Here is a 55,917-nt window from a genome sequence, read left to right as displayed (position 1 = left end):
GACATCGCGGTTGCCGGACCGCGCAGCACCTTCGCGTTGACCGAGGCACGGATCGGCGTCGCGCCGGCGATCATCTCGCTGACGCTGCTGCCGAAACTGACCGCCCGCGCGGCCGCGCGCTACTACCTGACCGGCGAAACCTTCGACGCCGCCGTCGCCGAGACGATCGGGCTGATCACGGTGGCCGCTGACGACGTCGATGCCGCGGTCGGGTCGCTGGTCGCCGACATCGGCCGCGGTTCACCGCAGGGGCTGGCGGCCTCCAAGGCGTTGACCACCGCCGCTGTACTGCACGGATTCGACCGCGACGCCGAACGGCTCGCCGCCGAGTCGGCCCGGCTGTTCGTCTCCGACGAGGCCCGCGAGGGCATGACGGCGTTCCTGGAGAAACGACCGCCGAGCTGGGCCACCTGACACCCGCCCAGGTTCCTCCGCTATGCAAGACGGGTGGACGACCCGAAACCGGATGACTGGCGAAATGTCCTGCGCAGCCTGTTCACCGGCTGGCAACGGCCGACCGAGCACCCCGTCGACGAAGAAGGGGAGGGCGCCGAAAGCCTGATCGGGTTTATGGTGGCCGCCGCCCTGGTCGGGGTGCTCACCGGCGTCAGCGCCGCCAGCTTCAAGCTGCTGCTTGAGCGAGGCGCCCGGTTACGCGACACCCTGGCCCACTGGGCGCACGGCAGCTGGGCCGGATTGGGCGTGGTCGTCCTCGTCTGCATGGCCGCCGCCGCGGTCGCGGCCGCACTGGTGCACCGGATCGAACCCCACGCCGAGGGCAGCGGCATCCCGCGAGTCGAGGCGGTCGCCGACGGCCGCGTGCGACCCGACCGCTTCCGCATTCTGCCGATCAAATACGTCGGCGGGCTGCTTGCGATCGGCAGCGGCATGGCGCTCGGCCGGGAGGGACCCTCGGTCCAGATGGGCGGAAGCGCGGCGGTCATCGTCGCCACGCTGACCCGACGCAACCTGGCCGACCTGCGCGTGCTGGTCGCCGGCGGCGCCGCGGCCGGGCTGGCCACCGCGTTCAACGCACCGATCGCCGGCGGCGTGTTCGTGCTCGAAGAACTGGTCAAACGATTCGATCCGCGTACCACGATCGCCACCCTCGTCGCGTCCGCGTCAGGATTCGCCGCCGCCCATCTGGTGGTGCGATCCGGCACCGAGTTCCGCATGACGCCGTTGTCCGATCCGCGGCTCGTGGAGTCCGGCTGGGTCGTCGCCATTGGCATCGTGACCGGGCTACTCGGGGTGCTCTACAACGAGGCGGTGATGTTCGCCCTGCACCGTGCCGACGCCAGCCGACTGCCCAAGGAGGTTCGCGCCGCCGTGACCGGCGCGCTGGTCGGGTTGCTCGTCTGGGTGGCACCGGACCTGGTCGGCAGCGGCGACAACCTTACCCAGAACGCGCTGCTCGGCCGCGGCGCGCTGCTGGCGGTCAGCGGAGTCTTCGTGCTGCGGTTCGCACTCGGCGTCGTCTCATACGCCGCCGCCACGCCCGGTGGACTGTTCGCCCCGATGTTGGTTCTCGGATCGCAGTCCGGGTTGGTCGTCGGCCTCGTCGCGGTGCACTTCACGCCACACGCCGTGCCGAACCTGGCCGCCTGTGCCCTCATCGGGATGGCTGCGTTCTTCACCGCGTCGGTGCATGCCCCGGTGACCGGGCTCATCCTCGCCACCGAGATGACGGGAAACACCAACCAGTTGCCACCGATGCTCGGTGCGTGTGCCATCGCGATGCTCGTCGCCGTCGCGCTGCGATCCGAGCCCATCTACGATCGGCTCGCCCACCGGGCCGCACAACAGCCACGTGGCAGCGACCCTGACCACACCTGAGCGGAGTCTGAGGTTGGCACAACACTTTGGCGAAGATCCCTTGCCGGGAAAATTGTTCGTCGTAGGCTCGTCACTGATGAGCAAGTCAGCGCAACAAGGGGCGCGCGACCGGCCGGACGCACAGACGCGTGCCGCCGAGACCGACCGTATCCAGGTGGCGCAGTTGCTCACCGATGCCGCCGCCCAGGGCAAACTGCAGATGAGCGACTACGAGGACAGGCTCACCAGGGCCTACGCCGCGCAGACCTACGACGAACTCGACCAGTTGCGGTCGGATCTGCTCGGGTCGTCGGTCAGCCCGCAGCGCGGCGGCGCCACCAAACCCGCGCCGTCGATGCTGTTGTTGGCGATCATGAGCGCGTTCGAGCGCCGTGGCCGGTGGAACGTGCCCAAGAAGCTGACGACGTTCGCATTGTGGGGCGGTGGCGTGATCGATCTCCGCTACGCGGACTTCACCTCGACCGATGTCGAGATCAACGCCACCTCGATCATGGGCGGGCAGACCATCCTGTTGCCACCCGAAGTCAACGTCGAGATCAAGGGTCACGGCGTGATGGGCGGCTTCGACCACAATGTCGAAGGCCAGGGCACGCCGGGTGCGCCGACGGTGCGGATCCGCGGTTTCTCGCTGTGGGGCGGCGTCGGCATCCGGCGCAAGAACCGTAAGGCCCAGAGCTAGCGCTGCCGCGGATTAACCCGTCTTAACCTGTCCGCCGCAACAGGATGCCGGGACAGCTGAGGGCGAATGCACCGGATTCAAAGTCAACATCGACGGTGCCGTCATCGACGCTGTAGCTAAGCTCCAAAACCATCTTGAAGACGGCGGTGGCGTGCGGGGGAACAACGAACGTTTGGAAGCTGCAGCCGCGGCTGCCGAAGACGGGGATCGAAGCGGTGGCGTGACCCTGGTACCAGTGCGCTGACGCGAAGGCACTGGCCATCGGATTGAACTGGCTCGGTTGAAAGGGTTGTGGCTCGGTTGGCGGTTGTTGCCACCAACGTAACGGCTCTAAGTTGACGGTAAAAGTCACGAAGGAGGTACTGCCGTCCAAATGGCCGCCGGTAGCCCACACTGAAGCGCTCCCGTTGAATGTCAGCTCGCCGAACACATCGAGAATCGCGGGCGTGTCGCCATCGTTGGTCCACTGGAACCAGAACGACACCTCCTCGTTTCCGGAGCTGGATTCGTGGAATTTGAATTTGGCGGTGCTGTTGTTGGGCAACGCCTGTGGCTCGATTCGGTAATCGGGTTCACCCCAAATAAAGAACGGCGTGTCGAGGAAGGTGATCTCGCCCACCGGCAGCGCTGCAATGTCGGCTTGGCGCGCTTCGGCCGCCACATCCAGCGCGGCTTGGCGTTTGGCTGACATACGAACCATCTCTTCGTGCTTGCGCCGCACTTCGGCCTCGAGTTCCGCGGCATGCACCTGCCGGTCCTTTTCGATGCTCGCAATGGCCGACGAGCCCAGAGCGGTGGCGATCGCTTTCTCCAGCCCCGGCCAAGCACGGCCATGCGCCGACACCTCGCGCGGCTGCTTGTCCTGGCGGAATACGCCGGCTTTGATCGCAGCAATCATGCTGTGCGTTTGACTTTCCGTATCGGCAGCCACGGGCCTCAACTTTCGATCGAATAATTCCTGCCAGGGAATAGTCCCATATCGTGCGGCAAATAGAAGCAGATCGACATCGACCAGAATTCGACCCTGCCTATCGAGAGTTGGCGACTCTGTCCGGAGGTGCGCAAATCGCCTCGAATAGCCACAGCCACAGCGTATTTGACGATCAGGCCCGTCGCCGCTCTACCGGCGACGGCGCGATCGCAGGTAGTCGCCGACCACCGCGGCACCCAAGCCGTCGAGATCGGGATCGACCACCCGGCCCTCGACCCGGCGCGCGACCTGATCGATGAACCGGGCCAGCCCGGGATCGTTGCCCAGCCGGAAGATGGTGACCTGCGCCCCAAGTCGGGCCATCTCGTCGAAACCGCGCACGGTGTTGGCGATGGTCCGCGGATGCGGCGGGTAATCAAAAAACACCGACGTGCCGTCACCGTGGTCTTCGAGGTGCGCCGTCGGCTCACCGTCGGTGACCACGAGCAGCACGGGCTGCGCATTCGGGTGCCGGCGCAGATGCCGGCCGGCCAGCGCCAGCGCGTGATGCAGGTTGGTGCCCTGCTCGTAAACGCCTTCCAGGCCCATCAACTCGGCGCTCGTCATCGTTCGCGCGTAGCGGCCGAACGCGATGATCTGCAACGCATCCGACCGAAACCTAGTGCGTACCAAGTGATCCAGCGCCAACGCGGTCTGCTTCATCGGCAGCCAGCGGTTCTCCATCACCATCGAGAACGAGGTGTCCACCAACAGCGCGACCGCTGCCTGCGTGCGGGTCTCGGTCTCGGACACCTCGACGTCGTCGACCATGATCTTCAGCGGGTCGTCCAGCGTTCGGGTGCCGGCCTGCCGCAGCACCGCGTTGGTCAGTGTCCGGGTGACGTTCCACGGCTCGGTGTCGCCGAACTGCCAGGGCCGGGTGGCACCGGTGAGCTCACCCGCAGCGCCCGCGCGCCGCAACTCACGCTCGCCGTGACGGCTCGAAAGCTGTTGCGCCACATCGCGTAACGCCGTCTCGCCGAGCCGTCGCATGGCCTTCGGCGACAACCGCCACTGACCGTCCGAGCTGCGGTCCAGGAAGCCCTGATTGACCAGCGCGCGTTCGAGCTCGGACAGCGTCTTGGCGTCGATGGCGGCCTGGTCGCCGAGCTGGCGGGCCAGCGCGTCGAGGTCGACGTCGTCCATGGTCGCGCCCGGGTAGCTCTGCGACAGCTGCTCGGCGAGTTGCTCCAACTCGGCGATGTCCGAAAGCGCCTGCGCGCCTTCGCCCATGCCGAGCGGGTTGTCGCCGGTGAAGTCCGACGAGCCGTCCCAGTCCTCACCGGGCCGGGCCGCCTGCAGATGTGCATCCAGGCGGTCGAGCGCCTGCATCAACGCCGGTGACCCGAATGCCTGCTGCGCCAATGCATCCAGCTCGGCGCGCTGGTCCGGGCTCAGGCTGTTGCGGAACCGCTGCGCGGCCGCCGCCCGCTTGGCCAGCGAGTCCAGCAACTCCTCGACGTTCTGCGGGTTCTCCGGGAAGAACTCGCCGTGCTTGTCCATGAAGTCTTGGAAATCTTGCTGGGAGTCTTCGCCTTTGGCGTGCTTGTCCAGCAGATCGTTGAGGTCGTTCAGCATGTCGTTGACCCGCTGCCGATCCTCGTCGGTGGCCCCTTCCAGCGCCTCTTTCATGCCGGCGAAGCGCTGGTCGAGCATTTCGCGGCCGAGCAAATCCTTGATCTGGTCGTACTTTTGGCGGGCCTCGTCGCTGCGCCAGTCGTACTCGGAGAGTTCCTGCACGGCCTTGGCCGGGGATGGCGACAGCGAATCCAGCTGCAGCTCGCCGAACCGGGCATCGTCGTCGAGGGCACGGGCCAGCTCCTTGCGTTCGGCCAGCACCGCCTCGTCGAGCAGCTTCTTGATCTCCTGCAGCGTGCCGTCCAAGTTGTTCTCGCGCAACAACTCTCGACGTCGCCGGTTGGCCTCGGCGGCCAACCGGTCGGCCCCGGTCACACTCTTCGTGCCGCGGCGCAGCAACTCCGACAGCGCCCGGCGCGGCGAGGTGCCCGCCATCACGTCCTGCCCGATCTGTTCGAGCGCCTCGCGCAGATCCACCGGCGGGGCAAGCGGATCCGGCCCGCCGGTGTAGGCAGAGTAACGTGACGAGTGGCCTTTAGCCATAGACGGTTTCGCCTTCTCCGGAGGCCTTGTCGATGCGCTTGGCCAAATACAGTGCCTCCAAGGCTAATTCGAGCGCAGCGGCACGCTCGCCCTCGGATTCGGCGCCCAGGCGTTTGGCGATCGCGTCGATCACCGGCAGCTCGGGCAGCGCCGCCAGCACGTCCTTGGCCGACACCCGCTCACCGGTCGTCACCGCCGAGCCGCCCTCGACCGCGGCCACCAGCGGGCCCACGTCGATTCCGCCGAGCGCCCGCGATGCGGTATCGGCGGTGGCGCGACGCAACAGATGTTCTAAAACAGCCTGCTCGCGACCTTCTTCGCCGGACTCGAATTCGAGTTTGCCGCGCAGCACGTCGATCACCGTGCCCAGGTCGACCACGCGGGCCACCGGATCGGTCTCCCCCAGCACCGCGCCGCGGTGCCGGGCGGCGGCGGCGACGGTTTCGGCAGCGGCGATGGCGAACCGCGCCGACACCCCCGATCGCTGATCGACCGAGTTGGACTCCCGCAGGTAGCGGGCGAACCGGGCGATCACCTGGCTCAGGTACTCCGGCACTTGCGCGGACAGGTGGGCCTCCTGGGTGATGACCGCGACCTCCGCATCCAGTTCGAGGGGGTAGTGAGTACGGATCTCGGCACCGAAGCGGTCCTTGAGCGGGGTGATGATGCGGCCGCGGTTGGTGTAGTCCTCGGGGTTGGCGCTGGCGACGACCAGCACGTCCAGCGGCAGCCGCAGCGTGTAGCCGCGGACCTGGATGTCGCGCTCCTCCATGACGTTCAGCATCGACACCTGGATCCGCTCGGCCAGGTCGGGCAGCTCGTTGACGGCGACGATGCCGCGGTGCGCCCGCGGGATCAGGCCGTAGGCGATGGTCTCCGGGTCGCCCAGGCTGCGACCCTCGGCGACCTTGATCGGGTCGATGTCACCGACCAGGTCGGCGACGCTGGTGTCGGGCGTGGCCAGCTTCTCGGTGTAGCGCTCGCTGCGATGCCGCCACTCGATCGGAAGGTCGTCACCGAGGGTGGCGGCCTTGCGGATCGACTCCGGGGTGATCGGGGTGTAGGGGTGCTCGCCGAGTTCGGCGCCGGCGATCACCGGTGTCCACTCGTCGAGCAGCCCGATCAAGGCGCGCAGCAGACGGGTCTTGCCCTGGCCGCGTTCACCCAGCAGCACGAAGTCGTGACCGGCGATCAGCGCCCGCTCGAGTTGCGGCAACACGGTGTCGTCGAAGCCCAGAATGCCGGGCCAAATGGCCCCGCCGTCGGCCCCCTCCGCCAATCGAGCCAGCAGGTTTTCCCGAATTTCTTGCTTCACACCGCGTTCGCGGTGCCCGGAGGCACGGAGTTCACCAACGGTACGGGGCAGGTTGTTCGCAGCGGTCACCACTCCACGCTACTGACAAACGGAAAGGCCGGGCAATCGCAAGGATTACCCGGCCCTCCGAAGCGAAAGTGCGAGCGGGGACTAGCTGGTCGTCACCGTCGCGTGCTCGTCGCCTTCCTTCCAGGTGATGGTGCCGTGCTCGAACGTCGACTTGTAGGTGCCGTCCGGCTCCTTCGTCTCGTCGGCGGTCGGGTAGCCCAGCTTGCCCTGCGAGGCCTGGTTGTCGTTCCACGCGTCGCGGATCTTGCCCCACACGAGGTAGACGGGCCCGCCGTTCTTCATGATCAGCACGCCGCCGTCGAACTGCTGGTAGACACCGGTGTTGTCGGCGGTGTTCTTCTGGTTGTCGTACGGCGCGCCCAGGTCCTTCTTCTGCTCGTCGGTGAGGGTGTCGAACTTTGCGAGGATCGGTCCCTCGATTGTGTACATGGTGCCGTTCTTGCCGGCGATCTGCGTCGGGCTGGGCGTGGCCGCCGCGCTCGTCGACGGCTCCATGGCCATCGAGGTCGTCATCGCGGACGAGGAGGACGAGGACGCCGCCGAACTCGACGAGGAATTACTCGAGTTGTTGGACTGGTGGCATCCCGCACCGAGCAGAGCGAATGCTGCAAGGGCGACTGAGAACGACGCTGTTCTTTTTGTTATCGCGCGCATTATTTCCTCTCGAATACCTCTTGATCGCACCGGGCACGCCCCGGTTGACGTGCCCGAATTTCGACTGTAGGCCGATCCGATCTTGTTCGGAAGGGGGTTTGCGAGGCGCCCTCTCGGCAAATTGCGACGATTTGCACAACGGCCGGCATGCATTCAAAAACTCGCAATCGAGTGGCGCAGACAACTGTGTATCCGGACCGGTCCGAACCTCACATTCGTTAATGCACAGCTACCCGATACCCTGGGTACCGTGAATTCTCTCGAATGGTCTGAACGGCCCGAGACCGCACACTTCGGCCCCGCCTCGTGGCAGTCCAGCGTGCTCGCGCTGTTGACCGCGATCTTCGTCCGGCCGGTGCTGGCCGCGTTGACCGTGCTCGGCATGGTGGTCAATCGCGTCAGCCCCGCCACGCTGCAGCGGGTGCGCCTCGACGGCATCGACGGTGCGTTGAAGGTCATCAAACCGCTGCCCGGCACCGATGTCACGCGTGTCGACCTGGCGCACTGCCCGGCCGAATGGGTGGTCGCCCCTGAGGCGCGCGACTCGACGTCGCTGATCGTGTACTTCCACGGCTCGGCGCTGGTCACCCTCGGACTCAACTCGCATCGCCGCTTCGTCAGCCGACTCTCGCAGGCGACCGGCGCCAAGGTGCTCAACGTCGGCTACCGGCTGGCACCACAGGCCAGCATCGAGGAGGCTGTTGCCGACGGTTTGGACGGCTATCGCTTCGCGCTGGCGCAGGGGTTCGCACCCGACCGAATCGTGCTGGCCGGCGACTCGGCCGGCGGACTGATGGCCGCCGACGTCGCGCTGGCGGCCCGGGACGCCGGGTTGCCGGTGCCGGCCGGACAGGCGCTGATGTCGCCGCTGACGTCGTCCGACATGGAGCTGAAGTACCGGGCGCTGAAGGACCACCGCGACGTGATGTTCCCGTTCATGACGGTGAAGTTCATCTACGACGTGTTCGCCACCGTGAACGGCACCCGGCCGCCGCCGCTGATGCCACCCGAGGCCGACCTGCGCGGCCTGGGCCCGTTCCTGCTGCAGGCCGGCACCCACGAGATGCTTCTCAACGACACCATCGTGTTCGCCGAACGGCTACGCGCCCAGAATGTCGAAGTCTGGGTTCAGCAGTGGCACAAGGCAATGCACATGTTCCAGCTCAGCTTCGACGTGAACCCCGATGCCCGCCGAGCGGTCGACGAGGTTGCCGCGTTCATTCGCTACGCGACGACCGTGCAGGACGAAATCAGCGCGTAGTTTCTAGTGCGCGAAGTGGCGCGCCCCGGTCAGATACAGCGCGATGCCAAAGTTGGCCGCGGCGGCGGTGACTTCGTCGTCGCGGACCGAACCGCCCGGGTGCACGATCGCCTTCACGCCCGCAGCCGCCAGGGTCTCGAGGCCGTCCGGGAACGGGAAGAAGGCGTCGGACGCGGCGACCGCCCCGCGGACCCGATCTCCCCCGCGCTCGACCGCCAGCCGCGCGGCGTCGACGCGGTTCACCTGGCCCATACCGATACCGATGGTGGCGCCACCGCCGGCGATCACGATCGCGTTGGATTTCACCGCGCGACAGGTTCGCCAGGCGAAGGCCAGGTCGGCCAGCGTGGCCGGGTCGGCCGGCTCGCCGGTCGCCAACGCCCAGTTGTTCGGGTCGTCGCCCGGTGCGTTGATCTGGTCACGCTGCTGCACCAGCAGCCCGCCGCTGATCTGGCGCCGCTCGGTGTCGTCTCCGATCGGCTCGGCCGCGACCAGCACCCGGACGTTCTTCTTTTGCGCCAGCACGTCGACGGCACCCGGCGCATAGGCGGGTGCGACGATCACCTCGGTGAAGATCGTGCTGACGTACTCGGCCATCTCGACGCTGACCTCGGTGTTGGCCGCGATCACGCCGCCGAAGGCGCTGAGTGGGTCGCATTCGTGCGCCTTGCGGTGGGCGTCGGCCACCGATTCCGACGACACGGCGATGCCACATGGGTTGGCGTGCTTGATGATTGCGACGCAGATATCCTCGTGGTCGAACGCCGCCCGCCAGGCCGCGTCGGCGTCGGTGAAGTTGTTGTACGACATCTCTTTTCCGTGTAGCTGCTCGGCCTGCGCCAGGCCGGGCCACCCGCTGTCGTCGACGTAGAGCGCGGCCTGCTGATGCGGATTCTCGCCATAGCGCAGCTGGGTCGAGCGTCGCCAGGTCCCGGCGATCCACGCAGGGAAGGCCGCGGTCGGCTCCTCAGGCGCCAGCGTCGACTCCATCCAGCCGGCCACCGCGACGTCGTACTCGGCAGTATGCCGGAATGCCAACGACGCCAACTTCTTTCGTTCGGCGAGCGTAAAGCCGCCGCTACGCACCGCGGCCAGCACGCCGTCGTAGCCGAGCGGGTCGGTCACCACGGCCACGCTCGGGTGGTTCTTGGCCGACGCCCGCACCATCGACGGCCCGCCGATGTCGATCTGCTCGACGCATTCGTCCACGCCCGCACCGGATTCGACGGTCTCACTGAACGGATAAAGGTTGACCACCACCAACTCGAACGCGGCGATGCCGAGCTGTTCGAGGGCGTCCGCGTGCTCGGGCTTACGCAGGTCGGCCAGCAGGCCGGCGTGCACGCGCGGATGCAGGGTCTTGACCCGGCCGTCGAGCACCTCCGGGAAACCCGTCAGCTCCTCCACCGGTGTGACGGGAATGCCTTTGTCGGCAATGGTTTTCGCGGTCGATCCGGTCGACACGATCTCGACGCCGGCATCGGCCAGCCCCTTGGCGAGGTCGACCAGACCGGTCTTGTCGTAGACGCTGATCAACGCACGCCGAATCGGCCGCTTGCCTTCGTTGCTAGTCATCCGCGGCGCTCCTCCCCATCGCTGCGCTCTGCATCGTCGCTGCCGGTCATCCGATAGTCGCCTTTCGTCCGTTCCAGGTCACGCCGCCGGTCGCCACCGCGGCTATCACGTCCACCAACAGTCGCCGCTCGGTGACCTTGATGCGTTCGTGCAGGGTTGCTTCGTTGTCGTCGTCGAGCACCGGAATCGCCTGCTGGGCCAGTATCGGGCCGGTGTCGGTGCCGGCGTCGACCAGATGCACCGTGCAGCCGGTGACTTTGACACCGTGGGCCAGCGCATCGGCCACCCCGTGCGCGCCGGGAAATGCCGGCAGCAGCGCGGGATGAGTGTTGAGCGTCCGCCCTTCGAATTTCGAAAGAAAGTGTGGTCCAAGGATTTTCATGAAGCCTGCCGACACCACCAGGTCCGGTGCATACTCGGCGGTGGCTTCGGTGAGCGCGGCGTCCCACGCGTCGCGGCCGGGATAGTCGCCCAGCCGTACCCGAAACGACGGCAGCGACGCCGCGGCGGCGATGTCGACGGCCGCGCAGTCGCGGTCGACACCGACGGCCACCACCCGGGCCGGGTAGTCTCCGACGGCGGCGTCCAGCAGTGACGCCAGCAGCGATCCGGTGCCCGATGCCAGCACCACCACTCGTGCCGGTGCGCTGGGAGGCACGCGGAACGATTGCTGCACAGGTCAGAGCCTAGTCGGACCATCGGACTCGTCGTCAGGCAGATCGATGCCCGACGTGTCGTCGTCCTCGACGTCCGGCATCGGCGGCTCGGCCGGCGGCGCGGCGGGGACCGACGTGGGCCGCGGGCGGCGTCGGATTCCACCGGCCATCACCACGGTCAGCGCGCCGATCGCGGTGAACCACAGGAAGATCGCGAAACCGAAAGTGCCCTGGTCGATTCCGACTCCGCCGAAGTTGCCCAGCTGGCCGCTGCCCGCGTAACCGAGCAGCGCCAGGATCAGGGCCGCCAGCAGCGCCGCGATCCCGACCTTCGCCATCGCGTCGGACAGCGGCAGCGGCCGTCGCGCACACTGCTGCCCGAGCGCAACCGCCGACGATGCCCCGACGATGAGCAGCGCCACCCAGATCGGTCCCAGGGGCGGGTGCGGCGCCGCGGCCAGCACGGGCAGCGCCGGGATGTCCCCGCCGAACACCGTGAACGAACTGAACGTGGCAAAACCCAGGTGAGCGCTCGATCCCACCGCCATCGCAGCGGTCGCGACGATCACGTTGGGCACATAGAGCACCGACAGCACGGTCAGGCTGAACTGGCCGAAGATCGAATTGGTGATGCCGTAGAGGTCTTGCATCGTCGCCCAGTGCACGACCAGTGAGCAGGCCGTCACCATCCCCGAGAGCCCCAGCAGCGCCAGCACGCCGGCCACAGCCGCGCGCAGCGAATCGGCCAGCCAGTCAGGCAGCGGCGATGCCGCGAGCGCCCGGCGGCCGACGCGCGATCCGACCCCGATGGTCGCGCCGACGGCGTGCACCATCAGCACGCTCGTAAACGCGCGCAGCGCATTCGGCGTCTGCAATTCGGTGATCACCGACGCCGCGTCGTGGATGACGGCCAGCGCGACCGCGGTGAACAGCAGCGGGCCACCCAGCGCCGACGCGACGATCCACCGGGTGACGAACCACGAGGCCGTGGGCGCAGTGGCGTGCGCGGTGGTGCGCGCGGTCCCCCACACGATCAGCAGCACCGGGAGCAGCGGCAGCACGCCCAGCTCGCGGCCACCGATCGAGATCGGCACCTGGTGTACACCGAGCCAGATGCTGGCGATCGCACCCAGCGCGCCGGTCATGTCGCTGTTGGCAATCACCAACTGCAGCAACGTCACCGCGGCGATGACCACCAGCGCCACCACCGCCGGACCGAACGCGACCCGCAGCAGGTCGCGCGCCTGGTGGGCGCCCGGGGCTCGACTGTCCGGCGTCACGGTCTGAGGACGTTACCTACCCGCTGCGGCGTTAAGCGACCCGCCGCGCCAGACACCGCAGAGTCAGGACTGTGACGGACCCGACGGCGCCTGCGGCTGCTGGCCCGAGCCGAACTCGTGCTGGCCGGGGGCCGACCCGCCATGGTCGCCGGGGTTGCCCTGCCCAGCAGGGTTGGAGCCGGACGACGGCGGCGGGCTGAAGCTCGGGAAACCCGTTGGCGGGGTGGGCGATCCGTGGGACTGGGCCGAACTCGGCTGCGGTCCGGGCTGCGCGGCGAAGCCGCCTGTCGTCGGACCCGACGGGTATCCGCCGTACTGCGTTCCGTAGCCGGACTGCTGGTAAGGATTCTGCTGCTGGCCGTAGTAACCGCCGTACTGCCCGTAGTACTGGTCGTACTTGGGGCGGGGCGCCGGCGCGGTGATCACGCCCGCATCCAGCAGAAGAGCGCTGATGGCCAGCGCCGCCTGCACGACACCGGCGGTGACGGCGATCCACAGCCCCGCGCCGCGATCGGTCGCGTCGATGGTGTCCTGGATCAGCAGCAGCGTGCCCAGCACGGAAACCACGGTGACGGCGGCGAGGTAGTTCTTGGCCTTCGGCAACAGGTTCACCGCGGCCAGCACGCCGGCCAGCAGCACCAGGTCGACCGGCAGCGTGCTGCCCTTCTCGACGAGTTCGTCGCCGTTGGGCAGCAGGCGGGAGACCATCGGGAAGTAGCTCGCCAGATAAGTCAGCACACCCAGCACTGCGACCGCGATGGTCAGGTAGTGCTTGAGGTTGTTCTCGGCGTCCTCGGATTTCGCGAACGATGTCGATCCCGGAGCCCCATACGAGGCGGGCGACTGCGCGGGCGGATATCCGGCGTTGCCGGGCGGGTAAGTCATGGCTTCTCCTGTGCCTTCCGATGCGGTTGCGGCGCCATTGTCGTGCGGCGCTGGTTACTCCCGCGCGCCGCTCCTCGCGAGGCTACCTCCAAAGGCTGGATCGACGCGGTGGCGACGGCCTGCGCGGGCTTTGCGACGCGAGCCGATCAACCACGCTAGCGCACCTTCGGCGCCGCGTCGGTCGCCACTACCGACCCCCGTGGTTGCCCGCGAGATTGGAACACGTTCTAATTCATCCATGGACTACGGGCTTGTGCTGTTCACCAGTGATCGCGGAATCTCCCCGGCCTCGGCCGCGACTCTTGCCGATAATCACGGATTTCAGACGTTCTATGTACCCGAGCACACCCACATTCCGGTCAAGCGCCAGGCGGCGCATCCGACCACCGGCGACGAGTCGCTGCCCGACGACCGCTACATGCGCACGCTGGATCCGTGGGTCAGCCTCGGCGCGGCGTGTGCAGTCACGTCGCGGGTGCGGCTGTCCACCGCGGTGGCGCTTCCGGTCGAACACGACCCGATCACGCTGGCGAAATCGATCGCGACGCTCGACCACCTCTCGGGTGGGCGGGTCAGCCTCGGCGTCGGGTTCGGCTGGAACACCGACGAACTCACCGATCACGGGGTGCCGCCCGGTCGTCGCCGCACGATGCTGCGTGAGTACATCGAGGCGATGCGCGCCCTGTGGACCGAAGAAGAAGCCTCCTACGAAGGCGAATTCGTCAACTTCGGCCCCAGCTGGGCGTGGCCCAAGCCGGTGCAGTCGCACATCCCGGTGCTGGTCGGCGCCGCGGGCAACGAGAAGAACTTCAAGTGGATCGCCCGCAGCGCCGACGGCTGGATCACCACCCCGCGCGACTTCGACATCGACCAGCCGGTAAAGCTGCTGCAGGACACCTGGGCCGCCGCGGGCCGCGACGGCGCTCCGCAGATCGTCGCGCTGGACTTCAAGCCGGTGCCGGAGAAGTTGGCGCACTGGGCCGACATCGGGGTCACCGAAGTGTTGTTCGGACTGCCCGACAAGTCCGAAGATGAGGTGGCCGCCTACGTCGAGCGGTTGGCGGGCAAGCTTGCCGCGGCGGTCTAGCCGCTGACACCCGGGAGGCGCATCGTGACAGAGCAGGGTCGGCACTTCCCATACCGCTACGACGCCCGGCTGGCGCCGATGTGGCTGGCCTTTCGGGTATGGCCGAGCACGCAGGGCGTTACCGTCACCGACGACGGCCGGCTGATCGTCCGCTACGGGCCGTTCCGGGTCGAGGTGCCGCGGTCTCAGATCCAGGATGCGCATATCACCGGCCCGTACCGGTGGTGGACGGCGGTGGGTGCGCGGCTGTCGCTGGCCGACGACGGTTTGACGTTCGGCACCAACGCCGACCGGGGCGTGTGCATCCACTTCGAGCCGCGGATTCACCGGGTGATCGGGCTGCGGGATCACTCCGCACTCAACGTCTCCGTCGACGACTGCGAAGGCTTGGTCGCCGCGCTGAAGGGCTAGCCGAGCGACGCTTGGTTGATGCCCTCGTCGGTGGACCTCACCGTGATCGCGGCGCCCAGCGGGTCGCCCTCGGTCATCAGCGCCACCAGGTCGCGGTCCTCGGTGAGCGCCATGAACCGCGAGCCGTCAGCGTCGAGCCGGCCGATGATGACGCCGGTCGTCGTCGGCCAGTCATAGCGCACCGAGTAGGTCTCAATTGCGGCCGCGCCGTTGGGGTTTCGCGTGACTGGTACCCTCGGCAGCGCGGCGATGTCCTGCTGCAGCGCCTTGCTGCGATCGGCTGCCCACTCGCCGGGCTCGGTGGAGTAGATGCCCACCGAATACTTGCTCATCACACCGCCGTTGGCGCCGACGAGACCGAACGAGCCCGGCCTGTCACGCATGGCGGCCACGGTCTCGGCGATGCCGTGCAACGAATAGCTGTTGCCGGGCCCACCGAAATAGGGCAGGCCACCGGTGAGTGTCAAGCCCCGCGGATCGTCGGCGGTGAGCCCGAATTCATCGCAGACCGCGAACACCGGGAACGGGAAGCAGCTGTAAAGATCGAACGTCGCCACCTCGTCGATGCCGATGCCGGCACCCCGAAGCGCTTCTGCCACAGCCTGTTTGGCGGAGTAGCTGACGCTGACGTCGACCCGGTCCAACAGGTCCTGCTCGGTCTGATCGGCATGCCCGCGCAGATACACCCACGTGTCTTCGGACACCCCGAGCCGCCGGGCCGCCGCCACCGACATCACCAGCGCGGCCGCCCCTTGGTTGACGGTGTCGCGCGCTACCAGCAGCCGCGGATACGGGTCGCAGATCATCCGGTTCTCGTCGGTGACGGTCTCGATCTCCACCACCGACCGCTCCACCGGCGAGGACGAAAACGGGTTCTTGGCGGCCACTTTGGAGAATGGGGCGAAGAGCTCGGCCATCGAGTGCCGGTAGTCGGCCACGCTGAGCCTGAGGCGCGCCCGACGGGCGTTGTCGAGCAGCCCGTACTGCACCGGCGCCCCGGTCAGCCCGTGCTTGGCGGTGTACTCGCTCATGTACTGCTCGAAGCCGTAGCCACGGTCCTCGAGCTGGCCGCCGACGTGCTCGGTGAAGTCCGGCTTGTCGTCGCGATCGGCGAAGTACTTCGCGGTGGACCCGGGCTCGGACCCGAGGATCAACGCGACCTCGATCTCGCCCGCCGCGATCGCCCCGGCGAACTCTGTCATCAGCTTTTGCGGGCCGTTGCCGCCGATCGGCTCGAGCACCGCCCGCACCGGATCGGCGCCGACCCGGTGCGCCACCGATCGCACGTAGTTGTCCGAGCAGCCGAACGGCGGGGAGTTGAACGGGGTGCAGATCTCGAACTGGCGCAGGCCCGCGAACACCTCGATGGCCCGTGCCACCGCCGTCACGTCGGCGCCGGTGTCAGCCAGCGCGGCCCGCACTGCCTCGGTCGCCAGATCGACCGAGGACATGCCGCGGTAACCGGGGTCGCCGATGCGCTCGGTGAACTGGCCCACCCCGACCACGACGGGAGTACGCGGATCAACCGCCATTACAGGCCTCCTGACAAGTGTTAATTCGTCAGGCTAACCGAAACCTGTAACACGTTCCAATTTGGCCGCGGGGTCCGCTCGGCTTACAGGCTTTGCAAGATCTGACGTGCGAGCGCGGCGGTCTCCGACGGCGTCTTGCCGACCTTGACCCCGGCCGCCTCGAGCGCTTCCTTCTTGGCGGCGGCGGTGCCCGAGGAGCCGGACACGATGGCGCCGGCGTGGCCCATCGTCTTGCCTTCCGGCGCAGTGAATCCCGCGACGTAGCCGACGACCGGCTTGGACACGTTCGCCTTGATGTAGTCGGCCGCACGCTCTTCGGCGTCGCCACCGATCTCGCCGATCATCACGATCAGCTTGGTGTCGGGGTCCTTCTCGAAGGCTTCGATCGCGTCGATGTGCGTGGTGCCGATCACCGGGTCGCCGCCGATGCCGATCGACGTCGAGAAGCCGAAATCGCGCAGCTCGTACATCATCTGGTAGGTCAGCGTCCCGGACTTGGACACCAGCCCGACTGGACCCGGCCCGGAGATGTTGGCCGGGGTGATGCCGACCAGGGCCTGTCCCGGGGTGATGATGCCGGGGCAGTTCGGGCCGATGATCCGGGTCTTGTAGCCCTTGGATGCGTTGTAGGCCCACGCATATGCGCTGTCCTGCACCGGGATTCCCTCGGTGATGACCACCAGCAGCGGAATCTCGGCGTCGATCGCCTCGATGATCGCGTCCTTGGCGTAGACCGGCGGCACGAAGATGATCGAGACGTCGGCCCCGGTCTTTTCGATGGCCTCTTTGACGCTGCCGAACACCGGCAGTTCCACCGGCTCGTCGTTGACGTTCTTGTGCGCGACGGTGGTGCCGGCCTTGCGGGCGTTGACGCCACCGACGATGTGCGTGCCGGCCTTGAGCATTCGGGCGGTGTGCTTGGTGGCCTCGGCTCCGGTGATGCCCTGGACGACGACCTTGTTGTCTTTAGTCAGGAAAATTGCCATGAGGTCATGTCTCCTTATCAGGCGCTCGCCAGTTCGGCGGCCTTGTCGGCGGCCTCGTCCATCGTGGGCACCAGCGTCACCAGCGGGTGGTTGGCCTCGGTCAGAATCCGCCGGCCTTCGTCGACGTTGTTGCCGTCGAGCCGCACGACCAGCGGCTTGTTGGCCTCGTCACCCAAAATCTCCAGGGCCTTGACGATCCCGGCGGCGACCGCATCACACGAGGTGATGCCGCCGAAGACGTTGACGAACACGCTTTTGACTTGGTGGTCGTTCAGGATGACGTCCAGCCCCGCGGCCATCACCTCGGCCGAGGCGCCACCGCCGATGTCGAGGAAGTTGGCCGGCTTGACCCCGCCGTGCTTCTCACCGGCGTAGGCAACGACGTCCAGCGTCGACATGACCAGGCCCGCGCCGTTGCCGATGATGCCGACCTGGCCGTCGAGCTTGACGTAGTTGAGGTCGTGCTCCTTGGCCTTGAGCTCCAGCGGATCGGTGGCGTCGCGGTCCTCGAACTCGACGTGGCCGGGCTGACGGAAGTCGGCGTTGCCGTCGAGGGTGACCTTGCCGTCCAGCGCGAGGATCTGGTCGTCGGGCGTGCGGACCAGCGGGTTCACCTCGACCAGCGTGGCGTCCTCGCCGACGAAGACCTCCCACAGCTTGGCGATGGTCACCGCCGCGGCGTCGAGCACCTCGGCCGGCAGGTGGCCCTGCTCGGCGATCGAGCGGGCGAAAGCCTCGTCGACGCCCTTGACGGCGTCGACCGGGATCTTGGCCAGTCGCTCGGGCTTGGTGGCGGCGACCTCTTCGATCTCCATGCCGCCCTCGACCGAGCACATGGCCAGGTAGGTGCGGTTGGCGCGGTCGAGCAGGAAGGAGATGTAGTACTCCTCGGCGATGTCGCTGGCCTCGGCGACGAGCAGCTTCTTCACGACGTGGCCCTTGATGTCCAGGCCGAGGATGTTCTTCGCGTGGTTGTAAGCGTCGTCGGCGGTCGCGGCATACTTCACGCCACCGGCTTTGCCTCGTCCGCCGACCTTGACCTGCGCCTTGACCATGACCGGGTGCCCGATCTCTTCGGCGATGGCCTTGGCCCCTTCGGCGGTGTCTGTCACCCGGCCGGGTGTGGTTGGGACGTTGTGCTTGGCGAACAGCTCTTTTGCCTGGTACTCGAAAAGATCCATGGGCTCACTTCTGTGTGTCGGCCTTTTTGTGAGCGGACTAAGTTTTCGGTTGTCCGCTTGCGGGAACTGTAGCGAGACGGCCAGAGTGTTCCGCCATGGGCATCGACGGATGTGGCAGATCTCACCGGAGCGCGGCGAGTGATACGAGTCACAATGCCCGGCGGATTTCTGGCTTAACTTGCGACGCGTTGCGCCCGGCGGTTAACGTCTCAGAGTCCAGATAACGTTATGGTTACGGCTCGAAGGACAATCAGGTTGGCCCAGCAAATCCCGGCGTCGTCTCCTGTGCAAGGAGAACTTTCAGCGTCGCGCGAGCGCAGGCCGACCCTTCACCGCAACGAAGTCACGGACATCATCCCGTTTAACGAGTTCGGACAACTCGCCGATTCGGAGTTCAGCGACAACTCGGCTTTCGACAAGGAAGCGCAGGTCCTCGGCGCCCCGGAGCTCGACGACCTCGACGACACGGACAACCTTCGCGTCCTGGACCTGATCGGTCCCAGCGTCACCGAGCGTCGTCTCAGCCCGCTCGAGCGGGGCATGAACCGGGCCCGCAGCGCCTCCGAGCCGCTGTCCGGCCGAGCGCAGCACCGCAAACAACTCACCGGCCCCGCACGAGGCCGGGTTTTGATCGGCGCGATGGCCGCCGGAGCCGCCGCAGCGGCCGCGCATTCGGCCACCGAAGCCCCGCGACACTCCAAGACCGAGACCGTACTGGCCGCCCAATCCGCGGGAACCGGTCCGATCAGTACCTCCGGCGGCGGCATGCAGATGGTGACCGTCCAGCCGGCCGCCAACGTCGCCGTGCACAACGCCGAACTGGCCCACGGCGTGGCGTTCGCCCAGGAGCGGGCCCAGCGTGAGGCGCGGCTCCAGCAGCCACTTTTCGTGATGCCGACCAAGGGCATCTTCACCTCGGGCTTCGGCTACCGGTGGGGAGTCCTGCACGCCGGCATCGACCTGGCGAACTCGATCGGCACACCGATCCGTGCGGTTTCCGACGGCGTCGTCATCGACGCCGGCCCGACGGCCGGCTACGGCATGTGGGTCAAGCTGCGGCACGCCGACGGAACCGTCACGCTGTATGGCCACGTCAACACCACGATGGTCAGCGTCGGTCAGCGGGTGATGGCCGGCGACCAGATCGCCACCATGGGCAACCGCGGCAACTCCACCGGCCCGCACCTGCACTTCGAGGTGCTCCTGGGCGGCAGCCAGCGGATCGACCCGGTGCCGTGGCTGGCGAAGCGCGGCCTCTCCGTCGGTACTTTCGCCGGTTGAGCCGGTGACCGACCCGAGCAACCCCAACCCGGTCAACCCCGAAACGCGCATCATTCGGCGCGCGCCCACCGGTCCGCTGCCGCACTTGGACGACGCCCGGACCACCCACATTCCCCCGCCACCACCACAGCATCAGCAGTTTTCGCCCGCCCCCGCGGCCGCCCCTTTCGGTGAGCCCAGCAAGACGACCGCGGTCGCCGCCGCGGCCGTCAGCATCGTCAGCGGCTGGGCCACCTCCGTGGTGGCGACGGACCTGATCGCCGGCTGGTGGCACTCGGATCGGCTGTTCTGCGTCGCGGTGGCGTTCCTCGCGCTGGTCTTCGCCTCGGCCACGATCTCCGGGGTGATCCTGCTGTTGCTGCGCCAACCGCTGAGCCGCTACCTGATCGTGGCCGGCGCGGTCGTCGCGATCTTGACCTATCTCGGTGTGTTCATCGCCGGTGCACGAGTGGCCTGGGTGGTGCACACCCTGCCGGTTCTTCCGATCGCGAGCGCCGTGTTGACGCTGCTGCCGCGCACCCGCGATTGGCTGCTCGACGACTAGAACGTCACCACCGCCCTGGCGATGTGGATTCGGCTGACTCGCCCGCCCTCGACACCGATCTCCAGGGTCGCGAAAAGGCGGCCGCCCGGAGCGAGGACGTAGAGCGGCTTCCCGTCGACAACCATCGGCACACTGGCCCGGATTCGGTCGGCGAAGAGCGTCGTTTCCTCGGCGATCGCCCGGGCACCGGTCACCACCGCCGGGGTGCCGGGCGGCGCCAGCGCGGGGTCCACGACGCGCACGCAGTCGGCGGTCATCAGCGCGAGCATCCGATCGAAGTCAGCCCCGGCCGCGGCGGCCAGAAACGCGTCGGCGACCGACCGCGCGACGTCGTCCGCCGCATCCGGGGGTTGCGCGTTCTCGATGCGACGCCGCGCCCTGCTTGCATGCTTCTTGGCACTGTCGACACTGGTGTGCAGCGTCAGCGCGACCTCGTCAAAAGGAACGTCGAAGATGTCGTGAAGAACGTATGCGACGCGCTGCGGTGGAGTCAGGCAGTCGAGGACGACCATCAGGGCGCGCGAGATGTGTTCCCGCTGAAGATAATTCTCGTCCGCGAGCACGGCGTCGGCGGGAAGCATGTCTGCGTCCAGAGGCCGCTCACCGCGTCGGCCCCGCGCTCGCAACTGGTCCAGGCAGATCCGCGTGGTCGCGGTCGTCAGCCACGCGCCGACGTTACGAATCTCGCCGGCGTCGACGGCGGACAGCTTGAGCCAGGCCGTCTGGACCGCGTCCTCGGCGTCCTGGATCGAGCCGAGCAACCGGAACGCCACGGCGATCAACTGCGGCCGATTGTCCACAAAGTCCGCTTCACGTGTCACCAGATGTCACCTTTGCCGGGCGTGAGACGTCGGGGGGATGAGACCACCAATCTCGCCCTGAGTCCGCCGATATGAGGAGACGTCCACATGAGCCTAGTTCCCGCATTCGCCGTCACGGTCACCTGCATCGTTGCCACCGCGTTCGTCGCTGTCGCCGACTATCTCAAGGCAGGCTTTGTCCTGAAGAATTCCGCCGAAGTGCACGTCCCCGTCGGCGCGATCCCCTACCTCGCCACGTTGAAGCTGGCGGGCGCCGTGGGTCTGGTCGTCGGCCTGGTTGCGATGCCCTGGCTCGGCGTTGCGGCCGGCGTGGGACTGACGCTGTTCTTCGTCGGCGCGATCGCCGTCCACATCAAGGCCGGAGTCCTGTACAACATCGCGTTTCCCGCGGTATTTCTGCTTCTCGCAATGACTTCCGCGGGCTACCTGCTGCACCTCGCGCGGCGCTAGAGCTTGGCCACCGGCGCGTGGTTGTGCATCAGCTTGACGCGGCCCGAGCTGCCGAAGTCGATCAGTGACATCGCCGATTCGCCGATGCCCGACACTTCTTCCACGCGGCCCAGACCGTACTTGTCGTGGGTGACGCGGTCGCCGGGTTCCAGCACCAGCAGCGGGCGCTTGCTCGCCCCGCTGCGGGTGGGCGACGGCCGCGGCGTGCCGAACCGACCGGCTCCGCTCACCGGCGCGCTGAACGACGGGGTCGGGTCGGTGCGCCGCCAGTCGATCAGCTCCTGCGGAATCTCGCGCAGGAAGCGCGATTCCGGGTTGAGCATCGGCTGCCCCCACGACGACCGGACCTTCGCCCGGCTGACGAAGAGTCGCTGACGGGCTCGGGTGATCCCCACATACGCCAGCCGGCGCTCCTCGGATAGCTCGGTCGGATCGCCCAAGGCCCGCATGTGCGGGAACATGCCGTCTTCCCAGCCGGTGACGAACACCACCGGGAACTCCAGCCCCTTGGCGGTGTGCAGCGTCATCAGGGTCACCAAACCGGCTGTCTGCTCAGGGATTTCGTCGGTGTCGGCGACAAGCGACACCCGCTCCAGGAATTGCGCGAGCACGCCGGTGTCCGGCACGTCCTCGTCGTCGAGGTCGGCTCCCAAAGCTTCGGCGTTGGCCAGATCGGTCGCGAATTCGTGTGCGACGCTGACGAGTTCGTTGAGGTTGTCCAGTCGCGCCAGGTCCTGCGGATCGGACGACGACTCCAACTCGGCGCGGTATCCGGTGCGCTCCAGCACCGCCTCGACCAGCTCGCCGAGATCACCCTCGCACGACGCGAGCCGGGTGCGCAGTTCGTCCATCATCTCGACGAAGCCCGCAATTGCCTTGGCGGACCGGGTGTTCAACAACGGCACCTTGCCTTCGGCCGCGGCCTCCAGCGCGTCGGCGAAGCTCGACCCGGTGTTCTCGGCGTACACCGCGACGCACGCCTCGGCCCGGTCGCCGATGCCGCGTCGCGGCGTGTTCAAGATGCGTCGCAGGCTGACCGCGTCGCCGGGGTTGTCCAGCACCCTCAGATAGGCGACGATGTCGCGGATCTCCCTGCGCTCGTAAAACCGCACTCCCCCAACGACTTTGTACGGGATACCGGCGCGGATGAACACCTCTTCCAGCGACCGCGACGAGTTGTTGGTGCGGTAGAAGACTGCCACGTCGTTGTAGGTGATGCCGCCATTGGCGACCAGGGCGTCGATTTCCTCGGCGATGAAGCGTGCCTCGTCGTGCTCGTTGTCGGCGACGTAGCCGACGATCAGCTCACCCTCGCCCTCGTCGGTCCACAGCCGCTTGTCCCGACGGGCGGGGTTGCGCGAAATCACCGAGTTGGCCGCCGACAGGATGTTCTGCGTGGAGCGGTAGTTCTGCTCGAGCAGGATCGTCGTGGCGTTCGGGTAGTCGCGCTCGAAGTCCTCGATGTTGCGGATGGTGGCGCCACGGAACGCGTAGATCGACTGGTCAGCGTCGCCGACCACGCACAGCTCGCCGGGCGGCACGCCTTCTTCGCCGTCGTCCAGCTCGCGGCCGACCAACTCGCGCACCAGCACGTATTGCGCGTGGTTGGTGTCCTGATACTCGTCGACCAGGATGTGCCGGAAGCGCCGACGGTAGTGGTCGGCGATCTGCGGGAAGGCCTGCAGCACCGCGACGGTCTCGCCGATCAAGTCGTCGAAGTCGAGCGCGTTGGCCACCCGCAACCGCTGTTGGTATTCGGAGTAGACGGCGGCGACGGTGCGGGCCAGATCGTCGGCGAGGTCGTCGTCGGCCAGGTTGGCCAGCGCCTGCGGCGGATCGATCAGCTCGTTCTTCAAGTTGGAGATCGCGTTGGCCAGCAGTCGCGGTGAGTACCGCTTGATGTCAAGGCCCATGTCCTTGCCGATCATCTGCAGCAGCCGCCGCGAGTCGTCGGCGTCGTAGATCGAGAAGTTGGAGTTCAGGCCCGAGATCAGCGACGCCTGATTGCGCAGGATCCGCACGCAGGTCGAGTGGAACGTCGACACCCACATCGACCGCGCCCGCGGGCCGACCAGGGTGGCCACCCGCTCACGCATCTCCGCGGCGGCCTTGTTGGTGAAGGTGATCGCCAGCACCTGGCCCGGCGAAACGTCGCGCGCCGCCAGCAGGTAGGCGATCCGACGGGTCAGCACGGCCGTCTTGCCCGAGCCGGCACCGGCCACGATCAGCAACGGCGAACCCTCGTGCAGGACCGCCTGACGCTGTTGGGGGTTGAGTCCGTCGAGAAGGTGATCGGTCTCGGATTCGGTTACGTGCGCACTGGTGATGTCGCCGCTCCTCCTACCTCATTTCGATCGCACAGCTCGTCTATCGTCGCCGGCGGGGTCATGACGGACCCAATTTACCGCCGTTGGCCGACACCTTTGCGCCGGAACGCTTGCAAGTGGCACACTCATTTTGTGCTCAACGCGCAGTGGCGATTTTTCTCCGGGTACCGGCCAGCGGTGCCCGTGGTTTAGCTGCTTCCCAGAGCCCCGCGGTCCGCTTCCGGATCCGGGGCTCGTCTCTTGTGTGAGGCCCGAAATCGGATGACACCGCAACCACCTCCACACAACGAGAATTCGGAGTCCGAAATGACCATCGAAACAGAACACCCCGTTGACATCGACGAGCTGCGGCTCGAAATCGATCGACTCGACGCCGAGATCCTGGCCGCGGTCAAGCGCCGCGCCGAGGTATCCCGGGCGATCGGCAAGGCCCGGATGGCCTCCGGCGGTACCCGCCTGGTGCACAGCCGCGAGATGAAGGTCATCGAGCGCTACAGCGAACTCGGTCCGGAGGGCAAAGACCTGGCCATGCTGCTACTCAGGCTGGGCCGCGGCCGGCTCGGTCACTGACCCCGTCGCGTCCTCGTCGACACCGCTAGGGTCGAGGGATGACTGCGGTTGAACAGATTCCCGACATCTCAGCGACCCCGGCATGGAAGGCGTTGCAGCAGCATCACCGGCAGATCGGCGAGACGCATCTGCGGGAGTTTTTCGACGAAGACCCCGACCGCGGCCGCGAGTTCAACCTCACCGTCGGTGATCTGTACATCGACTACAGCAAGCACCGCATCAACCGCGACACGCTGAAGCTGCTGATCGACCTCGCCCACGCGGCTCACCTCGAGCGACACCGCGACGCGATGTTCGACGGGACGCACATCAACGTCTCCGAAGACCGCGCCGTGCTGCACACCGCGCTACGGCTACCGCGCGATGCGTCGTTGACCGTCGACGGACAGAACGTCGTCGCCGATGTGCACGAAGTACTGGACCGGATGGGCGATTTCACCGATCGGCTGCGCAGCGGCGAGTGGACCGGCGCCACCGGTAAGCGGATCAGCACCGTCGTCAACATCGGGATCGGCGGCTCGGACCTCGGACCGGTGATGGTGTACCAGGCGCTGCGGCACTACGCCGACGCCGGCATCTCGGCGCGCTTCGTCTCCAACGTCGACCCGGCCGACCTGATCGCCAAGCTGGCCGACTTAGACCCGGCCACAACGCTTTTCGTCATCGCGTCGAAGACCTTTACCACGCTGGAGACACTCACCAACGCGACCGCGGCGCGGCGCTGGCTGACCGACGCGCTCGGCGACGATGCGGTAGCCAAGCATTTCGTGGCGGTCTCCACCAACAAGAAGCTGGTCGACGAGTTCGGCATCGACACGGCCAACATGTTCGGGTTCTGGGACTGGGTCGGTGGACGATATTCGGTCGACTCGGCGATCGGCCTCTCGGTGATGGCCGTGATCGGCCGAGAAGCGTTCGCGGACTTCCTGTCCGGATTCCACATCGTCGACGAGCACTTCCGCACCGCGCCGCTGGGATCCAATGCGCCCGCGCTGCTCGGGCTGATCGGGCTGTGGTACTCCGACTTCTTCGACGCGCAGGCGCGCGCGGTGCTGCCGTACTCCAACGACCTGGCCCGCTTCGCCGCCTATCTGCAGCAGTTGACGATGGAGTCCAACGGCAAGTCGGTCCGCGCCGACGGCAGCCCGGTGACCACCGACACCGGCGAAATCTTCTGGGGCGAGCCGGGAACCAACGGCCAGCACGCGTTCTACCAACTTCTGCACCAGGGCACCCGGCTGGTACCGGCCGACTTCATCGGCTTCAGCCAGCCCACCGACGACCTGCCCACGATGGACGGCACCGGCAGCATGCATGACCTGCTGATGAGCAATTTCTTCGCCCAGACGCAGGTACTGGCCTTCGGCAAGACCGCCGACGAGATCGCCGCCGAGGGCACCGCGGCAGATGTGGTGCCGCACAAGGTGATGCCGGGCAACCGCCCGACGACCTCTATCCTGGCCACCCGGCTCACCCCATCGGTGGTCGGCCAGTTGATCGCGCTCTACGAGCATCAGGTCTTCACCGAGGGCGTGATCTGGGGCATCGACTCGTTCGACCAGTGGGGCGTCGAGTTGGGCAAGACGCAGGCCAAGGCGCTGCTGCCGGTGATCACCGAAGATGGCGCTCCGGCAGCACAATCCGACAGTTCGACCGACACTCTGATCCGGCGCTACCGCGCCGAGCGCGGCCGGGCCGGCTAGGTCGCCGGCTGCGAGAGTTCCGAACCGAATTTCCGGACAAAGGTGCGCAGACGTTCCGCGGTCGCGGACGTCGGCTCGCTGAGGTGTAGCTGCAGCAATTCGCGTCCGGCCGCGTGCAGCACCCGCGCGGTGTATTCCGGCTCATGCAGCTCAGGGTTGTGGCGCAGCAATTCACGGACGAAGAACTGCAGCACCACGTTCTGCGCCTGGGCGAGCCGCTCGTACAACTCCGGCGGAGCGCCTTGCGGCGGGAACAAGAACAGCCGCCACGTCGCCGGATGGGCGTCGACAGCGGCCAGCACACCGTCGAACGCGAGCACCAGTGACTGATCCTCGGCGCCCGCATCCAATCCGGAGATCGCCTCGGCGAACTGCGCGCCGGCCCGTGCGGCCTCACGGTCGATCAGTTCGACGAACAGACCGGCCAAGTCACCGAACTTCTGATAGATCAACGATCGGTCGATGCCGGCCGCTTCCGCGATGCGGTTGGGTGTCGCCGCGTGGAACCCTTCGGCGTCGACGATCGCATGCGTGACGTCGAGCATCTGTTCGCGGCGCCGCTCGGCGGTCATGCGCCGCTTCGTGATGTCCAGGGTGGTCACCCTTGACAGCATAACTAACAACTTGTGAGTATTACTCACTAACTGTTAGTTAGCCGGAGGTTGTGATGGTCTCGTATTACCCCGAACTTGCTCAGCGCGTCCGCAGCCAACGCGATCTGCAGCCCGACCTCTACGGCGACTTCGACTTCGAACGGCAGCCGAATCGGCTGGCCACGGAGCCCGACGTCGACTCGGCCCTGCCGACCTGGGTTGCTGACCGCGCCCCGATCCTCGAAGACGACCGCGTCCTCGAATTGATCAGCACGGCCACCATGCTCGGTGACGTTGTCGCCGATCCCTATGCGGCGCTGATGAATACACACAGCGTCGCGCAGCTGATCGACATGCTCAAGACCGCCTGCCGCGAGGGCATCGATGCCGTGCCCCACGCGCCTTCCGAGCTCGCGGCATTCATCGCCGCCATGGAGGCCACCCCGGAGTGGATCGACTTCGACCTGGTTCGCGAAGGCGCTCGGCAGGAGCGAATTCCCGCGGCGCTGCTGGCCCCCTTTATCACCCGGGGAGCCTTCATCGCGACATTCACCAACACCTACGCCGCGTTGCCGATGGCCCTGACCGGTGCGCTCTCGGGCAAGCGGGCCGCCCGTCGGGTCAACGAGACGGCCAGTTTCTTCGCCGTCACCACCCTGCCCGGCGCGCTCGACCGTTACGGCCCCGGCTTCGAAGCCGCCGCCATGGTCCGGTTGATGCACTCGATGGTCCGCTACAACGCCCTGAAGAAATCCGACAAGTGGGACACAGCTGTCTACGGGATGCCGGTGCCGCAGGTCGACCAGATGCCCGCCGGAATGATCGGCCAGTACCTGTTGGCCCGCAAGGCCCGCCAGCAGGGCCGGACGACGTTCACCAAAGAAGAGCGGGCCGTCGTCGAATTCGCTAGGTACCGCTGCTTTCTGCTCGGCCTGCCGCCGGAACTGCTGCCCTCGGAACCCACCGACATCATGCACGTCATGCACGCGCGCTCGGCACTGCTGCGCGACGGATTCGACGACATCTGCCGCGAACTCGTCAGCGGCACGATGGCGGCGTATCTGCGCCCCAACACCACTATGTTCGACCGGTGCGCCGAAGCCGTCGAAAGGAGTTTCAGCAAGCTCACGTTCGTCCGCACATTCTGCGGTGGTGACCGCGACGTCGCCGAGGCGATGGGCGTTTCACTCGGATCGACGGATCTCCTGTGGGTGGCCCTCACTGCACCCTTCATCATCGGGCGTTTCACCGCCGTTCAGCAGGCCAGTCGCATGCCGGTGCTGCGGGACATCACCGACGCCTACGTCATAGGGCTGCTCAAGCTTCGGCTAGCTACCTACGGAAAACCCGAATTCACCACTGACGCAGCACATTACACGTCAGCGGCGCATTGACGGCTAAGAGAACCGCTTGGCCAGCGACAGGGGCATCACCCGCAGCAGCCGGACCAGCGGGGCCCACGGCCACCACGGCACCGCCGCGCGACCGGGCTCACGTTCAATGGCCGCAACGAGGGACTTGACACCAGTTTCGTTGTCCACCATCAACATTGTGCTCTGCGATTTGGCCGTCATCTCCGACTCGATGTAGCCCGGCTCCATCACCGACACGGCGATCGGGCCCTTGGCGTATTCGGCACGCAGCGATTCGCCGAGCGAGCTCACGCCCGCCTTGCTTGCCGCGTAGGCCGCCTTCACGCCGGGCACACCCCGCGCCCCGAGCACCGACGAGATCAGCACCAGGTGCCCCGACCCCTGCGCCTTGAACATCTCCAGCGCGGTTTCGATCTGCACCAGCGCCGCAACCAAATTGGTTTCGATGGTCGCCTTATTGGCCCATAACTTGCCGGATCCCAGCTTCGCGCCCTTGCCGATGCCGGCGTTGACGATCACCCGGTCGATGCCGCCCAGAGCGTCGGACAGCTCCGCGAACACCTTGGGCACCTGGTCGTGGTCGTTGACATCCAGGGCCGCAATCGCCACCTTGGACCCCGGATACCGTTGCACGAGTTCGTCTTTGAGCTCCTCGAGCCGTTCGGTGCGACGGGCGCACAGCGCCAGGTCGCGACCCTTGGCGGCGAAGGCGCGGGCCATCCCGGCGCCCAGGCCCGAACTGGCCCCGGTGATGAGGATCTTCTGCCGAGTCATCCGCTTATTTCAGCAGACGCGACATCCGCCGGTCGGCCAGCACCTTGCCACCGGTCTGACACGTCGGGCAGTACTGAAACGACTTGTCGGCAAACGACACTTCGCGAACCGTGTCACCGCAGACCGGGCACGGTAGGCCGGTGCGGGCGTGTACCCGCATGCCGGAGCGCTTCTCGCCCTTCAACGTCGCGGCCTGCTGGCCCACCGATCGCGACACCGCGTCCGAGAGCACCGACACCATGGCGTCGTAGAGCGCCGCGAGTTGGGCCTCGGTGAGTTTCCCGGCGGTGGCGAACGGCGACAGCTTGGCGACGTGCAGGATCTCGTCGCTGTAGGCGTTGCCGATGCCGGCGATGACCTTCTGGTCGGTGATCACGCCCTTGATCCGGCCGGTGTTGCCGGCCAACAGCGCGGCGAGGTCTTCGACGGACAGCTGCAACGCGTCGGGTCCCAGGCCGGCGATGCCGGGGACCTTCTGCGGGTCGTCGACGAGCCACACCGCCAGCCGCTTCTGGGTGCCCGCCTCGGTGAGGTCGAAGCCCGGGGCTTCGCCGGGAGGGCCCAGGTGGACGCGCAGCGCGATCGGGCCCTTTCCGGGTTTGAGCGGTGCCGGCGCCAGCTTGTCCGACCAGCGCAGCCAGCCGGCTCGGGACAGATGGGTGATCAGGATCAGCTCGCCGGCCCGCATGCCGAGGTATTTGCCCCACCGGTCTGCGCCGGTGACGGTCAGGCCGTGCAGGGCGTTGATCGGCGGGTCGAAGGTCTTGAGCACCGACAGCGCGGAGACGTCGACGCGGCCGACGGTCTTGCCTACGGCGTGCTGGCGGAGGTAGTCGGCCAGCGCCTCGACTTCGGGAAGCTCAGGCATGTGTCCAGTGTGCCGGTCAGCGCCGCGCGCCGCGTACCACCAGCGACAGCACCCAGCTGACGATCGACAGGACGATCGCCGCCTTGATCGCCGTCCACCAGAACTGGTCGATGACCAGGCCCCAATGCGTGGTGTTCTCGGTGATCCACGCCGTGATCCACAACATCAGCGCATTGACGACGATGTGGAACAGACCGAGCGTGAGGATGTAGAGGGGGATCGACAGGATCTGCACGACGGGCTTGATGAAGGCGTTGACCAGCCCGAAAACCACCGCGACGACGAAGATGATGCCGACCCGCTGCAGGCGGGTGTCGCCGCCGACGAAGTACAGCCCGTGGACGACCTTGGTGACCACCCACAGCGCGAATCCGGTGAGCCCTGCCCGGATGACGAATGCTCCCATGCGGGTGAACCTACTCGGCCCCGGCGTCCCGAACGGGTGTACCACAGGTATCCGGTACCGCCGGTATTGACTTCTTTTCACGCACTCTTTACCGTCTGAGTAACGCCGACGAAGGGATGTCAACGGTGACAACTGCGGTGCAGCCGGCAGGTCGCGATCGCGAGGACTTCGCCGATCGACTGCTCAAGGGATCGGTGAAGAAGTCCTACGCGCCGGTCGTCGACATCGACTGGGACGCCCCCCTGGACCCGGACAAGTTCTTCCTGCCGCCTCAGATCGTGTCCCTATACGGAACACCCATGTGGGACAACATGACTCGCGCTCAACAGATCGAGTTGTCCCGCCAAGAGCTAGTGAACACGCTGTCGGCCGGAATCTGGTTCGAGAACATCCTCAACCAAGCGCTGCTGCGCAAGATCATGCACAAGGACCCCACCAGCCGGTCCACCCATTACGCGCTGACCGAACTCGGCGACGAAACCCGCCACATGGTGATGTTCGGCAAGGCCATCGAGCGGGTCGGCGCCAAGCCGGTGCGCCCGCGGCTGTATCACCGGATGATCATCAACACACTGCCGTTCTTCTTTCAGGGCTCGGTGCTCTGGGTCGCCGCGCTGATCGGCGAGGAGATCTTCGACTCGTTGCAGCGGCAGATGATGGACGACCCCGAGTTGCAGCCGATTGTGCAGCGGCTCATGCGAATTCACGTCACCGAAGAGGCCCGCCACATCCAGTTCGCCCGCGACGGATTGCGCAAGAGGGCACCGCAGATGCGGCGGCTGGAGCGATGGTTCGTCGGCAACGTCAACGGGTTCGGCGGCTGGTTCTTCCGCTACCTGTTCACCAACAAGGTCCAGTACGCGCGGGCGGGCATGAACGCCCGCGAAGCCCGCGGGATCGCCCGCAACAGTCCGCACCGCCGTGACGTTCAGGTGGCCGGCTTCGCTCCACTGGCGGCATTTCTGTCCGAGGTCGGGTTGATGGGCCCGCTGGCGCGCCGCGGCTGGACGCGTACCCGATTCCTGTGACCGACCACGTCCACGACGTCGTCCTGATCGGCGACGGCGACACCGCCACCGAGTTGGTGGCGGCCGGCGTCCACGACTTCGTCATCTTCGACCGCGAGGTGGTCAGCTCGGTGTTCGACGACGACACCGACACCTGGACACTCGCCACCGAAGACGGTGAGGTCTGGCGCGCCCGCGTCGTGGTCGCCTGCGAGTCGCCATTCGTGCCGATGCTTCCCGACCTGCTGGGCCGCAGGGACTTTCGTGGCACCGCCATGCACGCCGCGATGCCCGCCAATTTTTTCGACCCGGCGGGAAAGCGGGTCGCGGTCATCGGCGCCGACTCCAGCGCCGGCGGGCTGATCGATCAGATGTCCGGTGCGGGAGCGCGCATCGAGGTTTTCCCGCTCGCACCGAGACGCGCGGTCCAACGCCTGCGGCGTATCCCGCCGCTGGCCCGGCGGCGTCGCGTCGAGGTGATCACGTCGCCGATCGAGGAGGTCACCGCGGTCGGCGTGCGCACCGTCGACGGCATCCACCACGACGCCGACGCGATCGTCTACGGCACCGGGTTCGCCGTCCGTGCCGGACTGCCGCACGACACACTGCTCGGCGCCCACGGCATCGGCATCCAGCAGGCGTGGGTCGACGGCTCCGAGCCCTACCTCGGGGTGGCGGTGCACGGCTTCCCGAACTACTTCACGGTCGGCGGGCCGCAGTTCGCCGCGGCGATGCGCTACGTCGTCGAATGCCTGCGCCTCCTCGGCAAGAACACCCGCATCGAGGTTCGCCGCAGCGCACAAGGCGTCTTCAACGAGCGGGTTCACCTCCATCGACCGACGTTGCGCGTCGAAGTCTCTGCATTCGATCTTTCGACGTCCGGCGGGCGCGGGGACGGCTACGAGGGTCCGGCAACCCTGACCGTCGACGACAGCTCCGTGCACTTGCGCGTTCAGCTGGCCGGCCACATCGAACCGATCGACGGTCAATATCATTGGCAGGGGACCGTTTTCGGCGAGATGCCGAACGAGTTCAGACACGCCCGGTCGGTGACTGTGAAGGTCGGCGAGCGCAGCGCCACGGCCCGCATCACCGAGCGGACGCCACAGGGGGCACATTCGATCGCCGGAGCCGGCGATCCGCCGTTCCCCCTGCCGACCCTGCAGCTCACCTAGCCAAACGCAAGTAGCCTATTGCTGTGCCGCGATAACGGGATTGCCATCCCAGCCCGTTGGGTATGCACCGCACGGGGACGAGCGCCATGGCAATCGACAACAGCGAACTCAACGTCGTAGCGGTAGGCGCCTCAGCGGGTGGCGTGGAGGCGCTCAAAGAATTCGCTGCGGGCCTTCCATCTGGGCTGCCCTACGCGATCCTGGTGGTCCTGCACGTCCCCGCGCAGGCACCAAGCGTGCTGGCCCGCATCCTGGCCCGCGAATCCGTTCTACCGACCGCGGAGGCGACGGACGGCGAGCCTCTGCTGCCTGGCACAATTCGCGTCGCGATGCCGAATCGGCATCTTCTGGTCGACGACCATCGAATTGTGTTGTCCGAGGGCCCAACCGAGAACGGTCACCGACCGGCGATCAATGCGCTGTTTCGTTCGGTGGCACTGACGTTTCGCCAGCGTGCGGTCAGCGTTCTGTTGTCCGGGGTGCTCGACGACGGCACGCTGGGCTCGGCGGCAATTCGGTCCCAAGGCGGCACCACCATCGCCCAGTCGCCCGAGGACGCGATGTTTCCGGCGATGCCCGTCAACGCGATTGAAGCCGGCGTCATAGACCATCAGGCCAGTGCCGCTGAGGTAGGTCACCTGCTCAAGCAACTGGCCGACCGAGACTTCGAGGAACACGAGATGGAACCAGATCCACGCATGGAACTGGAGAACCGCATGGCGATGGCACGACGGTTCTCGACCGATATCGACGCCGACGGTCTCGGGCCGCCGTCGGGATACATCTGCCCTGACTGCAATGGGTCGCTGATGGCGGTGAGCGACGGTAACTTCCGCTGCCGGGTCGGGCACGCGTGGACCGCCGACGCCTTGCTTCGAGCGCGCGACAACGAGATCGAGAACGCGCTGTGGATCGCGATCCGCAGTCTGCAGGAAAAAGCGAAACTCGCCCGGCGACTCTCCGAGCAGGTCGGTCCCGGCATGATGAGCGACCGGTACGACATGTTGGCCGACGAAGCGGAACACGCGAGGGAGGTGCTGGGCGCCCGATTGTCCGAGGCCTACTCCGCGCGCGAGGTCACCGGTGAGTAAGGCGACCAGCCCCTTGACGATCGTCACCGACAGTGCCGGAGACGCCTGCCTGCTCACCGCCGACGGTGTCCTGGACAGCAGCACCTACCTGCAGTTGCGGGATTGCATCGTCAAGGCCGCGCTCGACGAACCGCAGGCCGTGCTGATCGACGTCAACAAGCTCGACGTTCCGGCGCCGTCGGCGTGGGCGGTGTTCACCAGCGCGCGCTGGCTGGTCGACACCTGGCCGTGCATCCCGATCCGCCTGGTGTGCGGACATTCCGCCATCCGCCGCACGATCGCATTGAACGGCGTCACCCGCTACGTGCGAGTGCACGCGACAGTGGGCGAGGCCTTGTCCGCGCTCACCGACACCCAACGCCCCAGGATTCGGGCAAGGACCGAACTGCCGGCGTCGCTTGCCAGCCTTCGAACCGCCCGCGAGTTCGTCGCACAGCGGCTCGCGGAGTGGTCGTTCGACGACCTGGTCGCCTCTGCGACCGTCGTCGTCAACGTCTTCGTGGAGAACGTCCTACAGCACACGCTCGGGGGGCCGGTGCTGGTGCTGGAGACCGACGGCAAAACAGTCACCATCTCGGTGCAGGACGGCAGCTCGACACCCGCCGCCCGCCACGAGGACCCCGTGCACGGCGGCGAGCAGGTCTCGGGGCTGGCGATCGTCGCGTCGATGTGCCGCGCCTGGGGCAGCGCGCCGACCCCGTCGGGAAAGACGGTGTGGGCCGTCATCGGGCCGGAGAACCGGCTGTAGCCGCGAGTAGTGTTCAGTTCGCGACCTGTCGCCGGCGAACAGGATGAGATGGACACTGAGACAGACGAATCGTTCGAGGCATTGCTGCGGTACATGCGTGACTCGCGCGGCTTCGACTTCACCGGTTACAAACGCACCAGCCTGATGCGACGGGTTCGCCATCGCATGGCGCTCGCCCGCTACGAAACCTTCGAGGAATACCTCGACGTCCTGCAGGCCAGCTCCGATGAGTTCGCCGCCCTGTTCAACACGATCCTGATCAACGTCACCGCGTTTTTCCGAGATCCCGACGCGTGGGATTACATCGCGTCCGACATCGTTCCGCGGATGCTGGCCGAGCGCGGCCCAGACTCCCCGATCCGAATCTGGAGTGCCGGTTGCGCTTCCGGCCAGGAGGCGTACACGCTGGCTATGTTGCTGGCCGAGGCACTGGGCCCCGACGCGTTCCGGCAGCGCGTCAAGATCTATGCGACAGACGTCGACGAGGACGCGCTCACCGAAGCGCGGGCGGCTAGCTACGACGCCAAGGCCGTCGAGTCGGTGCTGCCCGACTTGCTGACCAAATATTTCGAACAGCAGAACGGGCGCTACATCTTTCACAAAGACTTGCGCCGCGCGGTCATTTTCGGACGCAACGACTTGGTGAAAGACGCGCCGATCTCGCGGGTCGACCTGCTGGTATGCCGCAACACGCTGATGTACATGAATGCCGAAACGCAACGAAATACGCTGGGCCGCTTACATTTTGCATTGGCTCCACAGGGCACTCTGTTTCTCGGGCACGCCGAGATGCTGCTCAGCCACGGCGACCGGTTCGCGCCGCTGAACCTCAAACACCGCATCTTCCGCAAAGCCGCTGGCTCGCACGGCGGATCGGAGCGCTACGACCCCGCCGCGACGATGTACGACCGCCACGGCGACCTGCCTGGCTTGACTAACGTGCGGGACTTGGCGTTTCGCGCCAACCCGGTGGCCCAGATTGTGGTGACCGGTGACGACACGGTGGCGATGATCAACCAACAGGCCGAGAACATGTTCGGCCTGTCTGCCCGCGACATCGGCCGACTGTTACGCGACCTGGAGGTGTCCTACCGACCCGTCGAGCTGCGCGCCTATCTCGAGCAGGCCAAGGTCGATCGCCGGTCAGCTCGCATCCCGGACGTCAAATGGCAACGGGCGGGCGCGGAGACCGTCTGGTTCGAGATTCACGTCAACCCGTTGATCGACAGTGAGAACGGCCTGCTCGGCGTCTCGATCGTCTTCTTCGACGTCACCGCGACTCGCGCGTTGCTGGACAAGGTCGTCGCCACCAATCACCAACTCGAGGCCGCCTACGAAGAACTGCAGTCCACCAACGAAGAGCTCGAGACCACCAACGAGGAACTGCAGTCGACGGTCGAGGAACTCGAGACCACCAACGAAGAGCTGCAGTCCACCAACGAAGAGCTCGAGACGATGAACGAGGAGCTGCAGTCCACCAACGACGAGCTGCACACCATCAACCACACCTTGCGTGAGCGCAGCGTCGAACTCGACGAAGCCCGGACTTTCCTCGATTCGCTGGTGAACTCGGTGCGCTTCGGCTTGGTCGTCGTCGATCGCGAGATGCGCGTGGTGGTGTGGAACCGGGGTTGTGAAGAGCTGTGGGGCTTGCGCGCCGACGAGACCGCCGGCGAGACCTTGACGAGTTTGGACATCGGCCTACCGATGGACACCGTCCGGCCGCTGATCGGAAATGCCTTCGTGGATCCGGACAATCCCGGTGAGACCGTGGTCGAGGCAGTCAACCGCCGCGGTCGCGCTACTCAGGTCCGGGTGATCTGCACGAGCTTTCAGCCTCCCGACGGCGGCGTCTCGGGCGCCTTGCTGTTGATGGACGCCCAAGCCTGAGCGGCGTGTTCGTCCTCTAACACGGCGGCGGCGTCGTGAACCGCGGCCTCGGCCCGGTGCACGGCCGCCGCATCCTGATGCGTGGCGCTGGCGCTGTCGCGCGCCCGCAGGGCGGCCTGCTCGTGGGAGGCCGCCGCGCGACGATGCGCGGCGCCGGCATCCAGGTGCCGTGCCGCGGCGTCGCGGTGCGCTTTTCTCACTCGCTCCAGCGACTCGCGCGCGTGTTCTCTCGCGCGCTGCACGGTCTCTGCATTTGACGGCATTCCCGCCGCCAGCTCGGCCCGACGCTGTTGCAGCTCACTGATCCGGCGCCGCGCGACTTCACCACGCGACGTGGCGGCTCGCTGTCCGGCTGCCCCCGATTCGGCCGTCGTCATGTGCCGTGCTGTTCGGACTCGACGAGTTGGCGCGCGACGGCGGCCAGCGGCGTGTTCGCACTCTGCGATAGGCGCTTGAGCAGCTCGAACGCCTGCACCGCGTCGATTTTGAACCGCTCCATGATCATCCCTTTGGCCTGCCCGATGATGTCCCGGGACGCCAGCGCGCTGCGGAACTGTTCATCGCGACGCAGCATGTTCCAGACGATCGCGGTGTGGCCGGCCAGGATACCGCCCATCTCGGTCGCCTCTACGTCGAACACGCCGGGCTGCTCGGCGTAGAAGTTCAGCGCGCCCATGTGATTGTGATCAGCGAACAGCTGGAACGAGATCACCGAGCGGATCGGCGTTTCGAGCAGGGCATCCGCGCAGTAATAGGGCCAACGCTTTTCGGACCTCATATCGTCGATCCGAGTCACGTGCTGTTCCCACGCCGCCGACAGACAGGGTCCTTGCCCGTGGCGTTGCTGGATCTCGTCGAGCAACGCCGGGTACCGGTGCGTCGCCGACGGAGTCTGCACTTTGCCGTCACGCGAGGCCAGGGTGATCCCGGCATATTCCGCGCCCGGCATGGCGCCGACCGAGCTGGCAGTCAGTTCGCCCAGGACCGCCTCGAGTTGGACGTGCTGGTGTCCCTGCAGCGTGCTAACCAGGTCCGCGACTTCGCGAATCAGCCCATGGGATGTTTCGGTAATCACGATGATTCTCCGATCGTCTCCTTCGATCGCTTCAGCCATTCTCCGACTATCTGAGTTACCCGGCAACGTTGAATTCACCGCCATCGGCGGGCAGGTCTCCCTATCATTCGTTAGTCGAAGCAACCGAGGTGAGGAGACGGCGTGCGGTTCAGCTATGCGGAGGCGATGACGGACCCGACGTTCTACATCCCGCTGGCAAAGGCCGCCGAGGCCGCCGGCTACTCCAGCATGACCATTCCGGACAGCGTGGCCTACCCGTTCGAGTCGGACTCCAAATATCCCTATACACCGGACGGCAACCGCGAATTCCTGGACGGCAAAGCCTTCATCGAAACCTTCGTGCTGACCGCAGCTTTGGGTGCGGTGACGTCGACACTGCGGTTCAACTTCTTCGTCCTCAAGCTTCCGATCCGTCCGCCCGCACTGGTGGCCAAGCAGGCCGGCTCGCTGGCCGCGCTGATCGGCAACCGGGTCGGCCTCGGCGTCGGAACCAGCCCGTGGCCGGAGGATTACGAGCTGATGGGTGTCCCATTCGCCAAGCGAGGCAAGCGCATTGACGAATGCATCGAGATCATCCGCGGTCTGACCACCGGCGATTACTTCGAATTCCACGGCGAGTTCTACGACATCCCCAAGACCAAGATGACGCCCGCTCCGACGCAACCGATTCCGATTCTGATCGGTGGCCACGCCGACGCCGCCTTGCGACGCGCAGCACGTGCCGACGGCTGGATGCACGGCGGCGGCGACCCCGACGAACTCGACCGACTTATCAAGCGGGTCAAGCAACTTCGCGAAGAGGAAGGCAAGGCCGGTCCGTTCGAGATCCACGTGATCTCAGTCGACGGCTTTACTCTTGACGGTGTCAAGCGGCTGGAAGACAAAGGCGTCACCGACGTGATCGTCGGTTTCCGGGTCCCCTACATCATGGGGCCGGACACCGAACCGCTGGACACCAAGATTCGCAACCTGGAGCGGTTCGCGGAGCACGTAATCGCGAAAGCCTAACGGCTACAGTGGATCCCACACCGGCGGGCGCTTCTCCATATGGGCCCGGGCCGCTTCGACCGGGTTGTTGGTGAACCCGGTCAAAATCTGCGTGCGGTTCTCGATCTCGATCGCGTGCCGCAGGCTGGGCGCATCCAGCGCCGTGTTGAGCCCGATCTTCGTCTGCCACACCCCAAAAGCGTTGTTCTCGACGATCGAGCGGGCCACCTTCAACGCGGCCGCCATCAGCTCGTCGGGCGGCACCACCTCGTGCACCAGCTTGATCCGGTAGGCCTCGTCGGCGTCGATTATCCGACCGGTCAGCATCAGCTCCCGGGCAACGCCGGCCCCGACGATCTTCGGCAACAGGTAGCTGGTACCCATGTCCATCGACGAGAACCCCGCCTTGATGAACACCGATCCGAATCGGGCGTTCTCCGACGCGATCCGGATGTCGGAGTGCAGCGCGAACGCCAGCCCGCCGCCGACCGCGACGCCGTTGACCGCGGCGACGACAGGGATCGACAGCTCGTAGAGCCGGGTGTACAGGTTTGCCAGCCGAACCTGCGCGTCGTAGTTGACCTTGAACGCCGGGGTGTTCGGCGCGTTCTTCGTCCACGCCTCACCGGTACCGCTCAGGTCGGCGCCCGCGCAGAAACCGCGACCCGCGCCGGTCAGGATCGCGGCCCGGAACTCGCCGCTGCCGAGCGCATCCAGTGCCTTGTCGAACTCGTTGATCAGCGAGCCGTCGATGGCGTTCAGCCGATCCGGCCGGTTCAGCGTCACGCCGGCGATGTTGTCTTCGAGTGTTTCCAACTCCACGGAATTCATTGGGCAACCGTAGGCGTTTCAGCGCTCACATCGTGGGAATCCTGTCGCTATTACCACGTCGGTCGAATGGAGGTGCACTATGCCGAACTCGTCGATCAAGAACGAGAAGATGTACGAGGACCTGCGAAAAGAAGGCAATTCCAAGGAGAAGGCGGCCCGGATCTCCAATGCCGCGGCGTCGCGCGGCAAGAAGTCGGTAGGCCGTAAAGGCGGGAAGTCGGGCTCGTACGACGACTGGTCAGTCGCCGACCTGAAAAAGCGTGCCAAAGAGCTTGGCGTGACGGGCTACTCGGGCCTCACCAAGGACAAGTTGATCAGCAAAATTCGCCATCACTGATCGCTAGCCGTGCTTGGCCAGCCAGTCGGCCTGCATCGCCAGCAGGCCCATCGCGGGTAATTGCGGTGTGCCGGGATCCAATTCGCGATAGTGCGTGTAGACGTTGATAACCACACGTTCCGCGTCCAGCCAATTCGCATACTCGCCGAGATCGATGGTGTCGGCCGCCTCCACGAACGACAGGCCCTCGCGATAGGCGGCCTCGGCCTGCTCAGCGACATTCGCGAGATAACCGCGCACCGCACGGATTCCGTCCGGGTCGGTCACCGGCCCGTGGCCCGGGACCACCGTCGGAGCATCCAGCGCGATCATCGCGTCGCACGCTTTGATCCAGTTGGCGATCGGACCGGCCCACACGATCGGCGTGCAGCCGATGAACAGCAGGTCCCCCGCGAACAACACACCGGCGTCCGGCACGTGCACCACCGAGTCGGCGGCGGTATGCGCCGGGCCGAGGTTCAGCAGTTCCACGATCCTGCCGCCGACCTCGATCGTCAGCCGGTCGTCGAAAGTCTGGTCGGCGTTACGCAGCGTGATGCCGCCGAAATCGAAGGGCCCGAATCGTTCTCGTAAATATGGTGTCGCGACCGGGCCGAGGTCGGTGTTCTTGGCCATCACCAGCATTTCGGGCGCCATGCCGTGCGCGATCTCCTCGGCGGTACCCGTCGCGGCAATTATCCGCACGCCCATGTCGAGCAGTTGGTTGCCGTGGGTGTGATCGCCGTTGGAGTGGGTGATCAACGCGTCGGTGATCGGGGCACGATCGGTGATGGGCGCCATCGCGGCCAGCATCTCGCGGGTCAGCGGTAAGTCGAACAACGTGTCCACCAGTAGCGACGCCCCGTCACCGGCGACCAGGCCTGCGTTGCTCCAGCCGAATCCACCGTCCGGCAACATCCAGGCCCACACCCGCTGGGCGACCTCGTGCAGCCCGCGGGTGTACGGAATTTTCGCCGGCGCCGGGTTGACCCGCGGTTTGGCGGGCTTCGCGTCCGGATTGGGCCGAGGCGGCAGTGGTTGCGGCGCAGGGGTTTTCCGTACAGTTTGACGCGTCTCGCCGAGGCCCTCCACTCGCAGGGTGACGACGTCGCCGTCGTGCAACCAGCCGCGGAAGGTCTCGGGCGCTGACGGGTCGAGGTGCTCGACCAGCGTGCAAGTGGGCACCGTGCCGGACCCGAATACGTCGCCGGGGGTGAGCATCACGCCGCGCGAGGCGTAGGAGATGACTTCGGCGAAGCTCCAGTCCATCTGTCCGGTCGACCCGGACCCGACCACCTCGTCGTTGACCAACGCGGTGACGTCCAGGTGCAGCTTGCCGTCCCGGCGGTACGGCTCGAGTTCGTCGGGCGTCACGAGATACGGCCCCAGCGTGACACCGCTGTCCTTGCCCTTGGCCTGACCGATCGCCAGCTGACCTTCCAGTTGCTGCAGGTCGCGAGCCGACCAGTCGTTGAAGATCGTGTAGCCGACGATCGCCTGGTCGGCTTCGGCGACGGACAGGTCTTGACCCGCGGTGCCGATCACCGCGGCGATCTCCAACTCGAAGTCCTGCCAGACACTTCCGGGCGCCATCGGAGCATCGTCGTAGGGGCCGAGAACCGTTGTCGGGCAGGCGAAGTAGAACGCCGGAATGCGGTACCAGGTGTCTTTGAGCACCCGGCCGCCACCCATGGCCGCTTGGCAGTTTCGCATGTGGTCGAGAAAGCAGAGGCTGTCCCGGATCGACGGCGGGCGCGGTATCGGCGCCATCAGCGTCACCTCGTCCAGCGGCACCGTCGCCGCCGAACGCAAGGCCTCCTCGCCCGCTTCGGCCAACGTCCCGTTCGCGATCAGCTCAAGCAGGCTCACGCCCGGCCGCAGCGGATGGATGACGTCGTCGGCCAGCACGCCCGTCCGCTGACCGCTGTCGTCTCGAAAAGTCAGCCACCGCATCGACTTACCGTACTACCCGCTCGGCATGTCGGTCCGTACAACGCTGGTCTCGGCACCTATTCTCGGCGGGGTGAGCGAGTCCGCCGACGACGTGGTGATCATCCATACCGACGGCGGATGCCGACCGAACCCAGGGCCCGGCGGTTGGGGGGCGGTGTTGCGCCAACGTCACCACGTCCGCGAGATGTGCGGGGGCGACGCCGGCGCGACCAGTAACAATCGGATGGAGTTGACGGCGCCGATCATGGCGCTGGAGGCACTTACCCGATCCGTCACCGTGCACCTCTACACCGACAGCACCTATGTCCGGAACGGCATCACCAAGTGGGTGCTCGGCTGGGAGCGCAACGGATGGCAGACGGCGGCGAAGCAGCCGGTGAAGAACGTCGATCTGTGGAAGCGGCTGCAACTGGCCTGCGCGCGACACCGGGTCGAGTGGTTCTGGGTGAAGGGGCACTCGGGCATCGCCGACAACGAGTTGGCCGACGAGCTGGCGACGCGGGGGTTGCAGGAAGCCATCGGCTCCTACTCCCGGACCACGTCCCCCGGCTCCTTGTCGGGCCGCAGTCCCCTCCAGCTGGGTTGACGCAGCCGGCCGTCCGACGTCCATTCGCTGTAGCGGACCTCGCCCACAAGTGTCGGCTTCACGAACGTCACGCCCTTGGCGTCCTGCGTGGGAAGTCTTGCCTCGAACGGTGATTCGTCGGTGTGCAACGGCTGCAACGTCTTCTTGAGGCTGGCCAGGTCGCGCTCGGTGAAGCCGGTGCCGACCCGCCCGGCGAAATGCAGGCCACCCGTACCCGGGATTCCCATCAGCAGTGAGCCGATGCCACTGCTGCGTCCACCTTCGCCGGCGCGCCAGCCGCCGATCACGACTTCCTGGGTGTTCCAGTACTTGTCCTTCACCCAGGACGCCGAACGCCGGCCCGGCTGATACGTCGAGTCACGTTTCTTGGCGATCACACCCTCCCACCGACGCTTACGGGAGTACTCCAGCGCCTCGGCGCCGTCGCCGGTAAGTAGGTCGGGGACGTTCAGGCCGCCCGCGGAAGCCAACGTTTCCAACAGCTTTCGCCGGTCGCGGTACTTGGCCCGCAGCAGCGAGCGGCCATCCAGAAACAGCAGGTCGAACGCCCAGAACTCGATGCGGGTGGCGCGCGCCCGGTTCTGCATCTCGGAGAAGCTGGGCACACCGGACGAATCGAGCGCGACCACTTCCCCGTCGAGCACCGCGTGGTGGTCGCCGAGATCGGTTGCCAGTGAGCGTAGTTGGGGGAATTCCTTGGTGATGTCGCGCCCGCTGCGCGACCGCAGTCGCACCGCGCCGTGGTCGGCATCGACCAGTAGCCGGTAGCCGTCCCACTTGGCCTCGAACGCCCACTGCGCCGCGGTGAGCTTTTCCACAGAGCCGTGGGTGGCCAGCATCGGCTTCAGCCAGTCGAAGTCGAAGACCTGCTGGTCTTTCATCCGATGCGCGAGCCATTGGTTGCCGTTGGTCTGAATCAGCGCGTAACGGCCTGAGATTCGCTGCCCGTGCAGCGTGACGATGACTTCACCCTTCTCCCCGTCGTCGCCGCCGTCGCGGAACTTCTCGGTGTCGTAGGTGCCGGAATCCCAGATGACGACCTTCCCGCCGCCGTACTCCCCCTTCGGGATCGTCCCCTCAAAGCTGCCGTACTCCAGCGGGTGGTCTTCGGTGTGCACGGCCAAATGATTGACCGCGGTGGTCTCCGGCAGGTTCTTCGGCACCGCCCACGACACCAGCACGCCGTCACGCTCGAGCCGGAAGTCGTAGTGCAGCCGGCGGGCGTGGTGCTCCTGGATGACGAACGTATTACCCCGCCCAGCAGCTGGTTTCGTGTTGGGCACCGGCTCGGGCGTCTTTGCGGCATCGCGCATGCTGCGGTACTTGGTCAGCCGGTCGGCGACTCGGACACCGGTGTCCAGCGGCGCGAGCAGATCGCCGTCGCGTTCGACCCGCTCGAGCACCTCGTCGTAGCGCAGTTGGCGAAGCTTGTTGTCGTCGAGTTCGTCCCAACTGCGTGGCGCCGCCACGGTCGGGTATTCGCGTCCCCGCAACGAATACGGCGCGATGGTGGTTTTCGAGCCGTTGTTCTGACTCCAGTCCACGAATACCTTGCCCGCCCGCACGCTCTTGGTCATCGTGGCCGTGACGAGCTTCGGCATCGACGTTTCGAGTTGTTGCGCAACACGTTTCGCCAGCACGGAAGCACCGCGGCTGCTCACCGGCTTGTCCAGCGGGCAGTAGAGGTGCATGCCTTTGCTTCCACTTGTCAGGGGGAAAGTGGTCAGCCCGATGTCGGTCAGCAGATCGCGCACCGCGTGGGCTACCTCGGCGAGCTTGGCCATCGTCACGCCCTCACCAGGATCGAGGTCGAACACCACGCGGGTGGCCGGACCAGGCTTGAGCTCTTCGCCTTTACGCGTCCATTCGGCCTCGAAACGCCATTGCGGGACATGGACTTCGAGCGCGGCCTGCTGGGCGATCCAGGCCAAACCGTCGACGCTGTCGATGATCGGATAGGTGGTCGTGCCGGATCGATGCGTGATGCTGCCGCGCGGCAACCACTCTGGCGCCGAGGCGGCCAACTGCTTTTCGAAAAACGACGACTGCTCAACGCCATTGGGCCAGCGTTTGCGCGTCGCCGGCCGGCCCGCGACATGCGGCAGCATCGCGTCGGAAACACGGACGTAATAGTCGAAGATGTCGCCCTTGGTGGTACCCGTGGCCGGGTACAACACCTTGTCGGCGTTCGTCAACTTGACCCGTGGCGCCATGCTTGTCAACCTACGCCGCCGATTACCCCGCTCACCACGAGCGATGCTGATTCGCCGCAACATTCGTGTCGCAGGCCACCGTGACAAGACCCACTAATACGTTTAAGTCAGAGCCAACCTTGGCCACAGTGGCAAGATGCGAAAAGTAATTCCATGGCGGCCAAGCGCCGGAGTTCCGCTCAGTAACGACACTCTCGACACCATTCCCATGCGCGCTCAGGGAATCGATATACCGACTTACGACCGGTCTACCCTGCAGCGCGGCGTCGTACACATCGGCGCCGGCAACTTCCACCGCGCCCACCAAGCCGTCTATTTCGACGACCTGGCCTGTTCGGGCGTCTCCCATCAGTGGGGAGTCACCGGCGTCAGCCTTCGCTCCCGCGACGTCAAAGACGTGCTGTCCGCCCAGGACGGGCTGTACACCGTCGTCGAACGCGGCCATGAGGGCGAGACGGCCCGCGTGGTCGGTTCGATCGGATCGGTCCACTACGCACCCAACGACGGGGCGGCGGTGCGCGCCGCGCTGGCCGATCCGCGCACCCGCGTGGTCAGCCTGACGATCACCGGCAACGGCTATTTCCTCGATCCGGTGACCCGAGAATTCGACGCCACCAACCCCGACGTGCAGGCCGACCTGGTCCACTCGGGCAGCTATGTCACGGCCTGGGGCTACTTGACCGAGGCACTCGAGTTGCGTCGCCGCGCCGGCACCGCCCCCTTCACGGTGCTGTGCTGCGACAACATTCCCGACAACACCCAGGCGGCCCGCACCGCGCTGGTCTCGTTCGCCGCGCTGAAGGATCCCGACCTTGCGCGCTGGATCGACACCCATGTCGCGTTTCCGTCGACCATGGTCGACCGGATCACTCCCCAAACCTCCGAAGACGAGGTCGAGTTCGTCCGGGACACCTTCGGGATCGCCGACAAGTGGCCGGTGGTCACCGAGCCGTACTGCCAATGGGTCATCGAGGACGACTTCTGCGCCGGCCGCCCGCCGTTGGACGAGGTAGGCGCGCAGTTCGTCTCGAACGTCAAAGACCACAAGCTGGTCAAGACCCGCATGCTCAACGGGACGCACATCGCGATGTCGTGCCTGGCCAGGCTGGCCGGCTACCAGCGCACCGACGAGGCCATGCGCAACCAGGCCATCTACGCCTTCGTCGAGCAGCTGATGCGCGACGAGGTCCAGCCGCTGCTGCCACCGGTGCCCGGCATGAACACCGCCGAGTATCGGAATTCGTTGCTCTCGCGCCTCAGCAATCCGCAGATGAGCGATCAGCTGTCGCGGCTGGCGCGGCGAGGGTCGGAGAAGATCGCGTCGTTCCTGCTGCCGTCGCTGCACGAGGCAATCGAGCAGAACCGCCCCCACACCCTGCTGATGGTGGCCCTGGCCGGGTGGATTCGCTATCTGCGCGGTTACGACCTCAAGGGATGCAAGATCCGCGTCGACGACCCGGAGAAGGAGTTGTTGACCAAGCTGGCGACAATGGGTGGCAACAACCCCGAGCCGGTGCTGCGACACGAGATATTCGCCGAACTTCGGACGATCCCTGGTTTTACCGACCGTCTGCGCGCGATGATCATCGACATCGACGAGCATGGCGTTGTTCCCACGCTGCGCCGGGCGCTGCGCGACGAGGCGCGGGAGTTGGTGTCGTAAATGAGCCGGCCCCTGGAATTCGTGCGCGCATTCGACCCGGCGGCGATCACCACGTTGCTGTTGGACGCCGATGACAACCTCTTCGGGTCGGAGTCACCGGCTTTCGACGCCTCGGCCCAGGTGACCACCCGGTTCCTGGCCAGGTTCGGCGTCGACTCACCGCTCAGCGGCGACCAGCTGCGTAAGAAGGCGGTGGGCAAGAACTTTCGCAGCACCGCCACCGATCTGGCTGTGCTGAGCGGAGTTCCGTTCGAGAAGGCACTGGCCGATGGCCGTCCTGACGCGCAGGTGGCTTCGGACGCCGACCTCGCCGGGGGCCGCGCGCTGACCGCCGACGAGCTCGAAGAGTGGGTGCGCGAGGAGCGCGAGCAGGTTACCGCGCACCTGGCCGTCACGTTGAAGCCCGACACGGAAGTGCTTGGGCCACTTCATGACCTGGCACAGCGCTTCGCCTTGGCCGCCGTCAGCTCCAGCGCTCTCGTGCGACTGAAGGCATCTTTTACCGCCAGCGGCCTCGACGATCTCATTCCCGAGGCGGTGCGCTTCAGCGCCGAAGACTCGCTGCCGGTCCCGACGAGCAAGCCGGACCCAGCCGTGTATCTGGAGGCCGGCCGGGTGCTGGGAGTTGATGGTCCGCACGGGCTGGCCGTCGAGGATTCGGTGCCCGGTGTCACGTCGGCTGTCGCGGCCGGCTACTACGCCGTCGGTAACGTGATGTTTGTACCCGCCGCCGAACGTCAAAGCAGGACCAGGGAATTGATCGATGCCGGCGCGGTCGCGGTCACCGACTCGTGGCGTGCGCTCGCCGACGCCCTGATCGTGTCAGCCGTGACGAGTGGAGGTCCCGTTACATAGTGTCTAACGCAGTGGCCCTGAGCAATTCGGCGCTCAAGGACTTACCGATCGACGCGCCGAAGTATGACCGCGGTGACGTCCGCGTCGGTATCGCGCACATCGGTGCCGGCCACTTCCACCGCGCCCATCAGGCTGCGTACATCAATCTGCTACTGCAGCAGGGCCTGGCCAAGGAGTGGGGCATTTGCGGAGTAGGCGTGATGCCCGCCGACTGGACCATGCGCGACGTGCTGACCGACCAGGACGGGCTCTACACGCTGATCCTGGAGCATCCCGACGGCACCCGCGGAGCTCAGGTGATCGGCTCGATCGTCGACTACCGCTATGCGCCCGACGATCCGGAAGCGGCGCTGGCGGTGCTTGCCGCCCCGTCCACCCGGATCATCTCCTTGACGATCACCGAGGGCGGCTACCGCGATCCCGACGGACCGGCGTTCGCGTTGATCACCGAGGCACTGGCGAGACGCCGCAGGCAGGGGATCCCCGCGCCGACCATCGTCTCCTGCGACAACATCGAAAACAACGGTGAGGTCGCCAAGCGAACAGTGCTGACCAGCGCCGAACGCGTAGATCCCGAATTGGCCGAGTGGGTGGGCGAACACGCGCGCTTTCCCAACTCGATGGTCGACCGCATCACTCCGGCAACGACCTTGGAGATGGCCGCGGAAGTGCGGCGCGACTTCGGCGTCGACGACCGGTGGCCGGTGGTCGCCGAGCCGTTCAGCGCCTGGGTGATCGAAGACGACTTCGCGGATGGCCGGCCCCCACTGGAACGGGCGGGTGTACTGGTGGTCGACGACGTCCGTCCCTACGAGCTGATGAAGCTGCGAATGCTGAACGCGGGACATCAGTGCCTGTGCTACTTCGCCCACTTGTGCGGCTTCGAGTTCGTCCACGACGCGGCGCAAGATCCCTTGTTCGCCAAGTACTTACAGACCTACTTCGACACCGAGGCGATCCCGACCCTGCCGCCGGTGCCGGGCATCGATCTGCACGAGTTCGGTAACACGCTGATCGAGCGGTTCGCCAACCCCGCGGTTCGCGATACCGTCGCACGGATCTGCGCGTATTCCTCGGACCGCATCCCGAAGTGGCTCTTTCCGGTCATCTGCGACAACCTGGCCAACGACGGGCCGGTTGCCATGGCGTCGGCCGCGGTGGCCAGTTGGGCCCGCTACGCCGAGGGCATCGACGAATGGGGCGAGCCCTACGAGGTGCTCGACCAATTGGCGGATTCGCTCGTACCGATCGCCCGCTCGCAGCACCAAAACCCCAACGCCTTCATCGAGATCACCGCGGTGTTCGCGGATCTCGCTCACCAGCACCGGTTCGTCGAGTCGTATCGCTGGGCGCTGGATTCCTTGCACAGCAAGGGGGCTCGCGCAACATTGGAGGCATTGCTGCGATGAGCCGTGGGCTGGTGATCGGCGAAGCGCTGATCGACATCGTCCAGGACGGCCATCGAGTGGTGGCCGAGCACGTCGGTGGGAGCCCACTCAACGTCGCCGTCGGGCTGGCCCGGCTGGGCCGCGACGTCGACTTCCTCACGCACATCGGCCGCGACGCCTATGGACGGCGGATCGCCGAGTACGTCACAACATCTGGGGCACAACTTGTTTCGGGTAGCGACAATGCGGCCCGGACGACCACGGCACGAGCAACCGTGGCCGCTGATGGCTCAGCAAGCTACGAATTCGACCTCGACTGGCAGCTGTCCGGCCCGCCGCCGGTGGAGCCGCCGCTGTTCGTGCACACCGGATCGATTGCCGCGGTGCATGATCCGGGATGTCTGGCCGTCGCTGCACTCGTCGACGCCTACCGCGTGTCGGCCACCGTCAGCTTCGATCCCAATGTCCGCCCGTCGCTGATCGGCGATCGCGACCTGGCCCGCTACCGCATCGAGCACCTCGTCGAGCGCAGCGACATCGTCAAGGTCAGCGAGGAGGACCTGCGCTGGCTGGACCCAGCCCGCGCACCGGAAGACATCGCGCAGACCTGGCAGTCGCTCGGGCCCGCTATCGTCGCGGTGACGATGGCGGACCAAGGAGCCGAGGCCGTCTGCGCGGCTGGCATGGTGCGCGTGCCGGCGCGATCGGCACAGGTGGTCGACACCGTGGGCGCCGGCGATTCCTTCATGGTCGGCCTGCTCGATGCGCTGTGGGCGCAGGGCCTGCTCGGGGCCGACCGGCGCGCGGAGCTGGGCGGTCTCGATCTCGAGACGCTGACCGAGGCGCTGGAGGCCGGCAGCGCCGCGGCTGCGGTCACCGTCAGCCGAGCGGGCGCTGACCTGCCAGATCGGGATGCGCTGGTCGCCGCGGCGCAACAGCGATAGACGCGTATCCGCCCAGCAGTATGGGCATACTGACAGCATGCGTTCGATCTGGAAGGGCTCGATCTCTTTCGGGCTGGTGAACGTCCCGGTCAAGGTGTACAGCGCGACCGAGGACCACGACATCAAGTTCCACCAGGTGCATGCCAAGGACAACGGCCGCATCCGGTACAAGCGGGTGTGCGAGATCGACGGCGAAGTCGTCGAGTACCGCGACATCGCGCGGGCCTACGAGTCCGATGACGGGCAGATGGTGATCATCACCGACGACGACATCGCGACGCTGCCCGAAGAACGCAGCCGCGAAATCGAGGTGCTCGAGTTCGTCCCGGCCAGCGAGCTCGACCCGATGATGTACGACCGCAGCTACTTCCTCGAGCCAGACGGCAAGTCGACGAAATCCTATGTGCTGCTGGCCAAGACGCTGGCCGAGACCGACCGGGTGGCGATCGTACATTTCGCGTTGCGTAACAAGACCCGGCTTGCGGCGTTGCGGGTCAAGGACTTCAGCAAGCGCGAGGTGATGGTGATCCACACGCTGCTGTGGCCTGACGAGATCCGCGATCCCGACTTTCCGGTGCTGGACAAGAAGGTCGAGGTCAAACCCGCGGAACTCAAGATGGCCGGGCAGGTGGTCGAGTCGATGGCCGACGACTTCAACCCCGACCGCTATCACGACGACTACCAGGAGCAACTGCAGGAGTTGGTGACGGCGAAACTCGAAGGTGGCGAGGCCTTTACCACCGAAGAGCAGCCCAAGGAGCTCGACGAGACCGAAGATGTCTCGGATCTGCTCGCCAAGCTGGAAGCCAGCGTGAAGGCGCGTTCCGGTAAGGCTCCGGCAAAGAAAGCGCCCGCGAAAAAGACCGCGACCAAGAAGACACCCGCCAAGAAGACACCCGCTAAGAAGACTGCCGCGAAGAAAACACCCGCCAAGAAGGCTGCATCTAAGAGCTAGAACGCTTTACGGGCACATGAACGCGATCGGCGGGCACGTAGTTGGTGCCGCAGAAGGTGCGGCAGATGTTCCAGTCCCACACCACGTCTCCCGGCCCGGTGGGCGGAGTGGTGTCCGCTTGTGCAGCCGGCGTAGATCCCGCAGTCGTTAGGCCGCCGAACATCAACCCTGCGGCCGCGATTGCGAGGATGCGATGTTTGCTCATGCGGATAGTTTTGTCCGCCGAACGGCGGTCACACATGGGGATATCTCCCCACTTTTACAGCGTGCGCCCACCGGCCGGGGGTATCTTCCGGTCATGCGTCGTATTCAGACAGCCGCAGCAGGGCTCGCGATCGCGGCGGCCGCCGCGGCGTACGGCTTGAGTGGCGCGGTGGCACCGGCCGCCCACGCCGATCCACCGATCTGCGGTGCCCCCGAGAAGCCGTGCGCCGGGCCGAGCCCGCTCACCCCGGAGCAGCAGTGCGCGTTCACCGCGTGGCGCACGATGATGCCCTGCAACTGGCTGGGCCAGCAGGTGCCGCAAGGCACGCCTGGAAGCTGGGGCTGACCGGCGCCGCTCCGGCCTCCGCCGATGCCACCGGCTCGACAAGGGACACACTGAGCCGTCATCGGTGCATGACGAAAGTAATCGCGACGAAATATCCGATCGAGAACACCCAGCCGAGGGCGAGGATCGACAACAGCACCCGCTGGAAAATCCTTATGCCCTTTGGCAATTGCGGAGACGTGAACCACCCTTCCGGCGGGGGCTCGGATGATCGCCCGAAGATCGGTGACTTCTCGTTAGGCATGAGGGCAGAACATCCCGAGTATTTGTTGGCAGTTGTCGCGATTGATCAGCCCCGGCGGCCCAGGAGGCGGCGGCGGTGGCGGGGCGTCGCCTTCGAAGACATTCTGGGCGACATTGCCCTGACCGAACCACACCATCCAGTAGTTGTGGCAGACGCTTTCGTCCCAGCGGACCGGGTTGGTGACATGGTTGCCGGTCGCCACCGGGGGATCGCCCGGGCACCAGCGACACGGCGGGTCCGGCTGCGGGCCGCCGTTTGAACAGCGGCCCGGATCCGAGAGGGCAGTACCAGCGGTCGCGTACATCCCCGCGGCCAGGCCGAATGAAAGCAGCCCTGCCACAGCGATGTTCTTCAGAGTGGTCATGCAATAAGCATCTGCTGCCCCACCGTGTCAATGCATGGGGAGATCTCCCTAATTTTCCGCTAGAACGGCGGGTCGTCCGACGAGGCGCGGGCGTATCCGAAGGCCCTTTGCCGTGCCAGGCGGTCGTTGCGATTGTGGTTGCGCTCGGCGGTGATTCGCTGCGATCGCTGCTGAGCCCGCGTCCGCTGCCGCAGCGGCATCATCACCGACCGGTCGCCGCACCGGACCTCGAACGCTGAGGGCAGGTTAGGCACATCTCCGGTGGACACCGTCAGCGCGGGAAACAGGATCGCGCTCCCGGGGCTGGTCACATAGGTCTGCCCCGACGGCAGCGTCCAGATCACCGTGCCATCGGCCAGCTGCATGTCCCGCCAGCCCCAGAAAGTCTTGAGCAGGTGATGTTTTCGGCATAGACATTTCAAGTTGGACGGATGCGTCGCGCCGCCGTCGGCATGGGGAACCGTGTGGTCGATGTCGCAACGGACCGCCGGCATGTCGCATCCTGGCGCGCGGCAAGTCAGGTCGCGGCATCGGACGAAGTCTGCCAGGCCGGACGACGGCGTGTATCGCGGCTCGGTGTCCGACGGAAAAGTCAACGGCCGCAACGTCGCCGACTTGGCCAGCTCGGCGATCACCTGCGGCGGGATCAGCTCGTCTGCCCCGGCCATGAAACCCGGCGTGGTCCCGGTGCCGTCAACGCTGGCCTCCTCGGCGACAATGTGGATGACGATATTGCGGTCGCGCAGCCGTCCGCGCGACTGGACGCAATCCGCGTCGCCGCACGTGCAGGCCATCCGGTCGGCGCCGGCAACCAAGGCGGTCAACGCATCAGCCCGGCGCTGGGCTTTGGTCCTCGGATCGGCCTCGCATACCGTGCCGGCAAGCGCATCCAACCGCCGATCCAGGGCCTGGGCGGTGCTGGCGAACACGTTGCCGTACACCTCGGCGATACCCGACATCGACTTGGACACATTGAGGTAGCGGTCTTTGATCTCTTTGTTGGCCCGGCGAATCGCATCGCGATCCACCCGCAGCACGATGGCGTCGACCTTCATCGCCAGCCGGCCGCGTGTCAGTGACGGCCAGCGCGGCGCGCGCAGCGCCACCTGCTCGTCGACCGCCGCGAGCGCGTTCTCGTCGGTGATCAGCGCGGTGCGTGTCGCGATGACGCTGAACATCGCGTAGTCGATGTCGCCGGCAGCCAGGCATTCCCCGACCTTGGGCAGCCGTTCGCGCAACACCTCCGCGTCGCTCATGTATCTCGACGCCAACGCACGGCTAATGCGAAGGGCCGCAGCGAGTTCGGCGGAGATCGCGTCCCATGCGTCGGCGACCCACTCCGCACGGTCACCGTGCTGGCGGTATCGCAGTTGCATCAGGTCGGCGACGGCATTCAGTCGGCGCGCTGTCGCTTGCGCTTCCGCGCGCGCCGAGGCGCAGACCAACTCCGTCAGATCGAACATATGTTCGATTATACGAAGGGCTCCGACAAGTTACGGCGTTCCGGAACACATGAATGGAAACCCGCACCACGGCTTCTGCGTGGCCTCGGGCGGCGGGGGGTCGGGGCCATCCCACGTACTGGGTCCGACGTTGCCGTGCCCGTAGTAGGTGGTCCACCACGTGTGGCAGATCCCTCGGTCCCAGTTAACTTCCGTACCCCCAAACGGGCACCCCGGACCGGGGCCTTGGGGATGTCCTTCTTTCTGCCCCGGGCAGCATGTCCACGGCCCGAAGTAGGGCTCGGCCTGGGCGGCCGGGGCTCCCACGCCCAACAGGGCCGCGGCTACACCCCCTGACAGCAGCGCTGCGCCGTACATCCTCTTCACTCTCTGGTAGTGCGTCATAGCCGCAACGTAGGCGCAGCCGCTTGGCAGATTCTTAACGACGGGCCAACTAGAACGTGTTTCAGAAATGGGGTTACGCGGCAGCCAACGCCTTGCTACGGTGACGCCCGTGATCCTCGACAAATTCAGACTCGACGACCAAGTCGCCATCGTCACCGGTGGCGGGCGGGGTCTTGGCGCCGCCATCGCGGTGGCATTCGCCGAAGTCGGCGCCGACGTCGTCATCGCCTCCCGCACCCAATCCGAACTAGAGGCCGTCGCCAAACAGGTCGAAGCTGTTGGCCGACGGGCCCACATCGTCACCGCCGACCTGGCCCAGCCCGAGGCCACCGCGGAGCTTGCCGGCCAGGCCGTCGAGGCGTTCGGACGACTGGACATCGTCGTCAACAACGTCGGCGGCACCATGCCCAACGGGCTGCTGACCACGTCGACGAAGGACCTCAAGAGCGCGTTCACCTTCAACGTCGCGACCGCCCACGCGCTGACCATTGCGGCGGTGCCGTTGATGCTGGAGCACTCCGGGGCGGGAAGCATCATCAACATCACCTCGACGATGGGACGAGTGGCCGGTCGCGGATTCGCCGCCTACGGCACCGCGAAGGCCGCGCTCGCGCACTACACCCGACTCGCCGCGCTGGATCTGTGCCCGCGGGTCCGGGTCAACGCGATCGCCCCGGGTTCGATCGCCACCTCCGCGCTCGACATCGTCGCCTCCAACGACCAGCTCAGAGAGCCGATGGAAAAGGCGACCCCGATGCGCCGGCTCGGGGAGCCCGACGAGATCGCCGCCGCTGCAGTGTATTTGGCGTCGCCTGCCGGTGCGTACTTGACCGGCAAGGTGATCGAGGTCGACGGCGGTATCACCTTCCCGAACCTCGACCTACCGATCCCGGACCTGTGACCATGGCCATCAGAGTCGCCGCGATCGGCACCGGCAACGTCGGCATTCACGCGCTGCGAGCGCTCATCACCAACCCCGACTACGAGCTCACCGGGGTGTGGGTGTCGTCGGATTCCAAAGCCGGCAAAGACGCCGGAGAGCTTGCCGGACTTGATATTTCGACTGGGATCAAAGCGTCCACCGACCTGGACGCGGTGCTGGCCACCGGTCCGCAATGTGCGGTGTACACCGCGATGGCCGACAACCGGCTGCCCGACGCGTTGGAGGATTACCGCCGCATCCTGGCCGCCGGTGTCAACGTGGTCGGCAGCAGCGCCGTCTTCCTGCAGTACCCCTGGCAGACGCTGCCGGACAACATGCTCAAGCCCATCGAAGATGCTGCGCGAGAAGGTAATTCGAGCCTATTCGTCAATGGCATAGATCCCGGCTTCGCCAACGACCTGATTCCGCTGGCGCTGGCCGGCACCTGCCAGAGCGTCCAGCAGATCCGCTGCATGGAGATCGTCGACTACGCCACCTACGACAGCGCGACCGTGATGTTCGACGTGATGGGCTTCGGCAAGCCGCTCGACGAGATCCCGATGCTGCTGCAGCCGGGCGTGCTGAGCCTGGCATGGGGCTCGGTAGTGCGCCAGCTCGCCGCGGGCCTGGGCATCGAACTCGACTCGGTGTCTGAACAACAGGAGCGGGTTCCCGCGCCCGAGGACTTCGAGATCGCGTCCGGGCACATCCCCAAGGGCAGTGCGGCGGCGCTGCGCTTCGAGGTGCAGGGCATCAAGGACGGTCACCCCGTCGTTGTGGTCGAGCACGTCACCCGGCTACGCGAAGACCTCTGCCCGGACTGGCCGCAGCCGGCCCAACCCGGCGGCTGCTACCGGATCGAGATCACCGGCGAACCGTCGTACGTCGTCGACGTCTGCCTGAGTAGCCCCAACGGTGACCACAACCACGCCGGCCTGGTGGCGACCGCGATGCGCGTCGTCAATGCCATCCCCGCGGTCGTCGCGGCGCCGGCCGGTATCCGCACCACCCTGGACCTGCCGCTAGTCACCGGTCGCGGCCTCTACGCGCCCGCCTAGAGGTTTCGGCTAACCTAACTTTCTTATTCGCTGACGGAAAGTGAGTTAGGTGGCCTCGGTTGCCCGTACCCGGCTGAAGACGGGCTGGTATCTGCTCGGCCCCGCCTTCGTCGCCGCGATCGCGTACGTCGACCCGGGCAACGTCGCCGCGAATATCAGCGCGGGCTCGCAGTTCGGTTTCTCGCTGCTGTGGGTCATCGTGCTGGCGAACGTGATGGCCGGCCTGGTGCAGTACCTGTCGGCGAAGCTCGGCCTGGTGACCGGACGCTCGCTGCCCGAGTCGATCGGCGCACAACTGAATCGCCCAGTGCGGCTGGCGTTTTGGTTGCAGGCCGAGCTCGTCGCGATGGCCACCGACGTGGCCGAGGTGATCGGCGGGGCGATCGCACTGCACATCTTGTTCAGGCTGCCGCTGCTGGTCGGTGGCGTGATCACCGGTGTGGTGTCGCTGCTACTGCTGCGGGTGCAGGATCAGCGCGGCCAGCGGATCTTCGAGCGCGTCATCACCGGGCTGCTGCTGCTGATCGCCATCGGCTTCACCGCCAGCTTCTTCGTGGCGACCCCGCCACCCGGTGACGTGGTCGGTGGCCTGGTCCCGCGATTCCTCGGCAAGGAAAGCGTGCTGCTCGCCGCGGCCATCCTCGGCGCGACGGTGATGCCGCATGCGGTGTATCTGCACTCCGGGCTGGCCCGCGACCGGCACGGCCATCCCGAGGCCGGCCCGGAGCGACGGCGGTTGCTGCGGGTCACCCGGCTGGACGTCGGGCTGGCGATGGTCGTCGCGGGCGGCGTGAACGCCGCCATGCTGCTGGTCGCCGCGCTGAACATGCATGGCCGCGGCAACATCAGTTCGATCGAGGTGGCTTACGCCGCCGTGCGCGACACCGTGAGCCCGGTGATCGCCGCGCTTTTCGCGGTCGGCCTGCTGGCATCGGGCCTGGCCTCGGCGTCGGTGGGTGCCTATGCAGGCGCGATGATCATGCAGGGCCTGCTGCACCGATCGATCCCGATGGTGTGGCGGCGGCTGGCGACGTTGGCACCGGCGCT

General features: G+C 66.3%; 57 protein-coding genes and 1 pseudogene (1 of these 58 only partly in view). 30 read left to right on the top strand and 28 right to left on the bottom strand.

The features are described 5' to 3' along the window. The 3 genes from A5658_RS05105 to A5658_RS05095 form a co-directional block, all read left to right on the top strand. Positions 1-414, top strand: partial view of an enoyl-CoA hydratase family protein gene (locus tag A5658_RS05105; RefSeq protein WP_067331872.1) — the 3' portion only. Its footprint begins 360 nt before the window's first position; only the last 414 of its 774 coding nucleotides appear in the window; its start codon lies off the left edge, out of view; the stop codon is at positions 412-414. 33 nt (positions 415-447) lie between these two features. Next, complete coding sequence (locus A5658_RS05100) at positions 448-1,836, top strand: ClC family H(+)/Cl(-) exchange transporter (protein WP_231997217.1); 1,389 nt, start codon at positions 448-450, stop codon at positions 1,834-1,836. A gap of 76 nt (positions 1,837-1,912) precedes the next feature. After that, positions 1,913-2,515, top strand: coding sequence for a DUF1707 domain-containing protein (locus tag A5658_RS05095; RefSeq protein WP_067331870.1), 603 nt, complete (start codon positions 1,913-1,915; stop codon positions 2,513-2,515). A gap of 22 nt (positions 2,516-2,537) precedes the next feature. On the opposite strand, the gene A5658_RS05090 is transcribed toward A5658_RS05095, so the two are convergent. The 4 genes from A5658_RS05090 to A5658_RS28670 form a co-directional block, all read right to left on the bottom strand. Continuing rightward, the gene (locus A5658_RS05090; protein WP_067331868.1) at positions 2,538-3,446 is read right to left on the bottom strand and encodes a hypothetical protein; all 909 of its coding nucleotides are present in this window, start codon (positions 3,444-3,446) and stop codon (positions 2,538-2,540) included. 189 nt (positions 3,447-3,635) lie between these two features. Further along, positions 3,636-5,606, bottom strand: coding sequence for a VWA domain-containing protein (locus A5658_RS05085; RefSeq protein WP_067331866.1), 1,971 nt, complete (start codon positions 5,604-5,606; stop codon positions 3,636-3,638). Continuing rightward, a complete protein-coding gene (locus tag A5658_RS05080; protein WP_067331864.1) occupies positions 5,599-6,993 on the bottom strand; it encodes an ATP-binding protein in 1,395 nt (464 codons plus the stop codon). Before A5658_RS05080 ends, A5658_RS05085 begins: the two co-directional genes overlap by 8 nt. A 78-nt stretch (positions 6,994-7,071) precedes the next feature. Next, on the bottom strand, positions 7,072-7,419 hold the full coding sequence (locus A5658_RS28670) for an LGFP repeat-containing protein (protein WP_231997216.1): 348 nt from the start codon (positions 7,417-7,419) through the stop codon (positions 7,072-7,074). Here A5658_RS28670 and A5658_RS28665 point away from each other — a divergent pair. Continuing rightward, positions 7,412-7,714, top strand: a complete 303-nt coding sequence (locus tag A5658_RS28665; RefSeq protein WP_231997215.1) for a hypothetical protein — start codon at positions 7,412-7,414, stop codon at positions 7,712-7,714. The two genes, A5658_RS28670 and A5658_RS28665, sit on opposite strands and share 8 nt — an antisense overlap. Positions 7,715-7,894: 180 nt before the next feature. Continuing rightward, positions 7,895-8,905, top strand: a complete 1,011-nt coding sequence (locus A5658_RS05070; RefSeq protein WP_067331860.1) for an alpha/beta hydrolase — start codon at positions 7,895-7,897, stop codon at positions 8,903-8,905. Between the two features lie 3 nt (positions 8,906-8,908). Here the strand turns inward: A5658_RS05070 and purH are convergent, their stop codons facing one another. From purH to A5658_RS05050, 4 genes are all read right to left on the bottom strand, one after another. Further along, positions 8,909-10,480: a bifunctional phosphoribosylaminoimidazolecarboxamide formyltransferase/IMP cyclohydrolase gene (gene purH / locus A5658_RS05065; RefSeq protein ID WP_067331857.1), complete on the bottom strand. Its 1,572-nt coding sequence runs from the start codon at positions 10,478-10,480 to the stop codon at positions 8,909-8,911. A gap of 46 nt (positions 10,481-10,526) precedes the next feature. Beyond that, a complete protein-coding gene (purN, locus tag A5658_RS05060; protein WP_067331855.1) occupies positions 10,527-11,156 on the bottom strand; it encodes a phosphoribosylglycinamide formyltransferase in 630 nt (209 codons plus the stop codon). Between the two features lie 3 nt (positions 11,157-11,159). Next, positions 11,160-12,416, bottom strand: a complete 1,257-nt coding sequence (locus A5658_RS05055) for a DUF6350 family protein (RefSeq protein ID WP_067331853.1) — start codon at positions 12,414-12,416, stop codon at positions 11,160-11,162. A 63-nt stretch (positions 12,417-12,479) separates the two neighbouring features. Next, on the bottom strand, positions 12,480-13,301 hold the full coding sequence (locus A5658_RS05050) for a DUF5336 domain-containing protein (RefSeq protein ID WP_067331851.1): 822 nt from the start codon (positions 13,299-13,301) through the stop codon (positions 12,480-12,482). Between the two features lie 238 nt (positions 13,302-13,539). On the opposite strand from A5658_RS05050, the gene A5658_RS05045 reads away from it, so the two are divergent. Then, entirely contained in the window at positions 13,540-14,388 is an 849-nt protein-coding gene (locus A5658_RS05045) for an LLM class F420-dependent oxidoreductase (protein ID WP_067331848.1), read from the top strand. A gap of 78 nt (positions 14,389-14,466) precedes the next feature. Beyond that, complete coding sequence (locus A5658_RS05040; RefSeq protein ID WP_067331916.1) at positions 14,467-14,799, top strand: PH domain-containing protein; 333 nt, start codon at positions 14,467-14,469, stop codon at positions 14,797-14,799. On the opposite strand, the gene A5658_RS05035 is transcribed toward A5658_RS05040, so the two are convergent. From A5658_RS05035 to sucC, 3 genes are all read right to left on the bottom strand, one after another. Beyond that, positions 14,796-16,331, bottom strand: a complete 1,536-nt coding sequence (locus A5658_RS05035) for an acetyl-CoA acetyltransferase (RefSeq protein ID WP_067331846.1) — start codon at positions 16,329-16,331, stop codon at positions 14,796-14,798. The two genes, A5658_RS05040 and A5658_RS05035, sit on opposite strands and share 4 nt — an antisense overlap. A gap of 83 nt (positions 16,332-16,414) precedes the next feature. Continuing rightward, positions 16,415-17,317, bottom strand: coding sequence for a succinate--CoA ligase subunit alpha (sucD, locus tag A5658_RS05030; protein ID WP_067331843.1), 903 nt, complete (start codon positions 17,315-17,317; stop codon positions 16,415-16,417). Positions 17,318-17,334: 17 nt separating this feature from the next. After that, complete coding sequence (gene sucC / locus A5658_RS05025) at positions 17,335-18,498, bottom strand: ADP-forming succinate--CoA ligase subunit beta (protein ID WP_067331841.1); 1,164 nt, start codon at positions 18,496-18,498, stop codon at positions 17,335-17,337. 255 nt (positions 18,499-18,753) lie between these two features. Here sucC and A5658_RS05020 point away from each other — a divergent pair, with 255 nt between their 5' ends. Beyond that, positions 18,754-19,779: a M23 family metallopeptidase gene (locus A5658_RS05020; RefSeq protein WP_067331839.1), complete on the top strand. Its 1,026-nt coding sequence runs from the start codon at positions 18,754-18,756 to the stop codon at positions 19,777-19,779. A 4-nt stretch (positions 19,780-19,783) separates the two neighbouring features. Further along, positions 19,784-20,323 (top strand): hypothetical protein, encoded by a 540-nt coding sequence (locus tag A5658_RS28375; RefSeq protein ID WP_197503051.1) that lies wholly within the window; start codon positions 19,784-19,786, stop codon positions 20,321-20,323. Here the strand turns inward: A5658_RS28375 and A5658_RS05010 are convergent. Further along, positions 20,320-21,144: a sigma-70 family RNA polymerase sigma factor gene (locus A5658_RS05010; protein ID WP_067331837.1), complete on the bottom strand. Its 825-nt coding sequence runs from the start codon at positions 21,142-21,144 to the stop codon at positions 20,320-20,322. The two genes, A5658_RS28375 and A5658_RS05010, sit on opposite strands and share 4 nt — an antisense overlap. An 87-nt stretch (positions 21,145-21,231) precedes the next feature. Between A5658_RS05010 and A5658_RS05005 the strand changes: the two genes are divergently transcribed. Then, complete coding sequence (locus A5658_RS05005; RefSeq protein ID WP_067331835.1) at positions 21,232-21,594, top strand: DoxX family protein; 363 nt, start codon at positions 21,232-21,234, stop codon at positions 21,592-21,594. On the opposite strand, the gene pcrA is transcribed toward A5658_RS05005, so the two are convergent. Beyond that, a complete protein-coding gene (gene pcrA, locus A5658_RS05000) occupies positions 21,591-23,921 on the bottom strand; it encodes a DNA helicase PcrA (protein ID WP_067331832.1) in 2,331 nt (776 codons plus the stop codon). The genes A5658_RS05005 and pcrA overlap by 4 nt on opposite strands. A gap of 261 nt (positions 23,922-24,182) precedes the next feature. On the opposite strand from pcrA, the gene A5658_RS04995 reads away from it, so the two are divergent. Continuing rightward, positions 24,183-24,491: a chorismate mutase gene (locus tag A5658_RS04995; RefSeq protein WP_067331830.1), complete on the top strand. Its 309-nt coding sequence runs from the start codon at positions 24,183-24,185 to the stop codon at positions 24,489-24,491. Between the two features lie 38 nt (positions 24,492-24,529). Then, complete coding sequence (gene pgi / locus A5658_RS04990) at positions 24,530-26,194, top strand: glucose-6-phosphate isomerase (protein ID WP_067331828.1); 1,665 nt, start codon at positions 24,530-24,532, stop codon at positions 26,192-26,194. On the opposite strand, the gene A5658_RS04985 is transcribed toward pgi, so the two are convergent. Continuing rightward, positions 26,191-26,766, bottom strand: a complete 576-nt coding sequence (locus tag A5658_RS04985) for a TetR/AcrR family transcriptional regulator (protein ID WP_067331910.1) — start codon at positions 26,764-26,766, stop codon at positions 26,191-26,193. The genes pgi and A5658_RS04985 overlap by 4 nt on opposite strands. A 95-nt stretch (positions 26,767-26,861) precedes the next feature. Between A5658_RS04985 and A5658_RS04980 the strand changes: the two genes are divergently transcribed. Continuing rightward, complete coding sequence (locus tag A5658_RS04980; RefSeq protein ID WP_067331825.1) at positions 26,862-28,181, top strand: oxygenase MpaB family protein; 1,320 nt, start codon at positions 26,862-26,864, stop codon at positions 28,179-28,181. A gap of 3 nt (positions 28,182-28,184) precedes the next feature. Here the strand turns inward: A5658_RS04980 and A5658_RS04975 are convergent, their stop codons facing one another. The 4 genes and pseudogenes from A5658_RS04975 to A5658_RS04965 form a co-directional block, all read right to left on the bottom strand. After that, the gene (locus A5658_RS04975; protein ID WP_067331823.1) at positions 28,185-28,934 is read right to left on the bottom strand and encodes an SDR family oxidoreductase; all 750 of its coding nucleotides are present in this window, start codon (positions 28,932-28,934) and stop codon (positions 28,185-28,187) included. A gap of 4 nt (positions 28,935-28,938) precedes the next feature. Continuing rightward, entirely contained in the window at positions 28,939-29,433 is a 495-nt protein-coding gene (locus A5658_RS28660) for a zinc finger domain-containing protein (RefSeq protein ID WP_369830486.1), read from the bottom strand. 123 nt (positions 29,434-29,556) lie between these two features. Beyond that, positions 29,557-29,802, bottom strand: a pseudogene (locus A5658_RS28655) (DNA-formamidopyrimidine glycosylase family protein); the annotation flags it as partial. A 16-nt stretch (positions 29,803-29,818) separates the two neighbouring features. Then, on the bottom strand, positions 29,819-30,208 hold the full coding sequence (locus A5658_RS04965; protein WP_067331819.1) for a phage holin family protein: 390 nt from the start codon (positions 30,206-30,208) through the stop codon (positions 29,819-29,821). Positions 30,209-30,324: 116 nt separating this feature from the next. Between A5658_RS04965 and A5658_RS04960 the strand changes: the two genes are divergently transcribed. The 5 genes from A5658_RS04960 to A5658_RS04940 all read left to right on the top strand — a co-directional run bounded on the left by A5658_RS04960 (position 30,325) and on the right by A5658_RS04940 (position 36,119). Continuing rightward, positions 30,325-31,236, top strand: a complete 912-nt coding sequence (locus A5658_RS04960) for a diiron oxygenase (RefSeq protein ID WP_369830485.1) — start codon at positions 30,325-30,327, stop codon at positions 31,234-31,236. Then, a complete protein-coding gene (locus A5658_RS04955; RefSeq protein ID WP_231997214.1) occupies positions 31,233-32,390 on the top strand; it encodes a DUF4873 domain-containing protein in 1,158 nt (385 codons plus the stop codon). The genes A5658_RS04960 and A5658_RS04955 overlap by 4 nt, the downstream gene beginning before the upstream one ends. 86 nt (positions 32,391-32,476) lie before the next feature. Then, complete coding sequence (locus A5658_RS04950) at positions 32,477-33,481, top strand: chemotaxis protein CheB (protein WP_067331903.1); 1,005 nt, start codon at positions 32,477-32,479, stop codon at positions 33,479-33,481. Further along, positions 33,474-34,229 (top strand): STAS domain-containing protein, encoded by a 756-nt coding sequence (locus A5658_RS04945; protein WP_067331817.1) that lies wholly within the window; start codon positions 33,474-33,476, stop codon positions 34,227-34,229. The genes A5658_RS04950 and A5658_RS04945 overlap by 8 nt, the downstream gene beginning before the upstream one ends. A gap of 48 nt (positions 34,230-34,277) precedes the next feature. Beyond that, positions 34,278-36,119, top strand: a complete 1,842-nt coding sequence (locus tag A5658_RS04940) for a CheR family methyltransferase (protein WP_067331901.1) — start codon at positions 34,278-34,280, stop codon at positions 36,117-36,119. Here A5658_RS04940 and A5658_RS28650 read toward each other — a convergent pair. Both A5658_RS28650 and A5658_RS04930 read right to left on the bottom strand, forming a co-directional pair. Next, the gene (locus A5658_RS28650) at positions 36,062-36,496 is read right to left on the bottom strand and encodes a hypothetical protein (RefSeq protein WP_067331815.1); all 435 of its coding nucleotides are present in this window, start codon (positions 36,494-36,496) and stop codon (positions 36,062-36,064) included. The two genes, A5658_RS04940 and A5658_RS28650, sit on opposite strands and share 58 nt — an antisense overlap. Further along, positions 36,493-37,233, bottom strand: coding sequence for a GAF and ANTAR domain-containing protein (locus A5658_RS04930; protein ID WP_067331813.1), 741 nt, complete (start codon positions 37,231-37,233; stop codon positions 36,493-36,495). Before A5658_RS04930 ends, A5658_RS28650 begins: the two co-directional genes overlap by 4 nt. A 102-nt stretch (positions 37,234-37,335) precedes the next feature. On the opposite strand from A5658_RS04930, the gene A5658_RS04925 reads away from it, so the two are divergent. Continuing rightward, positions 37,336-38,202 (top strand): TIGR03619 family F420-dependent LLM class oxidoreductase, encoded by an 867-nt coding sequence (locus tag A5658_RS04925; protein WP_067331811.1) that lies wholly within the window; start codon positions 37,336-37,338, stop codon positions 38,200-38,202. Positions 38,203-38,205: 3 nt separating this feature from the next. On the opposite strand, the gene A5658_RS04920 is transcribed toward A5658_RS04925, so the two are convergent. Next, complete coding sequence (locus A5658_RS04920) at positions 38,206-39,003, bottom strand: enoyl-CoA hydratase/isomerase family protein (protein WP_197503052.1); 798 nt, start codon at positions 39,001-39,003, stop codon at positions 38,206-38,208. Positions 39,004-39,091: 88 nt separating this feature from the next. Between A5658_RS04920 and A5658_RS04915 the strand changes: the two genes are divergently transcribed. Continuing rightward, the gene (locus A5658_RS04915) at positions 39,092-39,349 is read left to right on the top strand and encodes a Rho termination factor N-terminal domain-containing protein (protein WP_067331806.1); all 258 of its coding nucleotides are present in this window, start codon (positions 39,092-39,094) and stop codon (positions 39,347-39,349) included. A gap of 3 nt (positions 39,350-39,352) precedes the next feature. On the opposite strand, the gene A5658_RS04910 is transcribed toward A5658_RS04915, so the two are convergent. After that, on the bottom strand, positions 39,353-41,281 hold the full coding sequence (locus A5658_RS04910; protein WP_067331804.1) for a fumarylacetoacetate hydrolase family protein: 1,929 nt from the start codon (positions 41,279-41,281) through the stop codon (positions 39,353-39,355). A gap of 25 nt (positions 41,282-41,306) precedes the next feature. Between A5658_RS04910 and rnhA the strand changes: the two genes are divergently transcribed. Then, entirely contained in the window at positions 41,307-41,867 is a 561-nt protein-coding gene (gene rnhA / locus A5658_RS04905) for a ribonuclease HI (protein WP_231997213.1), read from the top strand. Here the strand turns inward: rnhA and A5658_RS04900 are convergent. After that, positions 41,807-44,080 carry an ATP-dependent DNA ligase gene (locus A5658_RS04900; protein ID WP_067331802.1) on the bottom strand — a complete coding sequence of 758 codons (2,274 nt, stop codon included), beginning with the start codon at positions 44,078-44,080 and terminating at the stop codon, positions 41,807-41,809. The two genes, rnhA and A5658_RS04900, sit on opposite strands and share 61 nt — an antisense overlap. 136 nt (positions 44,081-44,216) lie before the next feature. Here A5658_RS04900 and A5658_RS04895 point away from each other — a divergent pair, with 136 nt between their 5' ends. The 5 genes from A5658_RS04895 to A5658_RS04875 are packed head-to-tail and all read left to right on the top strand — an operon-like array spanning position 44,217 to position 49,885. After that, positions 44,217-45,743, top strand: a complete 1,527-nt coding sequence (locus A5658_RS04895; RefSeq protein WP_067331800.1) for a mannitol dehydrogenase family protein — start codon at positions 44,217-44,219, stop codon at positions 45,741-45,743. Continuing rightward, on the top strand, positions 45,744-46,598 hold the full coding sequence (locus A5658_RS04890; RefSeq protein WP_067331798.1) for an HAD family phosphatase: 855 nt from the start codon (positions 45,744-45,746) through the stop codon (positions 46,596-46,598). It abuts the gene before it with no gap. Between the two features lie 11 nt (positions 46,599-46,609). Then, entirely contained in the window at positions 46,610-48,007 is a 1,398-nt protein-coding gene (locus A5658_RS04885) for a mannitol dehydrogenase family protein (RefSeq protein ID WP_067331796.1), read from the top strand. After that, on the top strand, positions 48,004-48,930 hold the full coding sequence (locus A5658_RS04880) for a carbohydrate kinase (protein ID WP_067331794.1): 927 nt from the start codon (positions 48,004-48,006) through the stop codon (positions 48,928-48,930). Before A5658_RS04885 ends, A5658_RS04880 begins: the two co-directional genes overlap by 4 nt. 37 nt (positions 48,931-48,967) lie before the next feature. After that, positions 48,968-49,885, top strand: coding sequence for a Ku protein (locus A5658_RS04875; RefSeq protein WP_067331792.1), 918 nt, complete (start codon positions 48,968-48,970; stop codon positions 49,883-49,885). Here A5658_RS04875 and A5658_RS27925 read toward each other — a convergent pair. Next, entirely contained in the window at positions 49,875-50,090 is a 216-nt protein-coding gene (locus A5658_RS27925; RefSeq protein WP_156751265.1) for a hypothetical protein, read from the bottom strand. The genes A5658_RS04875 and A5658_RS27925 overlap by 11 nt on opposite strands. 93 nt (positions 50,091-50,183) lie before the next feature. On the opposite strand from A5658_RS27925, the gene A5658_RS28365 reads away from it, so the two are divergent. Next, positions 50,184-50,435, top strand: coding sequence for a hypothetical protein (locus A5658_RS28365; protein ID WP_067331790.1), 252 nt, complete (start codon positions 50,184-50,186; stop codon positions 50,433-50,435). A 58-nt stretch (positions 50,436-50,493) separates the two neighbouring features. Here A5658_RS28365 and A5658_RS27920 read toward each other — a convergent pair whose 3' ends face one another. Genes A5658_RS27920 through A5658_RS27915 form a run of 4 tightly spaced genes read right to left on the bottom strand, consistent with a single transcriptional unit; the run spans position 50,494 to position 52,890 of the window. Continuing rightward, entirely contained in the window at positions 50,494-50,679 is a 186-nt protein-coding gene (locus A5658_RS27920) for a hypothetical protein (RefSeq protein WP_156751264.1), read from the bottom strand. Next, positions 50,672-51,043 carry a hypothetical protein gene (locus A5658_RS04865; RefSeq protein ID WP_067331788.1) on the bottom strand — a complete coding sequence of 124 codons (372 nt, stop codon included), beginning with the start codon at positions 51,041-51,043 and terminating at the stop codon, positions 50,672-50,674. The genes A5658_RS27920 and A5658_RS04865 overlap by 8 nt, the downstream gene beginning before the upstream one ends. Before the next feature lie 59 nt (positions 51,044-51,102). After that, on the bottom strand, positions 51,103-52,506 hold the full coding sequence (locus A5658_RS04860) for an HNH endonuclease signature motif containing protein (RefSeq protein ID WP_067331786.1): 1,404 nt from the start codon (positions 52,504-52,506) through the stop codon (positions 51,103-51,105). 30 nt (positions 52,507-52,536) lie between these two features. Further along, positions 52,537-52,890, bottom strand: a complete 354-nt coding sequence (locus A5658_RS27915) for a hypothetical protein (protein WP_156751263.1) — start codon at positions 52,888-52,890, stop codon at positions 52,537-52,539. Between the two features lie 109 nt (positions 52,891-52,999). On the opposite strand from A5658_RS27915, the gene A5658_RS04855 reads away from it, so the two are divergent. The 3 genes from A5658_RS04855 to A5658_RS04845 all read left to right on the top strand — a co-directional run. Next, on the top strand, positions 53,000-53,791 hold the full coding sequence (locus tag A5658_RS04855) for an SDR family oxidoreductase (protein ID WP_067331784.1): 792 nt from the start codon (positions 53,000-53,002) through the stop codon (positions 53,789-53,791). A 2-nt stretch (positions 53,792-53,793) separates the two neighbouring features. Then, entirely contained in the window at positions 53,794-54,870 is a 1,077-nt protein-coding gene (locus tag A5658_RS04850; RefSeq protein WP_067331782.1) for a diacylglycerol kinase, read from the top strand. Positions 54,871-54,919: 49 nt separating this feature from the next. Continuing rightward, the coding region (locus A5658_RS04845; RefSeq protein ID WP_067331780.1) for an Nramp family divalent metal transporter at positions 54,920-55,917 on the top strand (998 nt) is incomplete at its 3' end.

The organism is Mycobacterium sp. 1245111.1 (assembly GCF_001673405.1).
In the GTDB taxonomy this organism is placed as follows: domain Bacteria; phylum Actinomycetota; class Actinomycetes; order Mycobacteriales; family Mycobacteriaceae; genus Mycobacterium.
This window is presented reverse-complemented; position numbering and strand designations above follow the sequence as displayed.

What these genes read in the sequence shown, in the direction of transcription:
- A5658_RS04980 (WP_067331825.1), top strand. Translation starts at nt 26,862, where the DNA reads ATGGTCTCGTATTACCCCGAACTTGCTCAGCGCGTCCGCAGCCAACGC.
- A5658_RS04880 (WP_067331794.1), top strand. Translation starts at nt 48,004, where the DNA reads ATGAGCCGTGGGCTGGTGATCGGCGAAGCGCTGATCGACATCGTCCAG.
- A5658_RS27920 (WP_156751264.1), bottom strand. Translation starts at nt 50,679, where the DNA reads ATGCCTAACGAGAAGTCACCGATCTTCGGGCGATCATCCGAGCCCCCG.
- A5658_RS04900 (WP_067331802.1), bottom strand. Translation starts at nt 44,080, where the DNA reads ATGGCGCCACGGGTCAAGTTGACGAACGCCGACAAGGTGTTGTACCCG.
- A5658_RS27915 (WP_156751263.1), bottom strand. Translation starts at nt 52,890, where the DNA reads ATGACGCACTACCAGAGAGTGAAGAGGATGTACGGCGCAGCGCTGCTG.
- A5658_RS04865 (WP_067331788.1), bottom strand. Translation starts at nt 51,043, where the DNA reads ATGACCACTCTGAAGAACATCGCTGTGGCAGGGCTGCTTTCATTCGGC.
- A5658_RS04975 (WP_067331823.1), bottom strand. Translation starts at nt 28,934, where the DNA reads ATGACTCGGCAGAAGATCCTCATCACCGGGGCCAGTTCGGGCCTGGGC.
- A5658_RS04850 (WP_067331782.1), top strand. Translation starts at nt 53,794, where the DNA reads ATGGCCATCAGAGTCGCCGCGATCGGCACCGGCAACGTCGGCATTCAC.
- A5658_RS04895 (WP_067331800.1), top strand. Translation starts at nt 44,217, where the DNA reads ATGCGAAAAGTAATTCCATGGCGGCCAAGCGCCGGAGTTCCGCTCAGT.
- rnhA (WP_231997213.1), top strand. Translation starts at nt 41,307, where the DNA reads ATGTCGGTCCGTACAACGCTGGTCTCGGCACCTATTCTCGGCGGGGTG.
- A5658_RS05085 (WP_067331866.1), bottom strand. Translation starts at nt 5,606, where the DNA reads ATGGCTAAAGGCCACTCGTCACGTTACTCTGCCTACACCGGCGGGCCG.
- A5658_RS28650 (WP_067331815.1), bottom strand. Translation starts at nt 36,496, where the DNA reads ATGACGACGGCCGAATCGGGGGCAGCCGGACAGCGAGCCGCCACGTCG.
- A5658_RS05005 (WP_067331835.1), top strand. Translation starts at nt 21,232, where the DNA reads ATGAGCCTAGTTCCCGCATTCGCCGTCACGGTCACCTGCATCGTTGCC.
- A5658_RS04965 (WP_067331819.1), bottom strand. Translation starts at nt 30,208, where the DNA reads ATGGGAGCATTCGTCATCCGGGCAGGGCTCACCGGATTCGCGCTGTGG.
- sucC (WP_067331841.1), bottom strand. Translation starts at nt 18,498, where the DNA reads ATGGATCTTTTCGAGTACCAGGCAAAAGAGCTGTTCGCCAAGCACAAC.
- A5658_RS27925 (WP_156751265.1), bottom strand. Translation starts at nt 50,090, where the DNA reads ATGAGCAAACATCGCATCCTCGCAATCGCGGCCGCAGGGTTGATGTTC.
- A5658_RS28670 (WP_231997216.1), bottom strand. Translation starts at nt 7,419, where the DNA reads ATGTACACAATCGAGGGACCGATCCTCGCAAAGTTCGACACCCTCACC.
- A5658_RS04875 (WP_067331792.1), top strand. Translation starts at nt 48,968, where the DNA reads ATGCGTTCGATCTGGAAGGGCTCGATCTCTTTCGGGCTGGTGAACGTC.
- sucD (WP_067331843.1), bottom strand. Translation starts at nt 17,317, where the DNA reads ATGGCAATTTTCCTGACTAAAGACAACAAGGTCGTCGTCCAGGGCATC.
- A5658_RS28365 (WP_067331790.1), top strand. Translation starts at nt 50,184, where the DNA reads ATGCGTCGTATTCAGACAGCCGCAGCAGGGCTCGCGATCGCGGCGGCC.
- A5658_RS04890 (WP_067331798.1), top strand. Translation starts at nt 45,744, where the DNA reads ATGAGCCGGCCCCTGGAATTCGTGCGCGCATTCGACCCGGCGGCGATC.
- A5658_RS04950 (WP_067331903.1), top strand. Translation starts at nt 32,477, where the DNA reads ATGGCAATCGACAACAGCGAACTCAACGTCGTAGCGGTAGGCGCCTCA.
- A5658_RS04915 (WP_067331806.1), top strand. Translation starts at nt 39,092, where the DNA reads ATGCCGAACTCGTCGATCAAGAACGAGAAGATGTACGAGGACCTGCGA.
- A5658_RS05040 (WP_067331916.1), top strand. Translation starts at nt 14,467, where the DNA reads ATGTGGCTGGCCTTTCGGGTATGGCCGAGCACGCAGGGCGTTACCGTC.
- A5658_RS05045 (WP_067331848.1), top strand. Translation starts at nt 13,540, where the DNA reads ATGGACTACGGGCTTGTGCTGTTCACCAGTGATCGCGGAATCTCCCCG.
- A5658_RS04960 (WP_369830485.1), top strand. Translation starts at nt 30,325, where the DNA reads ATGTCAACGGTGACAACTGCGGTGCAGCCGGCAGGTCGCGATCGCGAG.
- A5658_RS04930 (WP_067331813.1), bottom strand. Translation starts at nt 37,233, where the DNA reads ATGGCTGAAGCGATCGAAGGAGACGATCGGAGAATCATCGTGATTACC.
- pgi (WP_067331828.1), top strand. Translation starts at nt 24,530, where the DNA reads ATGACTGCGGTTGAACAGATTCCCGACATCTCAGCGACCCCGGCATGG.
- A5658_RS05035 (WP_067331846.1), bottom strand. Translation starts at nt 16,331, where the DNA reads ATGGCGGTTGATCCGCGTACTCCCGTCGTGGTCGGGGTGGGCCAGTTC.
- A5658_RS04860 (WP_067331786.1), bottom strand. Translation starts at nt 52,506, where the DNA reads ATGTTCGATCTGACGGAGTTGGTCTGCGCCTCGGCGCGCGCGGAAGCG.
- A5658_RS05095 (WP_067331870.1), top strand. Translation starts at nt 1,913, where the DNA reads ATGAGCAAGTCAGCGCAACAAGGGGCGCGCGACCGGCCGGACGCACAG.
- A5658_RS04910 (WP_067331804.1), bottom strand. Translation starts at nt 41,281, where the DNA reads ATGCGGTGGCTGACTTTTCGAGACGACAGCGGTCAGCGGACGGGCGTG.
- A5658_RS05050 (WP_067331851.1), bottom strand. Translation starts at nt 13,301, where the DNA reads ATGACTTACCCGCCCGGCAACGCCGGATATCCGCCCGCGCAGTCGCCC.
- A5658_RS04985 (WP_067331910.1), bottom strand. Translation starts at nt 26,766, where the DNA reads ATGACCGCCGAGCGGCGCCGCGAACAGATGCTCGACGTCACGCATGCG.
- A5658_RS04940 (WP_067331901.1), top strand. Translation starts at nt 34,278, where the DNA reads ATGGACACTGAGACAGACGAATCGTTCGAGGCATTGCTGCGGTACATG.
- purH (WP_067331857.1), bottom strand. Translation starts at nt 10,480, where the DNA reads ATGACTAGCAACGAAGGCAAGCGGCCGATTCGGCGTGCGTTGATCAGC.
- A5658_RS04995 (WP_067331830.1), top strand. Translation starts at nt 24,183, where the DNA reads ATGACACCGCAACCACCTCCACACAACGAGAATTCGGAGTCCGAAATG.